The sequence below is a fragment of the Pelagivirga sediminicola genome, assembly GCF_003072125.1.
Taxonomy (GTDB): domain Bacteria; phylum Pseudomonadota; class Alphaproteobacteria; order Rhodobacterales; family Rhodobacteraceae; genus Roseovarius; species Roseovarius sediminicola.
Map to the genome: position 1 here is coordinate 282,940 of NZ_QCYH01000002.1, position 54,778 is coordinate 337,717.

A 54,778-nucleotide genomic window follows, 5' to 3' on the forward strand; every position below is an offset into this window, starting at 1 on the left:
CGTCCACCAGCGGCTCCAGCAGGGCGGCGGCGTCGGAGCGTTTTTCGATGCCCGACAGATCGACCCGCCGCATGGCGTCGAGATATTTCAACTGGCTGTGCCCGTAGCTGACCGGCGCGATGTCGGCGACGATCAGGCGGTTCACCAGGTCGGGCTGGGTCAGCGCAAGCGTCATCGCCGCCTTGCCGCCCATCGAGTGGCCCAGCACATCGACGGGGCCATCGAGCGTCGCGCGCACCTCGGCCAGGTCGGCGGCCAGATCGGGGTAGCTGTGCGTATCATGCCACGCGCTCATCCCGTGATTGCGCAGATCAACGGCGACGACGCGGCGCGTGTCCGACAGGCGGCGCGCAATCACGCCCCAGTTGCGGGCCGAGCCGTAAAGGCCGTGCGCGATCAGCAGGGTGGGGGCGTCCGTGCGCTCCCCGTGGTCGATCATATTCAACATGGCTGCATGAATAGCGCGCCCATGCCGCGCGTTCCAGTGCCATTGAGCCCGGCGGGCAGCGCGGCTAGTGTCCCGCGACAATATGGGGCGCAAGATGATTGATCCGGTGACATTTCAGCAAGACATCGACGCGGTGCAGACCAAGCTGCGCATCCGTCTGGGCGCGCGCGGCAAGACGCTGGCGCGCAGTTTGCGGCGGGCCGGGCGCGCCCTGCCGAAACCGGCGCGGCAGGCGGGCGGGCGGCTGGTGCAGATGCAGGCCATGGTGGTCCACCCGCGGCTGCGCCGTCTGGTGACGCGCGCGCAGGTGGACGGCGCGCTGGCCGAGCTCAGCGCGCCGCTGAACGTGATCAACGTCAAGGAGCGGCGCAAGGACCGGCTGTTGGGGTTTGCGGCGAGCGTGGTATTCGGGCTGATGGTGCTGGGCGCGGGGATTGTGGCGCTGATGCGCTGGCGCGGCCTGCTGTAGAGCGCGAAACGGCGCCGCTGTTTCCAGTGGCGCCGCATTCCGTGCAGGTTATCGGGTCAGAGGTTGGGGTAAAGCGGGAAGCGTTCGCACATTTGTGCAACTTCCTTGCGCACCTTCGCCTCGACATCCGCGTTCCCGTCGGCGCCGTTCGCGGCCAGCCCATCGACCAGCTCGACGATCCAGTCACCGATCTGGCGGAACTCGTCCTCCTTGAAGCCGCGCGTGGTGCCCGCCGGGCTGCCCAGACGCAGGCCGCTGGTGACGGTCGGCTTTTCGGGGTCGAACGGCACGCCGTTCTTGTTGCAGGTGATGTGCGCGCGGCCCAGCGAGGCGTCAGCGATGTTGCCTGTCACCTTCTTGGGGCGCAGATCGACCAGCATCAGATGCGTGTCGGTGCCGTCGGTCACGATGTCCAGACCGCCCTTTTTCAGCTGATCGGCCAGCGCCTGCGCGTTCTTGATGACCTGCTGGATATAACCCTTGAACTCGGGGCGCAGCGCCTCGCCGAAGGCGACGGCCTTGCCCGCGATGACGTGCATGAGCGGGCCGCCCTGAATGCCGGGGAAGATGGCCGAGTTGAACTTCTTGGCCAGCGCCTCGTCATTGGTCAGGATCATGCCGCCGCGGGGGCCGCGCAACGTCTTGTGCGTGGTGGTTGTGGCGACATGCGAATGCGGGAAGGGCGAGGGGTATTCGCCCGCCGCGATCAGGCCTGCGAAGTGGGCCACGTCGGCCAGAACGTAGGCGCCGACCATATCGGCAATCTCGCGGATGCGCTTGAAATCCAGCTGGCGCGGGATGGCGCTGCCGCCGGCGATGATCATCTTGGGTTTATGTTCCTTGGCGAGCGCTTCCATCTGGTCGTAATCGACGTCCAGCGTATCGCGGCGCACGCCGTACTGAATGGCGTTGAACCACTTGCCCGACTGGTTGGGCGCGGCGCCGTGGGTCAGATGGCCGCCTGCGTCGAGGCTCATCCCAAGGATGGTGTCGCCGGGTTGCAGCAGGGCGGTGAACACGCCCTGGTTGGCCTGCGATCCCGAATTGGGCTGAACGTTGGCGAAATCGCAACCGAACAGCTTGCAGGCCCGCTCGATCGCCAGATTTTCGGCGACATCGACGAACTGGCAGCCACCATAATAGCGACGGCCCGGATAGCCTTCGGCGTATTTGTTGGTCATGACCGAGCCCTGCGCCTCCATCACGGCGGCCGAGACGATGTTCTCGGATGCGATCAGCTCGATCTCGCTGCGCTGGCGGCCAAGTTCATTGGTGATCGAGTCGAACACCGCAGCGTCGCGGCTGGACAAGGATTCAGTGAAAAAACCGGAGTCGGACATGGGGTGGCTCCCTCGTTGCAATGACGTTGCGGCATGTGGTAGCGGAAACATTCTTGCAATGTAAGCCGGAAATGCGACAAATCCGTGCGTCCATGCGGCAGCGCTGGCGCCGCCTTGCGTTCTGTGTTGTCATTACCCCTTGTTCAGGATCAGCAAAGCGGGGCCGCCTAAAAAATGAGCAGGAAGATTGCCGTTCTGGCCAGTGACGCCCCCAGCGCGCAGGCCGCGCAGTCCGCTTTGGTGCGTCGTTACGGCACGGTGCCCGAAGACGGCGCCGACGTGATCGTGGCGCTCGGCGGCGATGGTTTCATGCTGTATACATTGCACCGCACGCAAGGGCTGGATGTGCCGGTTTACGGGATGAACCGCGGCACTGTCGGTTTTTTGATGAACGAATACAGCGAAGCGGGCCTGATGGAGCGGCTGGACGAGGCATGCGAGGAGGTGATCAACCCGCTGTGCATGCGCGCCGAATCCGCCGATGGCAAGCAGCACAACGCGCTGGCCATCAACGAGGTGTCGCTGCTGCGCGCGGGCCCGCAGGCGGCGCAGCTGAAAATCACCGTCGATGGCCATGTCCGGCTGGAGGAGCTGTCCTGCGACGGCGCGCTGCTGTGCACGCCCGCCGGATCGACCGCTTATAATTACAGCGCCCATGGCCCGATCCTGCCGATCGGGTCCGACGTTCTGGCATTGACCGCCGTCGCCGCTTTCCGGCCGCGGCGCTGGCGCGGTGCGCTGCTGCCCAAGGCCGCGACGGTGCGCTTCGACATTTGCGAGCCCAAGAAGCGCCCGGTCATGGCCGTGGCCGACAGCACTTCGGTCGCCGATGTGCTGTGGGTCGAGATCTGGTCAGAGCCCAGTATCGGCCATCGCATCCTCTTCGATCCCGGTCACGGGCTGGAAGAGCGGCTTTTGCGCGAACAGTTCGTCTGAATTTGCGCCTGCGTGGAACCACGCGGCCCGTCGCCAGTTGAGGATGCAGACGGGGCCGCACGCCGCGCGTCCCGCAAGATTTACAACAAGTCAGGAGCGCAAAAATGAACTGGGATACCATCAAAGGCAACTGGAAGCAGCTGACAGGCGAAGCAAAATCGCAGTGGGGCGAGCTTACCGACGACGACGTGAAGCAGGCCGAAGGCGACCGCGAAAAGCTGGTCGGCAAGATCCAGGAACGCTACGGCGTGGCCAAGGACGAAGCCGAGCGTCAGGTCGACGAATTTGCGGCCCGCGTGGACCGCAAGTAACGCTGGCAAGGCCCACGCACAGGGCCTCAGAGTGCAGTCATGATCAAGGGCGGTTCCCGAAAGGGGCCGCCTTTTTCGTCGTGATGTGGGCCAAGGAGTATTTGGGCCAAGTTGAACGGCACATCCTCCGCCCGAACACGCGAATCACTTTAGCGAGAGCAGACGTTATCTGCGGGTGATGTGGTGAAGGGCGCGCCGGACTGTAGCCGCCGGCGGTCCAATCGCGTGCCAGACACCGCGGCTGTTTCGAGGCCGGGCATAATGTCTCGATTGTGCCGCAATCGTGGCCGCAAAGCGCCGAAAATCCGAACAAAATTGAAACCATGTAGCGAGCGCCGGGCTGCCATCGGCGCGATATCATCGGAGGGGATGGAGATGTTCGATTGGTTGGAGTTGGCGGCTGCCGCGCGCGCCGCGCAGACACCCGCAAGGCTGGGTGTGGGGCAGACGGGGTTGATCGGTGCGGTGCGCGTTGCTAGCACGGCGGGCTGGCGCAGTGCGTGCTCGATCGTGCCGGGTGACAAGGTGTTGACCTTCGACTGCGGCATGCAGCCGGTCGCGCAGGTGCATTCGATGCCGCTGTGGCAGGAAGGTTCGCAATGCCCTGTCAACCTGTGGCCGGTCGAGGTGCCTGCCGGGGCGCTGGGCAATCGTGATCTGATGTATCTTGCCGCCGATCAGGCCGTTCTGATCGAAAGCGACGTGGCCGAGGATCTGACGGGCGATCCCTTTGCGCTGATCCCGGCGCGCAGTCTGGATGGCGTGCGCGGGATGTGCCGCGTGCCGCCGCCTGCGCAGGCCGAGGTGACGATCCTGCAATTCGAGTCCGAGCAGATCGTCTTTGCCAATAGCGGCGCGATGTTCCACTGCCCCTCCGTCACCGAGGATCTGATCGACGCGGGCAACACGCCGGCGGGCTACGATGTGCTGGACATGGAGCGGGCGCGCCTTATCGCCCAGGCGCTCGATACGCCATCCGGCGCGGCCGCCTGAAGGCAAGCGTTTAACGCCGGGGCGCCGTCACGCACGGTCGGACGGGTTCCCCGGCATCAGATCATAGGGATGCTGCCAGCCGGGCAGCCCTTCGATCGCGGCAAGCCAGCGGTCGATCTGCGGCCAGTCGGCACGCGCAAATCCGAACGGCTCGGGATAGAAAAGATATCCGCAACAGCTGAAATCGGCGTTGGTGGGGGCGTCGCCGACAATCCAGTCGCGCGCCGCCAGATGCCGGTCCAGCGTTTCATACGCCGCGCGCAGCCGCCCTTGGGCAAAGGCGATGACATCGGCGTTGCGTTTCTCCTCGGGCAGGAAGTTCATCAGGAAACGCGTCATGCCGGCCTGACTGCTCAGCTTGTGATTGTCCCACAGCACCCAGCGCAGGATTTCGCGCGCCTGCGCCGCATCGCGCCCGCCGAACTTGCCGGACTTGTCGCTGACATGCATCTGGATGATGCCCGATTGCGTCACGACCTCGCCATCATCCACCAGCACCGGAACCTCGCCCATCGGGTTCAATTCGCGAAACGCGTCGGTGCGCGTCTCGCCGCCGAAGAAATCGACATGGACCGGCGTCCAGTCCAGCCCGCTCAGATGCAGGGGGAGCGCCGCCTTGTAGGCGTTGCCGCTTTCGCCCATGCAGTAAAGCTTCATGGTCATGTGGGGGCTCCTGATTTCGCGCGGCGGCGCGGTGCGTATTTATGACAAGACGAAGATTGCTTCATCTTTGTCAGAAATACTCATTCTTGCAAATCGGCTATCGCTTGCGCGCGTCCAGTTCGGAATTGAACAGGCGAAGCCGGTGGCTGAACGTGTCCTCGTCGATGACGCTGTCGAAGTTTTCAAAAAGAAATGACAGCGCCTCGCCCTCATCCAGCCCTGCCTCCTGCGCAAGGCGGCGCAGGCGGCGATAACCGTCTTCGGTCATCGCGGCGTTGAAGCGCCGGGTCAGTCGGAAACGTTTGGGCATTGGCGGGCTCCTGCTCGGGCAGCGGCGGCGCAAGATGCGCCGCAATCGGCCCGACTATACCGCAGCGCGGGCGCGCGTCACGCCGAAGCGGCGCATTTTTTCACTCGGCCGCGTGGGCGGTCGCGTCCCGCTGCTCCAGAAGGCGCGCGACACATTCGATCTGTTCGCGCAGGTCGCCGATGGCCTCGTCCAGCTCGTCGCGCTGGCGGATCATCTCGACCAGCCGTTCGCCGGCCAGCTCGCGGGTGCGCACCAGTTGGGCGTGCTGCGTGTCGTCGGCGTCATAAAGGTCCAGCAGCTGGCGGATCTCCTCCAGCGAAAATCCGAACCGCTTGCCGCGCAGGATCAGCTTGAGCCGCGCGCGGTCACGCCGTGTAAACAGCCGTTTCTGGCCTTGCCGGATGGGGGCCAGCAGTTCCTTCGACTCGTAAAAGCGCAAGGTGCGCGGGGTCACCTCGAACGCATCGCACATTTGCCGAATCGTCATCGTCTCGCCGGTCATGTCGAACCTGTCTGTCTGATCTGGGGTGTGCCTCTGAGATAAGGGGCGGCGTCCCGGATGCAAGCGCACGGCGGGCGCGTGTGGGCGCAGCGGTTTCAACTTTGCGTGACCGCCGCGCGCTGCTTGCGGGTTGCGTCCCCGCCGGGCTGCCACGATACTTGCGGGCAAGGCGCAGATTTCATTCGGAAGATCCGGCATGACCAGCAACAGCGACAGCGATGCCAGCAACGCTGCCAAGGATTTCTTCGCGGCGCTGCCACATGCGGCCGCACTGGGCATCGTGCCCGAGAAGATCGCGGGCGGGCACGCCGCCATGTCGATGCCCTGGGCCGAGCGTCTGGTCGGCGATCCGGCAAGCGGCGTGGTGCATGGCGGGGCGGTCAGCGCGCTGATGGACACCTGCTGCGGCGCGGCGGCGATGAGCCATGGCCAGGCGGGCGGCGGCGCGGCGACGCTGGGCCTGCGGATCGACTACATGCGCCCGGCCACCCCCGGCCAGACGATCCGGGCCGAGGCGACATGCCATCACGTCACGCGCACTGTCGCCTTCGTGCGCGCGGTGGCGGTGGATGACGACGCGGGGCGCCCGGTGGCGACGGCGACGGGCACCTTTACCGTGGCCGCGCCATGACCGGCGGGCGTCCCGAGCCGCTTCAGGTGGTCAAGCAGCGCCGGGACGAGACGCTCGCCGCGCTGGTCGGCGGCGTGCCCTATATCCGCTTTCTCGGCGCCCGGTTCGAGCGGCGCGGGGACGAGCTGACGGCCGTCCTGCCCTACACCGACGCGCTGATCGGCAACCCGCTGCTGCCCGCGCTGCATGGCGGTGCGACTGCGGCATTCCTGGAGATGACGGCGATCATCAATCTGGGTTGGGCGGTGCTGTGGCCGCGGATCGAGGGCGGCGCGCCGGTGCCCGAGGCGGGCGCGCTGCCCGCGCTGCCAAAGACGATCGATTTCACCATCGACTACCTGCGCACCGGCCTGCCGCGCGATGCCTACGCGCGGGCGCGCATCACGCGCATCGGGCGGCGTTATGCCTCTGTCACGGCCGAGGCGTGGCAGGACAACCGCAGCCGTCCCATCGCGCAGGCGGCGGGCCATTTCCTGATGCCGCCGCGCGATGAGTGAGGCCGCGCCCGTCCGTCTGACGCATCGGCGGGTCCTTCGCATCGCGTGGCCCATCGTGCTGTCCAACGCAACCGTGCCGCTGCTGGGGATCGTCGATACCGGCGTGATCGGCCAGTTGGGGCAGGCGGCGCCCATCGGCGCGGTGGGCGTCGGCGCCGTGATCCTGACGGCGATTTACTGGATCTTCGGCTTCCTGCGCATGGGCACCAGCGGGTTGACCGCGCAGGCACGCGGCGCCGGGGATCGCGCCGAGGTGGCGGCGATGCTGACGCGCTCGCTGCTGATCGGGGCCTTGGGCGGTGTTCTGGTCCTGCTTTTGCACGTGCCGCTATTCGCGGGCGCCTTCGCCATCGCCCCGGCCAGTGCCGAGGTCGAGCGGCTGGCGCAGGACTACATGACGATCCGCGTCTGGAGCGCGCCCGCGATGATCGCCCTTTTCGGCATGACCGGCTGGCTGATCGCAATGGAGCGGACGGGCGCCGTGCTGGTGATCCAGCTGGTGATGAACGGGCTGAACATCGCGCTGAACCTGTGGTTCGTGCTCGGCCTCGATCTGGGTGTGAGCGGCGTTGCGTGGGCCAGCTTTGCCGCCGAATGGGCGGGGCTCGCCGTCGCATTCTATCTCTGTCGCGATGCGTTCCGCGTGCCGGAGTGGCGCGACTGGACGCTGATCTTCGACCGGGTCCGGCTGTGGCAGATCGCGTCGGTCAACACCGATATCCTGATCCGCTCGGCCCTGCTGGAGGTGGTGATGCTGTCCTTCATTTTTCTAGGGGCCGATCTGGGCGATGTCACGCTGGCCGCGAACCAGGTGCTGGTGCAGTTCCTGCATGTCAGTTCCTACATGATGGACGGCTTCGCCTTCGCCGCCGAGGCGCTGGTGGGGCAGGCCGTGGGCGCGCGGGCGGCGGGCGCGGTGCGGCGCGCGTCCATCCTGACCAGCCAATGGGGCGTGGGCGCGGGGATCGTCCTGGCGCTGTGCTTTGCGCTGTTCGGCGGCGCGGCAATCGATGCGCTGGCCGCCTCCGAAGCGGTCCGCGCGGCGGGCCGGGAATACCTGCCATGGATGGTGGCGGCGCCGATCTTCGGCGCGGCGGCGTGGATGCTGGACGGCATCTTCATCGGCGCGACGCGCACGCGCGACATGCGCAACATGATGATCGTGTCGCTTGCGGTCTATGGCGCGGCGCTGGTCCCGCTGGTCCCGCTCTTGGGCAATCACGGTCTCTGGGCGGCGTTGCTGGTGGCGTTTGCCGTGCGCGGCATCACGCTGGGCCTGCGCTATCCGGCGCTGGAGCGGGCGGCGGGTTAGTCCGTGGTGCGCAGGCGCGAGGTTTGCACGATGGCGATGGTGGCCAGCGGCAGCGCCACGGTCAGCACTCCCACCACGATCAGCAGGATGCCAAGCTGGCTGTAATCGGCGGGAATCAGCACCGCGCCTGTCTCGCGATCCGTCACCTCGCGGGTGACGATGAACAGCTGGTTCAGGTATTTTGTCCCCAGCGCCGAGGCCGACAGCGCAAGATTCGTGAATGATGCCATCACGGCAAAGAATGTCGCCTTCAGATCGCTGGGCGCATTGCGCGCGATCCACGCCAGCATCGGGATGAGGGCAATCTGGCTCAGCGGGCTTTCGGCGGCGGTGTCCAGCACGGCGATGAAACGCGCATCCAGGATGCCGAAGGTCAGCGGTGCGGTGATGTTCTGGATCCCGTAGTAAAGCGCGATGTTCGGCAGCGCCAGCACCCCCGCAATCAGCGTCAGCGTCAGGTAGACGCGCGTCAGCCTGCGCTGCGCCATGTAGGGCCGCAGCACCAGCATCGCGGCCAGCGTCAGGGTCGAGGCGATCAGTCCCAGAACCGACAGGAACTGCGCGTCGAATTTCAGCCCGTCGATGACGAACCACGTGGCGCCGGGGCCGGGCAGGGGCACCGCGCGAAAGACGAAAACGATCAGCGCCGTGCCAAACAGCATCCGCGCCTGCGCCGGGCTGATGGCGCGGGTGAGCTGGCGCATGAGCAGCAGGACGATCGTCATCGACCCGGCAAAGACGATCTCCTGCGCGAAAGGCACATCCAGCAGGCCGACCGTCAGCGACAATGCGACGAAGGCGCCGCCGCCGATGAAATACCACGGGTTCGGCCTGGTTTTCGCGCGCTCCGGCTCGGTCGCGCCGCTGCGGCGCCGCTGCCATGCCGCCAGCGCGACGCCCGATACCGACAGCGCGGGCACGATCATCGCGATGGCATAGATGCGCGCATAGACCTCGGCCTTTGCCTCCTGCGGCAGGGCCTCGGCGCCTTCAAAGGCGACGATGTTGATCGCCGCAACGATCAGCGTGCCGCCGATCAGCGCGATGCGCCCCAGCGTCTGCATGGTGGTGTGAAGCGCGCGCAAGGTTTCCTCGTCCAGCGGCGCGCCGGAGCCGTCATGCGTCGGCACCGCCTCGACCGACATGGCGTCGGCCACCGCGTCTTGCAGGACCAGACCGCAGGGCATCAGCAGCACGGCGGTGACATACCATGCCGGGATCGGCAGGATGCTGGCCATCGCGTCGGGCGCCGTGATCAGCAGATACATGATGCCAAGGCTGCCCAGCAGCAGCGCCGCGCCCAGCCAGACCAGCGCGCCCTTCCAGCGCCAGATTATGTCCACCAGATGCCCCAGCGGCATCTTCAGCGCCCAGGGCAAGCCCGCCCAGAACCCCAGCCCGGCAAGGAACGCCGCCGAGAGCCCCAGATATTCCTTGACGAAAAACGTGCCGACGATGCCGGTGATGGTCGAGATGCCATAGGCGAGGTAGACCATCAGCGGCGGCAGGTAGGACCAGCGCATCTGCCGCGCCAGATCGAACACGGTCGCGTCGATCCAGGCTTGGATGCGGCGGGCCGCGTTCATCTGGTCAGATGTCCAGCAGGGCCAGCACCGCCTCCGGCGGGCGGCCGAGGACGGCGCGCGTGGCGGTCAGCGCAAGGGGCCGCTCGATCAGCTTCGGCTGGGCCGCCATGGCGGCGAAAAGCGCATCGTCGCTGTCATCCTTGCGCAGTCCCATCTCGCCGAACGCCGCCTCGCCGGTCCGCATCATGGCGATGACCGGACCGCCCAGCAGGGCGTGCGCCGCGCGCAGCTCGGCCTCGCTCGGCGCGTCTTCCAGATAGCGGCGCACCGTCACATCGGCGCCGCGCCCCTCTAGCAGAGCCAGTGCTGCGCGCGATTTCGAGCATCGCGGATTGTGCCAAAGCGTGATCACAGCCAATCCTCGCGCCCCGTGCCGACCGCTTGCGCCACATTGGCGAACCCGTCCGCCTCCAGCAGCCGCTCCAGCCCGCGCGCGATGCGCGGCACCAGCGGCAGGCCCTCGTAAACCAGCGCCGAGTAGAGTTGAACCGCGCCGGCGCCTGCGCGGATCTTGGCATAGGCTTCCTCGGGCGAGCCGATGCCGCCGACGCCGATCAGGGGCATTTTGCCGTCCGTCAGTTGCGACAGCCGCGCCAGAACGCGGGTGGATTTGTCAAACAGCGGCGCGCCCGACAGCCCGCCTGCCTCACCGCTTGCGGGCGATGTCAGGCCGCCGCGATCCAGCGTCGTGTTGGTCGCGATGATCCCGGCAAGGTTTGCACCTTGCGCAACCTCGGCGATCTCGCCCAAGGCAGCATCGTCCAGATCAGGCGCGATTTTCAGAAACACCGGGATGGGCCGCTCCAGCCAATCGCGCGCTTCCATCACGCCGGCCAAAAGCGCGCGCAGGGCATCGCCGCCTTGCAGGTCGCGCAGCTTTTCGGTGTTGGGGCTGGAGACGTTGACGGTGGCGAAATCCAGATGTCGGCCGCAATGGGCAAGGACGCGGGCGAAATCCTCGGCGCGGTCGTCGCTGTCCTTGTTGGCGCCAAGGTTCAGGCCGATCACCGCGTCCTCGGGCCTCTGCTCCAGACGCTCCGCCGCCACCTCCATCCCCTCGTTGTTGAAGCCGAAGCGGTTGATCACGCCGCGATCCTCGGTCAGCCTGAAAAGGCGCGGGCGCGGGTTGCCGGGCTGCGCGCGCGGCGTCACGGCGCCGACCTCGATCATGCCGAAGCCCGCGCGCGCCAGCGGTGCCAGCGCCTCGGCGTTCTTGTCGAACCCGGCGGCCAGCCCGACGGGATTGTCCAGCCGCAGCCCCGCCACCTTGCAGGCCAGACGCGGCGATGTGATGCGTCCCGGCAGCGGCACCAGCCCGGCGCGCAGGGCCCGCAGGGCCAGCCCATGCGCGCGCTCCGGATCCATCCGGTGCAAAAGGCCAAGGCCGATGCGGTTCAGCGTGCTCATTCGGCGTCCTGCGGAAAGTGGTGCACACCGTCCTTCAGCGGCAGGGGCTGTGCCCAGGCCACGTCATCCAGCCGCAACTCCCGGTAAAGATGCGGGAAAAGCGCGCCGCCGCGCGACGGCTCCCACCGCAGATCATCGCCGAGGGGGGCGGCCTCGACGCCGAGCAGCATCAAATCGTCCTCCCCGGCGAAATGCTTGGCCGCTGTTTCCGCGGCCTGCCCGATCGTCGAGAAATGGATATAGCCATCGGCCACATCCACGGGCGCGCCGGCGGTCGTGCCAGCGGCGCGCAAGGCGTCCCATTCGGGCTTGCGAAATATCTTGTAGATCATCATGGCATCCGTGATGCCGTGCGGCGCGGGCCGGGTCAAGCGCGGTCACTGCGGTGCGTATGTCACCTGCGCCGGCCCCGCCTGCATCGGACCTTCGGCCCGGTCAAACCGCAGATAAGCGATGCCGCGCCCGCCCGCCTGGGTATAGAGCGTGCCCGCCGCCTTGCCGCCCGCGGTAATCTCGCTGCCGACAGGCGCCGCGCCCTCCACCTCGACGGTGGCAAGACCCTTGCGCAGCGCCGTCTTGTGCTTCATCCGCGCGGTCACCTCCTGTCCCACATAGCAGCCCTTGCGGAAATCCACGCCGTTCAGACGCTCGAATCCCGCCTCCAGAATGAAGGTGTCGGGCGTCAGCTCGATCCCCGTTTCGGGGATGCAATGGTTCACGCGCAGCGCGTCCCAATCGGTGCCGTCATCGCCCTCCTCCGCACCGTAAAGCCGCCAGCCCATCGCCGGATGGCGCGGATCGGCGAGCGCGCCCTCCGGCGCGGGGCTGGTGCCGCGGCGCAGCTTCAGATCCGTGGCGGCGATCTGCACATCGGCGCGCAGCTTGTACATCGTCAGCCGCTGAACCAGCCCCGGTGCCAGCGTCTCGGCCACGTCGATATGCAGCGCGCCGCCACGCTCGAACACGAAGAAATCCGCCAGGTATTTGCCCTGCGGCGTCAGCATCGCGGTATAGACAAGGCCATGCTCCAGCTTGGCCAGGTCATTCGTGATCAGCCCCTGGAGAAAGCCGCGCGCGTCGCTGCCGGTGATCTGGTGAATGGATCGCATGACTGATACCTCCCTTTGGCTCGTCCCTGTCATATAGGATGGCGGCGTGCGAGCAACAGGGGGGCGCGATGCGCGCAAGGCTATCCGTGATCGTGCCGGTGCTGGACGCCGAAGAGCCGCTGCCTGCGTTGCTGCAGGGGCTGATGGCTGGGGTCGAGGCCGGTTTGATCCGCGAACTGATCCTGACGGACGGCGGATCGCGCGACGGCACGCGGCGAATCGCCGAGGCGGCCGGCGCGATCTGGGTTACTGGCCCGGCCTCGCGCGGGGGGCAGTTGCGGCGCGGGGTGGCGGCGGCAGGGGGCGCATGGCTGTTGGTCCTGCACGCCGATACCGTGCTGCCGGAAGGCTGGGTGCAGGCCGCGCTTGCGCAGATGGCAGACGGGCGGCCGGGCTATTTCCGGCTGTCCTTCGATGCGCGCGGGGCGGCGCCCTGGGTCGTTGCCGCGTGGGCCAACCTGCGCGCGCGGCTCTTCCGCCTGCCATATGGCGATCAGGGCTTGCTGATTTCGCGCGCCGAATATGACGCGGCGGGCGGGTATCCCGACATTCCGCTGATGGAGGATGTCGCGCTGGCCCGCCGTCTTGGGCGGCGCCTGCGCATGATGCCGCTGGCGGTCCAAAGCAGCGCGGCGCGCTACCTGCGGGATGGCTGGCTGCGCCGCGGCGCGCGCAACCTGTGGCTGCTTGCGCGCTACCTGATGGGGGCCGATCCCGACGCCTTGCGCAAACGGTATTGAGGGCGCGCCGCGAAAATTCGCAGAATTTTCTTCGCCCGCTTGCCTAGGGCCGCGCAGCGCGGTAACAGTGCAGCTGCCCGAGCGGGCGTTGTGTAATGGTAAGACCTCAGCCTTCCAAGCTGATGATACGGGTTCGATTCCCGTCGCCCGCTCCAGGAATCCCCCTCGGTGCAGCACTCTTTTATCTCAAATGCCCCATCGCGCGCCGGAGACGGAAAAAGGCCCGGACACGGCCGGGCCTTTCCACATCGAATCGGCGATGCTCAGCTGACGTTCTTTGCGGACAATTCCACTGCATGCAGGAACGATTTGGCCGAGGAACTGGCCGATAGCAGCAGGTAGGTATCCTCGCCGGTGCGCGCGACGATGGCGCCCATATGCTCCATCACCGTCCGCGCGATCGCGTTCACGGCGAACGCATCGGGGTGCAGGTCCACCGGACAGATCCGCTCCAGCGCGCGGCGCGCACCGGCGCCGGAGATTTCCAGCGCGCACCAGCCATCGGTCTGGTCGGTGGTGTAGGCCGCGCCGTTCAGCTTGGCGGCGATCTGCGGCTCGGCGTCGGGCGTGGCGCTGGGAAACAGAACGAATGCCTGATCGGGCGCCAGCCGCATGATCGCGGTGGATTTGTCCTTGGCCACGGCGGACATGCCGATCTCGGGCAGGGCGATGCCGAAGGCGGTCTTGATCGCCGCCTTTGCCGCGTCCTCGGCGCCCAAGGGCAGGGCGATGGACACGATGGCCAGATCCTTGGGCGCCTTCAGCGCGATGTCGCCAAAGCTGCGGTCATACCCGGCCAGCGGCGGGGCGGCGGTGAGGGTGAAATCAGGCACGCAGGCGCTCTCCTTCGGGGTCGATGAAGTGGGCCGAGACGATCTCGACCTCCATCTCGGTGTCGTGGACGGGGCTGACGGCGCGGACGATCTCGCCCATGCGGGTATCCCCGGATTTGATGAAGCCAAGGCCGACCGAATGATCAAGGCTCGGCGACCAGGCCACGGACGTCATCCAGCCCTGATCGTTGGCCATCGTCGCCTCATCCCCCTTGTTGATGAAATGCGATCCGGCGATCAGTTTCTGGCTGCGGTCCACCGGGCGGAAGCCGACCAGCTTCTCGGCATCCTCGCGCATCATTTCGGGCCGCTGCGACAGGGTCCAGCCGATGCAGTCCTTCTTGGAGCTGACCATGCGGCCCATCCCCAGCATATGCGCCGTGGTGCGCCCGTCCAGCTCGTTACCCGCCGCGTGGCCCTTTTCGATGCGCATGACGCCCAAGGCTTCGGTGCCATAGGGGCAGGCGCCGAACTCCTCGCCCGCCTTCATCAGCGCCTCCATCATGGAGTTGCCATAGCGCGCGGGCACGGCGACCTCGTAGGCCAGCTCGCCCGAGAACGAGATGCGGAAAAGCCGCGCGGGCGTGCCGCCGCAAACCGTGACCTCGCCGCAGGCCATGAAGGGGAAGCCCTCGTTCGACATGTCCTGGCTGTCCGCATCGACGATCTTTTCCAGCAGCTTGCGCGCGTTCGGGCCGGCAACGGCGAACTGCGCCCAGGCGTCGGTGGTCGAGATCAGGTGCACGTCCATGTCGGGGAACAGGCACTGGCGCACGAATTCCATCCGGCGGAACACCAGCACCGCGTTGGCGGTGGTCGTGGTCATCACGAAGTGGTTCTCGCCCATGCGCGCGGTGGTGCCGTCATCATAGCAAATGCCGTCCTCGCGCAGCATGATGCCATAGCGCACGCGTCCCACCGCCAGCTTGGCAAAGCCGTTGGCGTAGACCTTGTTCAGGAACTCGGCCGCGTCCTTGCCCTGGATGTCGATCTTGCCCAGCGTGGTGACGTCGCAGATGCCGACGGACTGGCGCGTGTTCAGCACCTCGCGGTCGACGGAATCGCGCCAGCCTTTTTCATTGCCCTTGACGAACCACTGCGCGCGCAGCCAGTTGCCGACCTCGACGAATGTCGCGCCGTGCGCCTTGGCCCATTCGTGGCTGGGCGTCAGGCGGTAGGGGCGGAAATCGGTGCCTCGCGCGCGGCCTGCCAGGGCGCCGATGGGGATCGGCGTGTAGGGCGGGCGGAAGATGGTCGTGCCCGTCTCGGGGATCGTCTTGCCGGTGCATTCGGCCATGATGGCCAGCGCCGGAATGTTCGACGTCTTGCCCTGATCGGTGGCCATGCCGGTGGTCGTGTAGCGCTTGAGATGCTCGACCGAGCGGAAGCCCTCCTGATGCGACAGTTTGACGTCCTTGACGGTCACATCGTTCTGGAAATCGACCCAGGCGCGTTTCTTGCCCGAGGGGATGTGCCATTTCGGCGCGCCCTCATATGCCTCGTCCTCGGCCTTGGGGGCGGCTTTGCGCGAGACGGTAAAGCCCAGATCCTTGATCTGCGCATTGGCGGCCTTGCGCCCCTCGTCCAGCGCGGCGGCAAGCGTGAGGTTGCCATTGGCGGCCCCGGCCACAACCATGCCCTGCGGCAGATCCTTGCCCGGCACGAAGGCCGACAGATCCTCGTTCCAGACGGGGCGGCCGCGCTGGTGACAGGTCAGGTGGACGGTGGGGTTCCAGCCGCCGGACACGGCCAGGCAGTCGACGTCGATCATTTGCCCGTCGGTCAGCGTGATCCGCTTGAGCGCGAGGCGCCCGGCGGTATCCACGACGCCGGCACCGCGCACATGGCGCGCGCCCTTGACGTCGCAGACGGCGGGACGGTCGCGGGTGTCGATGATCGCGGCGATCTCGACGCCCTTCGCGGCCAGATCCTGCGCGGTGCGCCAGCCGTCATCGTTGTTGGTCAGCACCGCGACGCGCTTGCCCGGCGCCACGCCGAAGCGGTTCACATAGGTGCGCACGGCGCTGGCCATCATGATGCCGGGGCGGTCGTTGTTGCCAAAGGCGATGGGCCGCTCGGTCGCGCCGGCGGCCAGCACGGCGCGTTTCGAGTAGATGCGCCAGAGCACCTGGCGCGGCTTGCCGCCCGAGCCGGGCAGATGGTCGGTGCACCGCTCCAGCGCGCCATAGACGCCGTGATCATACGCACCATAGACCGACGTGCGCGTCATCAGGCGCACATTGTCCATCGCGGCCAGCTCGGCCACCGCCTGCGCGGCCCAGTCGGCACCGGCCATGCCATCGACTTCGAGCGTTTCGGAATTGAGCCGCCCGCCGGGGGCGAAATCCTCGTCCGCGAGGATGACGCGCGCGCCGCTGCGCGCGCCCGCCAGTGCGGCGGCAAGGCCGGAGGGGCCCGCGCCGATCACCAGAAGATCGCAGTGCAAAAAGCCCTTGTCATAGGTATCGGGATCGTCCTGCATCGACAGCCGCCCGAGGCCGGCAGAGGCGCGGATGATCGGCTCGTACACCTTTTCCCAGAACGCGGCGGGCCACATGAAGGTCTTGTAATAGAAACCCGCGGCCAGGAAGGGCGAGGCGAGGTCCGTCACCGCCATCAGATCGAATTCCAGCGATCCGCGATGGTTCTGGCTGGTCGCGGTCAGACCGTCGAAAAGCTCGGTCATGGTGGCGCGGGTGTTGGGCTCCTGCGCCGCGCCGCTGCGCAGCTGCACCAGCGCGTTCGGCTCTTCGGAGCCCGCGGTCAGGATGCCGCGCGGGCGGTGATACTTGAACGAGCGGCCGACCAGCACCTGACCGTTGGCCAGCAGCGCCGAGGCGAGCGTGTCGCCTGCGTAGCCCGTCATCGACTTGCCGTTGAAGGTGAAATCGAGCGACTTGGAGCGATCGACGAGACCGCCCTTGATCCGGTTGACCTGGCTCATTTGCTGCGCCCCCTTGCGCGGGCCACATCGCGGGCCAGTTCGACTGCGGTGATCTCATGGGTGAGGGTGTCGCGCGTGACCACCAGCCAGCTGCGATCGCCCTGTTCGTGATACCAAAGCTCCTGCATCGGCCCGGCGATATTGTCGCGGATATAGCCGTAATCGTGATACGCATCGGCGGCATCCTCGGCCTGCCAGTCGGGGCGGTCGATCAGGCATGCGTCGCCCAGATAGATGAATTCCGCAGCGTCGCGCGGGCCGAGAAGGGGGTGGTCGATGATCATGCGAGGCACCTTTCGTGTGGTGTCGGAATCTGAGTATTTTCACCAAGATGAAGCATGGCGGCGCTCAATGCAGGTTGGGCTGGTTGCCCTGACCTTTTTCGTCGATCATGTGGCCGCGCTTGAACCGGTCGAGGCGCATTTCCGCGGCGACGGGGTGGGGCGTGTCCTTGGCGATCAGATGCGCATAGCACCAGCCCGAGCCGGGCGTCGCCTTGAAACCGCCGTAGCACCAGCCGCCGTTGAAATAGAGCCCGTCGATATGCGTCTTGTCGATATAGGGCGAGCCGTCCATCGACATGTCCATCACGCCGCCCCAACTGCGCAGAAGGCGCGCGCGTCCGATGATGGGCATGATCGCCATGCCGCCCTCGGCCACGTCCTCGACCACGGGCAGGTTGCCGCGCTGGGCGTAGGAGTTGTAGCCGTCCAGATCGCCGCCGAAGACGAGGCCGCCCTTGTCGGACTGGCTGACATAGAAATGGCCCGCGCCGAAGGTGATGACGCCGGGGAGGACCGGTTTCAGCCCCTCTGTGACGAAGGCTTGCAGCACGTGGGATTCGATGGGCAGGCGCATCCCGGCGGTCGCGGCGACGCGGCTGGAAGAGCCGGCGACGCACATGGCGACCTTCTTGGCGCGGATCGGGCCGCGCGATGTCTGAACGCCGCGGCAGACGCCGTTTTCGATGTCAAACCCGGTGACTTCGCAATTCTGGATGATGTCGACGCCGCGGCTGTCGGCGCCGCGCGCATAGCCCCATGCGACCGCGTCATGGCGCACCGTGCCGCCGCGCCGCTGAAACAGACCCCCCTTGATCGGGAAGCGGGCATTGTCGAAATCGAGGAAGGGCAGTTCGGCGCGCAGCTGATCGGCCGTCGCATATTCTGCATCGGCGCCCGCGAGGAACATCGCATTGCCGCGCCGGATGAACGCATCGCGCTGCGCGTCGGAGTGCAGAAGGTTCAGGATCGACCGCTGGCTGACCATCGCGTTGTAGTTGAAATCCTGCTCCAGCCCTTCCCACAGCTTCAGCGACAGCTCGTAGAACGGCTCGTTGCCGGGCAGCAGATAGTTGGAGCGGATGATCGTCGTGTTGCGGCCCACGTTGCCGCTGCCGATCCAGCCCTTTTCAAGGACGGCGACATTGGTGATGCCGTGTTCCTTGGCCAGGTAATAGGCGGTGGCAAGGCCATGGCCGCCGCCGCCGATGATGATGACATCATACTCGGCTTTCGGCTCTGGCTCGCGCCAGACGGGCTTCCAACCCTTGTTGCCGGTCAGGCCCTCTTTGAGGATGCGGAGTGCGGAATAGCGCATGGGAAGATCCCCCGAATTTTGCTGAGTTGCGGCCACCATATCGAGTTGACCACTTTACACTTGCTTCAAAGTGACGTTTTCATGTCTGGAATGGACAAGCGCATGGATCATGGCACGGGCCGCCCTGCCGGGGCCGCAAGAATCGGGATCCTGCCGATCGCCGATTTTGCCGTGATGTCCTATGCCGCCACGGTCGAGCCGTTGCGCGCGGCGAACCTGCTGGCGGATCGCCCGCTTTACGAGATCATTCACCTTGCGGCGGATGACGCGCCGGTGCGCAGCTCGGGCGCCGCCGCGGTGCCGCCCGATGCGCGCGTCGGCGATGCGCTGAGGCTGGACATGCTGTTCGTGATCGCGGGCGGCGACATCAGCGATTTCAGCGATCCGCCGCTCTATCGCTGGCTGGCGCGGCTGGCGCGCGAGGGCGTGCAGCTGGGCGGGGTGTCGGGCGGACCGGTCATCCTGGCGCGTGCGGGGCTGATGGCGGGGCGGCGCATGACGCTGCATTGGGAATATGCCGAGGCGCTGGCCGAGATGTCGCCCGATCTGGCGGTCGAGCGGACGCTTTACGTGATCGACCGGGACCGCATGACCTGCGCGGGCGGCACCGCGCCGCTGGACATGATGCATGCGCTGATCGCGCGGCAACACGGGCCCATCTTCGCGCGGCGCGTCAGCGACTGGTTCATGCATACCGACATCCGCCCGCCCATCGGCCCGCAGCGCGCCGGTCTTGCGCAGCGCGTGGGCAGCCATACGCCCGCCGTGCTGGATGCGGTCGAGGCGATGGAGAGCCATGTCGCCGATCCGCTGGACCTGAACCAGCTTGCGAGCATTGCGGGCGTGTCCGCGCGGCAGCTGAACCGGCTTTTCGCCGATCAGCTGGGCCAGCCCGCCATGCGCTATTACCGCGCGCTGCGGCTGGACCGCGCGCGCAGCCTTCTGCGCAATTCGGCCCTGCCGCTGACGCAGATCGCGCTGGCGACGGGATTTGCCAATTCATCGCATTTCAGCCGCGCCTATTCGGAGCAGTTCGGGCAGGCGCCCTCGCGCTATCGGTAGCGGTCAGTCCAGCAGCCCGGCATGCTGCATCGCCGCCTTGACCAGCGCCTTGGTGCCATCGGTCAGCGGCACCAGCGGCGAGCGGACATCGGCGCTGCACCGGCCCAGAAGCGACAGCGCGTATTTCACGCCGACCAGCCCCGGCTCGGTAAAGATGGCGTGATGCAGCGGCATCAGCCGGTCCTGGATCTTGAGCGCCTCGGCGTAATCGCCCTTGAGGCAGGCGGCCTGAAGCTGCGCGGACAGCTTCGGCGCGACGTTGGCGGTGACGGAAATGCAGCCAACCCCGCCTTGGGCGTTGAAGCCGTGGGCGGTGGCATCCTCGCCCGAGATCTGGATGAAATCCGGCCCGCAGGTGATGCGCTGCGCGCAGACGCGGGCCAGATCGCCGGTGGCGTCCTTGACCCCGACGATGCGCGGCAGTTTGGCCAATTCGCCCATCGTCGCGGGCGACATGTCCACCGCCGAGCGGCCGGGAATGTTGTAGATGACGATCGGCAGATCGCAGCTGTCATGGGCGGCGGTGAAATGCGCGATCAGCCCGGCCTGCGTCGGCTTGTTGTAATAGGGCGTGACGACCAGCGCGGCATCGGCGCCGACCTTGTGGGCGTGCTGCATGAACTCCACCGTTTCGGCGGTGTTGTTGCTGCCTGCGCCCGCGATCACGGGGATGCGGCCCCGGACCACGCGCACGACCTCTTCGACGACGGCCTTGTGCTCGGTATGGGTCAGCGTGGGCGATTCGCCCGTGGTGCCGACCGGCACCAGACCATCGCTGCCCTGTTCGATATGCCACTCGATCAGTTTGCCCAGCGTATCGAAGTCCACTTCGCCGTTTTTCAGGGGCGTGACCAGGGCCGGAAGGGATCCTTTGATCATCACGTGAACTCCAATTCTTGTCGCGGGGCGTCATCGCCCGGTTGTGGGGCGCACATTGTGGCAAGGCGGCGTCCGCTGCCCTATATGGGCCGGGTGGACGGCGCTTTGGCGCGCGCTTAGGCTGGGGCCGTCTATCCTTTGCAATGACGGGAAATGCAAGCCATGTTGCGTCCTCTTTTCGCCGCCTTGCTGCTGTTCAGCGGCGCTTTGCCTGCGTTTTCCCAAGGCCCCGAGCGCATCCTGCCGCCCCGGCCGCTGGCGTCGGCGCTCGATGCGGGGGCCGCCGGGCGATGGGCGCGCGCCGCCGCGCTGGCCGAGCGCGACGGGCCGGTGGCCGGCGCGCTGGTCGAATGGGCGCGCCTGCGCTCGGGGCGCGGCACGGCGGAGGAGGTGCTGGCGTTTCTTGCGGCATATCCGCATTGGCCGGGGCTGGACCGGCTGCGCATGCAATCGCTGGAGGCGCTGGAGGACGCCAGCGACGCCGAGATCCTGGCCTTTTACAAGGGCGCCGCGCCGGAGACGGGCGCGGGCGTGTTGCGCCACGCCGAGGCGCTCAAAAACGCGAACCGGCTGGGCGAGGCCGAAATCGGCATCGTCGAGGCGTGGCTGACCTTCGATCTGAGCACCGAGGAGCATACCGCGTTCCTTAACGCCTGGGGCCGTTTGCTGGAGCCGCATCACGATGCGCGCATGGACATGACGCTGTGGCGCGGGCTGCGCGATTCCGCCCTGATGCTGCCGCTGGTCAGCGATGACATGCGCGCGCGCGCCGACATCCGCCTGATGGCCCGCGACGGGCGCCGCGGGATCGAGGAAAAGGTGGCGGGCCTGCCCGAAGAGATGCAGCGCGATGCGGGCATCGCGCATATGCTGTTCGAGCTTTATATCAGTCAGGACAAGGCCGAAAAGGCGATGGACCTCATGCAACGCCAGAGCCGTATCGAGGGCGGGCTGGGCGAGGCGTGGCGCTGGGCCGGGTGGCGGCGCAGCTTTGCCCGCCGGATGATGCGGAAGGGCGACTATGCCCGCGCCTACGATCTGGCCGCGCATCACCAGCTGGTCGATGGCTCGGCCTATGCGGATCTGGAATGGTTGTCGGGGTATCTTGCCCTGCGCTTCATGAACGACCCGGCGCTGGCGCTGGATCATTTCCAGCGGCTGCGCGCGGCGGTCGGCAGCCCCATTTCGATGGGGCGCGCGGGCTATTGGATCGGCCGCGCGCAGGAGGCGCTAGGCGATCCCGAGGCGGCACAGATCGCCTATGCGCAAGGGGCCGAGGAGCAGACCAGCTTTTACGGGCTGCTGGCCGCCGAAAAGGCCGGTCTGCCCGCCGATCCGGGCCTGGCCGGAACCGAGGAATTCGCGCCCTGGCGGCAGGCCGAATTTGCCCAGGGCGATCTGTTTCGCGCGGCGATGCTGCTGGCCGCGTCGGGGCAGCTGACCTATGCCGAATGGTTCATTACCACGCTGGCCGATACGCTGGAGCGCCCCGATCTGGGCAGCCTCGGCGCCGCGCTGGGCGATCTGGGCCAGCCGCATCTGCAGGTCATGCTGGGCAAGGCGGCGGCGCAGCGCGGGATCGTGCTGCCGGCCGCCTATTACGCGCTGCACCCGATGCGCGCGCTGGATCTGCCGGTGCCGATGGAAATGGCCCTCGCCATTGCCCGCCGCGAGAGCGAGTTCGATCATCTCGTGGCCAGCGGCGCGGGCGCGCTGGGCCTGATGCAGGTGCTGCCGGGCACCGCCAGCGACGTGGCGCGCGATCTGGGCATTGCCTATGATCGCAGCGCGGTTCTGACGGACTGGAGATATAATGCGCAGCTTGGCGCGACCTATCTGGCGCAGATGTCGCAGCGCTTCGGCGGCAATGTGGTGATGATCTCGGCGGCCTATAACGCCGGCCCCGCCCGCCCGCCGCGCTGGATATCCGAGCAGGGCGATCCGCGCAGCGGCGTGGGGATGGGCGCGCTCGACGTGATCGACTGGATCGAGTTCATTCCCTTCGACGAGACGCGCAATTACGTCCAGCGCGTTGCCGAAAGCCTGCCGGTCTACCGGGCGCGCCTTGGCAAGGCGCCCCACCCGGTGCCCTTCAGCGAGGAATTGACCGGCGCCACGATCCCCGCCTCCCTGAACTGACGCGCGCAGACCGGGCTGCGCGCGCCAAAGCTTCAGAACATCCGCCGCCAGCCCACGCCCAGCACCCAATCGGTGCCCAGCCGCGGCCCGTTCAGATCCTGATAGATCGGCACGCCGATATCGGCGCCCAGCTTGTGCCCTTTCAGCGGGCCGGTCTGCATGGTGTAATCGACCCCCGCCGTCAGCGTGACCGTATCACCGCCGTGAAAGGCCGGATTGGCGCCCTGCATCGCGCCCCGGATCTGCGGGTCGCGCCCGTCGATCCGGCCCAGCCGGGCGGCTTCGATCCGGCCCCACCAGGACACGGCGGCGCCCGGCTTGTAACTGGCCCAGGCCGACAGCGCGATCTCGTCGCCCAGGGAATATCCCTCGTCATTGCTGCCCAGCCGAATGATGCCGCGCAGCTGCCCGCCCCAATTCACGCGCCCCGCGCCGCTGCGATAGGCGAGCGCCGGCATCAGATCATAGGTGCCCGAGCCCAGCTGCATCGGATAGGCCATGCGCATCGTCATGGGCGTGCCCATCGGCGACAGCATCGTGCCGCTTTCGGTGATCGACCCCGTCGGCAGGCTGAGGCTCATGCTCAGCAGGACCCTCGACGCGCCTGTCGGCTTCAGCCCGTAGGTGGCGCCGATGCGGATATCGCCAAGGCCGCCTGCGCGCATTTTCGATGTGCCCAGCGTGGCGGTGCCGGACGGCCCGGCATAGGTCAGCGATGTCATGCTCTTCTCGACATAGGGCAGCATCGCCATCAGGCTCAGCCGGTCCGTCGCGCCATACATCAGGCCCAGCATGTGCATCTGCATCGTCATTTCCTGCGGCACCACGCGCAAGATCGGCGGCTGTCCCGGCGCGCCGAAAAAGACGTTGGGGATGGTGGTGGCGATGGTGTCGCTGCTGACCTCGCGGGTGCCGATGCGGTTGTCCGACATCGACATCGCGCCAAAGCGGTAGCTCATCATGAACTTGCCTTGCCGCGCCAGATGGTTGCCCATCACGCCGGCCGGGCCGTGCATGTCGCCATGCCCGCCTATCGCACCATGCGCGCCTTGCGCCATCTGCCCCTTTGGCGCGCCCGTCGCCGGCATGCTCATGTCCTGCGCCATCGCAGGCGCGCCTGTCAGCCCGGCCGCAAGGGCCAGCGCCTGTAAAAGAAATCGTTTCATTGTCTGTCACTATCTTTGCTTGTGCGCACGTGCGGCGCAGCTGTATCTGATTGAACGAGTGGGAAAATCAGACGGGCAAAGGGGGCGCGCGGGCCGGATTGGCGGGCAGGCGCGCAGGGCGCCGCGGGCGCGGATCCGGCAGCGCATGAACCTGCGCCGCGGCGCGGGCAGGGGCGGCGGCCAAAGGCGGCTCCATCGCCACCAGCGCCAGCGTGATCCCGCACAGGCTGCAATGATCGGGCGCGGCGCCGCCGAGATCGCCCAGCGGGCCGCCGGTATCCACCTGAACGATCTGCCCATTCAGGCACAGCGACGTCAGGCCCCGGCCCGCGTCGCCGGACATGACACCGACCGCCAGGAGCTGCAGCATCAGCGACAGCCCCATAAGGACCGGCAACGCGCCGGAGGCTTGCAGTATCTGGCGAAGGCAAAGGCGGCGCGTCATGGGGTCAGGGCAATGCGTGAATATCTGCCCACAGCAGTAGCGCCGTATTCTCCGCGCGCGAAGCGCAACCGGCCGGGCGCGGCGCGGCACGGTGCCGCATCTGCCCCGGCCGCGCCGCGGCCATCCGGCTTCATCTTGGCCGAAATACTCGCGCCGCAGGCTCCTGCGTCACGCCACCTTGCGCTGGCGCCAGAGCGTGAACAGACCCGCGCCCACCACGATCACCACGCCGATCGCCACGTTCATGCGGATCGTCTCGCCGAACACCGCGACACCGATGATCGAGACGAACACCAGTTGCAGATAGGCGAAGGGCTGCACGGCGCTGGCCTCGGCCACCGCGTAGCATTTGATCAGCGTGAAGTGGCCCAGCACCCCGGTCAGGCACAGTGCGGCCATCCAGCCCCAGTCGGCCGGCGCCATCGGCTCCCAGAACCACATGCCGACGCAGGTCATGCCCGCGGCGCCCACCGTGCCGGTCCAGAAAAAGCTGGTCGCCGCCGTATCGCGCCGCGCCGCATAGCGCGTCAGCAGACCGTAAAGCGCAAACATCAGCGCGCCGATCAGCGGGATGATCGCCGCGGGCTCGAACACGGTCACGCCCGGCTCGAGGATGATCAGCACGCCGACAAACCCGATGCCGATGGCGGTCCAGCGCCGCCAGCCCACGTATTCGCCCAGGACCGGGCCCGACAGGGCGGCGATCAGCAGCGGATAAAAGGCGAAAACGGCATGCGTTTCGATCAGCCCGAGGATGGTGAAGGCGACGATGAGCAGGCAGATCTCCGTCACCAGCAAAAGCGCGCGAAAGGTTTGCAAGAATGGCTGCGTCGTGCGCGCGGCGGCGCGCAGACCGCCCGGCTTGCGCGCCGACACGGCCAGAACGAACGCCGCAAAGAACCAGTAACGGATCATGATGACCATATAGACGTTGTATTCCGCCGCCAGATGGCGAGACAGCCCGTCCTGAATTGCGAAGATCAGCGTCGTGGCCAGCATCAGCAGGATGCCCAGCCGCGTGTTTTGTTCCGTCATCGCGGCATCCTTGCCCTGGTCATGTGTCTTTTGCGTCCGTAACCCGGCACGCGGCTAACGTCCATGCCCGCCGCCGCCAGCGCGCGGCGCACATCCCCGGCCGCCGTATAGGTCGCCGCCGTGCCGCCCGGCGCGGTGTGTGCGGCGACGGCGGCCATCAGGGCAGGCTCCCACAGCTGCGGATTGCGCGCGGGCGCAAAGCCGTCGAGGAACCACGCATCGGCGGCGCCCCTCCAGGCGGGCAGGGTGGCGCGCGCGTCGCCGATGATCACGTCCAGATGCACGCCGTCGCCCAGCTCGATCCCCGACTCGATGCGTTGCCAGCCCTCCAGCAGCCGCGCCGCGCGGGACGCCAGCGCGGGAAAGACGGCGAGCGCGCGCGCCATGTCGCCTGCGGCCAGCGGATAGGCCTCGAACGAGGTGAGGTGCAGCGTGCCGGGCGCGCCTGCCGCCGCCCATGCCTCGGCCGCGACCAGCATGTTCAGCCCGGTGCCAAAGCCCAGCTCGGCCACGCGGAACCCGTCGCGGAACCGCGCGGGCAGATCGTTGCCGTCCAGAAAGACATGGCGCGTCTCCGCCAGGCCATCATCAAGGCTGAAATACGGATCGTCGAAGCGGCGCGAAACCGGCACGTCGCCCGCCTTCCAGTCCAGCCCGGCGCGCTGGTCCTGCATGGCACAGTCCTTTATGCAAGGGTGAAATCAGGCGAACCATGCAGGGGGGCAAGGCGAATGGCAATGGCCGATGTGACGGTGCGCGGCGCGGGCATTTTCGGGCTGTCGGTGGCCTGGGCCTGCGCGCGGCGCGGCGCCGCCGTGCAGGTGATCGACCCTGCCGGGCCGGGGGCGGGCGCCTCGGGCGGTATCGTCGGCGCGCTGGCGCCGCATGTGCCGGAAAACTGGAACGACAAGAAGGCGTTCCAGCTGGACAGCCTGCTGATGGCAGAGACGTTCTGGGCCGAGGTGGCCGAAATCTCGGGCCGCTCGCCGGGTTATGCGCGCACCGGGCGGCTGCAACCGCTGGAGCCGGGCGGCGCCGCGCTGGCCGAGGCGCGGGCGGGCTGGTCGCGCAGTCTGTGGCAGGGCCGCGCGGTCTGGCGCGTGGCGGATGCCGCGGAGTTTGCGCATACGCCGGAATGTGAAGGGGGCCGCGTCATTCACGACACGCTGACCGCGCGGCTGCATCCGGCGCAGGCCTGCGCGGCGCTGGCCGCCGCGCTGAAGGTCAAGGGCGGTGTGATCCGCACCGAGGGGGATGATGAGGGGCGCGTGATCCGCGCCATCGGCGCGGCGGATCTGGCCGCGCTGAACGCCGTCCTTCCCCGGCAGGTGGGCGCGGCCATCAAGGGGCAGGCGGCGCTGATGGATCTTGCGCTGCCGGATCATCCGCAGATCTTTGCGAATGGCGTGCACATCGTCCCGCATGAGGATGGCACCACCGCCATCGGATCGACCACCGAGCGGGATTTCGACGGGCTGGGCACCGACGCGCTGCTGGACGAGGTGATCGCCGCCGCGCGCGCGGCCTTCGCCCCGCTGCGGGATGCGCGCGTGATCCGCCGCTGGGCCGGGCTGCGCCCGCGCACGCGCAGCCGCGCGCCGATGCTGGGCGCGCATCCGCTGCATCCGGGGCAGTTCATCGCCAATGGCGGCTTCAAGATCGGCTTTGGCATGGCGCCCAAGGTGGGCGAGGTGATGGCGGATCTGGTGCTGGAGGGCCTTGATGCCATCCCCGAAGGATTCCGCCCCGAGGCATCGCTGTGACGGCGCCCGGCGCGCGCGACATGGTCCTGACACCCATGGGCCTGCGCTATCGCGGACGGCTTTATCCGTGCAGCATCGGCAAGGGCGGGCTGACGCGCGCCAAGCGCGAGGGCGACGGCGCGACGCCCGTGGGCGCGCATCGCATTGTCATGACGCTCTACCGCCCCGACCGGATGGCAGCGCCCGCGCCTTGGGCGCGCCCCATCGTGACCGGCGATCTGTGGAGCGACGATGCAGGCGACGCCGCCTACAACACCTGGGTGCGCGCGCCCTATCGGCACAGCCACGAGGCGCTGCGCCGGGCCGATCCGCTTTATGATCTGGTGCTGGTCACCGACTGGAACTGGCCGCATGCGGTGCCGGGCCGGGGCAGCTGCATTTTCATGCATCGATGGCGCAGGCCCGGCTATCCGACCGAAGGCTGCATTGCGCTGCGCCGCGATCATCTGCATCGGATCGCCGCGCAGGCCGCGCCGGGAACGCGCCTGATCGTGCCGGATCTTTAAAGATGCCGCGCCGTTTCGGGACCGGATTTTCATCCGGTTGCGGGAAACGTGAGCCGAAATCTGCCGAAATCAAAGCGGGACATAGATAAAGAAAACTTTGCGCGCACCAGGCGAACAGTTTCTTTTGCGCTTTGATCCGAATTTGTTTAAGTAAAGCCACTAATTCATCAATGGGACTCCAATGGCAAAATTCGATCTGAAATCCATGAGCATGCAGGAATTGAAATCCCTGCAAAAGAAAGTCGAGCGCGAAATGGCGGGCCGCGACAAGCGGCAGCGCAAGGACGCGCTGAGCGCGGTGCGCGAAAAGGCCAAGCAGCTTGGCTATTCGCTGGACGAACTGGTCGGTGAGGGCGGGCGTGCCAAGCCTGCCGGTAGCGCCGACAAGCCCAAGACCACCCGCGCGCCTGCGCCTGCAAAGTATCGCAGCAAGGACGATCCCACCCTGACCTGGAGCGGCCGCGGACGCCCGCCCCGCTGGATCAAGGAAGCGCAGGAAAAGGGCGTGGATCTGGAAACGCTGAAGATCGATCAGACGCCCCGCGCGCGTCAGTCGTAATCACGCTCGCCGAAAATGGCGCTTCCCACGCGAATGTGGGTAGCGCCCTGGGCAATCGCGGTTTCGAAATCTCCGCTCATGCCCATTGAAAGACCCGAAAGGTCATTACGCGCCGCGATTTTCGCCAATAGCGCGAAATGCAGGCTTGGCTCTTCGTCCACAGGTGGAATGCACATCAATCCCTTGATTGGCAATTCCAGTTTGCGGCATTGCGCGATGAAGTCGTCGGCATCCGCGGGCAGCACGCCGGCCTTTTGTTCCTCTTCGCCGGTATTGACCTGCAAAAACAAATCAGGGCAATGCCCTTCCTCGTCCGCGATACGCGCGATCGTGTTGGCCAGTTTCGGGCGATCGACCGAGTGGATCGTCTGGAACAGATCAAACGCCTGGCGCACCTTGTTGGATTGCAGCGGCCCGATCAGGTGCAGGTCCACATCCTGAAACGTGTCACGGAATTCCGGCCATTTGCCGGCGGCTTCCTGAACGCGGTTCTCGCCAAAGACGCGATGCCCCTCGCGCAGGACCTCCGCGACGCGCGCGTCTGGCTGCATCTTGGACACGGCGATCAGCGTGACGCAGCCGGGACTGCGCCCCGCGGCGGCGATCGCGGCCTCCACGCGGGCGGTGATATCGGCAAGGCTCATGGCGTCCCTCTTTGGATAATGCGGTGTCGGGCGGCATTTAACCACCCGCCGCACCCGGATGCAAAGCGTCATGGCACCGCCGCGCGCCGACGGCTTGCAAACAGCTTGCCCCGCCCGCACGCGTTGGTTACTAGAGAAGAAGGCAATATCGGACGGTAATATGATGCTTCTTTCGCTAAATCGCGCTGTGATCGCAATTGCGGGCTTGGGTATGCTCGCGGCGTGTGGCGACGAGCCACCCAAATTCGATCCCAAGGCCGTCGCGGTCGAAAGCGGCAGGGAGGCCAAGGGGCCCGCCCGTGTCGGCGTGGCGCCGGGCGAGCCGGGGGGGAGCATCCTCGAGATCTTTCGCGGCAAGGATGCGGGCGTCAAGGTGAACCGCCACTTGTGGACCGCGTCGCTGCAGGTGCTCGATTTCCTGCCGATTCAGTCCGCGGATCCGTTTACCGGCGTCATCTCAACCGGCTACGGCGTGCCGCCGGGGGGCGGGCGTGCCTATCGCGCGACCATCCTGATCAGCGATCCGGCGCTTGATGCGCGGTCGCTGAACGTGGCGCTGGCCACGCAAAGCGGCCCGGTCGATGCCGGAACGCAGCGCGCTGTCGAGGATGCGATCCTGTCGCGCGCGCGCCAGCTGCGCATCCAGTCCGGGAAATACTGATCGGTTAGATGCCCGGGGCCGCCCCGTCCGTCAGGATGCGCGCGGCGTCTTCATGATCCCGTCGACCCATGCGATCTGCCTTGGCAGGCATGTCTGTTGCAGATCGTATTCATCAATCATCAGCCGCCGCGCCGCGGCGCCCAGCCGGGCGCGCGCGTCCGCATCCTCCAGCAGATCGCACAGCTCGCGCACCAGCGCCGCGCGATCAAAGAAATCGACCAGCCTGCCGGTCTGATCGTGGGTCACGACCTCGCGCACCGGGGCGGTATCGCTGGCGACGATGGCGGCGCCGCAGGACATCGCCTCCAGCAGCGACCAGCTGAGCACGAACGGATATGTCAGGTAGACATGCACGCGGCTGATCTGCAGCACGCGGGTGAAATCGTCATGCGGGATCCGGCCGATGAAATGAACGCGGCGCCAATCCTCGGGGCTGATCCGGTCTGCCACCTCCTCGCGGAAGATCTGCTTCCATGTCTTGCCGTTTGGGGGCGCGCTGCCATAGCTGACCTCGTTGCCGCCGATGATCATGACGCGGGCATTCGGCCGCTGGCGCAGCAGGTCGGGCAGGGCGCGCATGAAGACGTGATAGCCGCGATAGGGCTCAAGATTGCGGTTGATGAAGGTGATGATCTCGGTGTCGCGGGTGTAGGGCGCGAATCCCTTCAGCTGAAGCGTGACGTCCGGATCAGGCGCCGACCATGCGGTATCGATGCCGTCATGCGCGACGGTGATGCGGCGGCGGAATTCGGGCGGAAACGTATCGGCCTGAAACGCGGTCGGGCTGAGCCCTGCATCCGCCTGCGGAAAATGCAGGTGGTTGTTGAGGTTCTTCAGTCGGATGCGCAGGGGCTGAACCTCCGGCTCGGCCGCGCGGAATTCGGGATCGAAATCCAGATGCGGATACTCGGCCTCGTGATAAAGCTCGCAATAAAGGCCCACGCGGGCGTTCGGCCACAGATCGCCCAGGAACATCGATTCGCCCCAGCCGGGATGCGCCAGGATCAGATCGGGCTCGTAGCCCTGCTGCGCCAGAGCTCGCGCCGCGCGCCAGCACGCCTCGCCGCGCGTTACCTTGGTGTCCAGATCCACCAGCCACGGGTGCACATTCTGCCCCGGCCGCGCGGGCAGGGTATAGGGAAGCACGCGCACCCCCTTCCAGACCGCCGGCTCCTTTACCTTCAGGGTGAGCGCGGTGCAGGTGTCACCGCGTGCCGCAAGGGCGGGGGCCAGGTGTTTGAACTGGCCGGGAAAATTCTGGTGAATGAAAAGGATGTTCATGAAAATGCCTGCGCTGGATCTTTGGCGCCGCTTATAAGCGGCGCCCGCGGGCCCGCAAACCCTCGCAAATCTGCGCCGCCCCACTGGACGCTGGGCGCCGCTGCGCCTATCACCGCTCCTGACGCATTGATCCAGTGAAAGACGCCGCCATGTCCCGCTATTCCCCCGCCGAAATCGAAGCCAACTGGCGCAAAGCCTGGGATGAGGCCGGAATTTTCCGCGCAGGCAACGACCCGGCCAAGCCGAAATATTACGTGCTGGAGATGTTTCCCTACCCCTCGGGACGCATCCACATGGGCCATGTGCGCAACTACACGATGGGCGACGTGATCGCGCGGCACAAGCTGGCCACCGGCCATAACGTGCTGCACCCGATGGGCTGGGACGCGTTCGGCATGCCGGCCGAAAATGCCGCGATGGCCTCGGGCGGGCATCCCAAGGACTGGACCTATCAGAACATCGCCGATATGCGCGCGCAGATGAAACCGCTGGGCCTGTCGATCGACTGGAGCCGCGAATTCGCCACCTGCGATCCGGAATATTACGGCCAGCAGCAGGCGCTGTTCCTCGACATGCTGGAGGCCGGGCTGGTCTACCGCAAGAACGCGGTGGTCAACTGGGATCCGGTGGACATGACCGTTCTGGCCAATGAGCAGGTCGAGAACGGGCGCGGCTGGCGCAGCGGCGCCGAGGTAGAGCGGCGCGAGCTGACGCAGTGGTTCTTTGCCATCTCGGACATGGCCGAAGAGCTGCTGGAGGCGCTCGATACGCTGGACGACTGGCCCGCCAAGGTGAGGCTGATGCAGGAGAACTGGATCGGCAAATCGCGCGGGCTTCAGTTTGCGTTCGGCCTGAACGAGGGGCCCGACGGCTTTGACCGGATCGAGGTTTACACGACGCGGCCCGATACGCTCATGGGGGCCAGCTTTGTCGGGATCTCGCCCGATCACCCGCTGGCCAAGCAGCTGGAAAAGGACGATGCCGAACTGGCCGCGTTCAACGCGGAATGCCGCAAGGGCGGCACCACCGAGGAGGCGCTGGAGAAGGCGGAAAAGCGCGGCTACAACACCGGCCTGACCGTGCGCCATCCCTTTGATACGGCGTGGGAATTGCCGGTCTATGTGGCCAACTTCATCCTGATGGATTACGGCACCGGTGCCATTTTCGGCGTGCCCGCGCATGACCAGCGCGATTTCGACTTTGCCACGAAATACGCCCTTCCGATCATTCCCGCTTTTTTGCCGTCCGAGGATGCGGACCCGCAGTTGAATGCCCCTTACGTGCCGCCGAAAACCGAGCCGGTGCATTATGTCAGCACCATCGCGGGCGACACATGGCAGACCGGCGCCGAGGCGATCGAGGCCACCATCGCCTTTTGCGAGCAGAACGGCGTGGGCCAGGGCGTGACCAAGTACCGCCTGCGTGACTGGGGCCTGTCGCGGCAGCGCTATTGGGGCTGCCCGATCCCGGTGGTGCATTGCGACGCCTGCGGCGTGGTGCCGGAGAAAAAGGAAAACCTGCCCATCCGCCTGCCCGATGATGTGACCTTCGACGTGCCCGGCAACCCGCTGGACCGCCATCCGACATGGCGGAACGCGCCGTGCCCGAAATGCGGCGCGGATGCGCGGCGCGAGACGGATACGATGGATACATTCGTTGACAGCTCGTGGTATTTCATCCGCTTCACCGCGCCCCATGCGGACACGCCCACCGATATTGCGGCGGCGGAATACTGGATGAATGTGGACCAGTATATCGGCGGGGTCGAACATGCGATCCTGCACCTGCTCTACAGTCGCTTTTTCGCCCGCGCGATTCATATCACCGGCCATCTGCCGAAATCGGCATCCGAGCCGTTCAACGCGCTTTTCACCCAAGGCATGGTGACGCACGAGATCTACCAGACGCGCGACGAGAATGGCAGACCCGTCTATCACCTGCCCGAGGATGTGCAGGACGGCAAACTGGCCGACGGCACGCCCGTTCAGATCGTCCCCTCGGCCAAGATGTCGAAATCCAAGAAGAACGTCGTCGATCCCATCGGCATCATCGACGCCTACGGCGCCGACACCGCCCGCTGGTTCGTGCTGTCCGACAGCCCGCCGGAGCGGGACGTGGAATGGACCGCCGCGGGGGCGGAGGCCGCGTTCAAGCACCTCTCGCGCGTCTGGCGCATCGCGTCCGAGATCGCGGCCAGCGACGCGCCGGGCACGTCCGAGGCGGACGAGGCGCTCCTGCGCGAGATGCACAAGGCGATCCATGACGTCACCGGCGGTGTCGAAAGCTTCGGCTTCAACGCGGCCATCGCGCGGCTCTATGCCTTTACCGGGGTGCTGGCCAAAAGCGAAGCGGGCGCGCAGGCCAAGCGCGCGGCGGCGCGCACGCTGGCGCAGCTCATGGCGCCGATGACGCCGCACCTGGCCGAGGAGATGTGGCAGATGCTGGGCGGCGAAGGGTTGGTCGCCGTCGCACCGTGGCCGGTGGCGGACCCGGCGATGATGCAGGACGACACCATCACCCTGCCGGTTCAGATCAACGGCAAGCGACGCACCGAGATTCAGGTGCCGCAGGAGATGGCAAAGGATGAGGTTGAAAAGATCGCGCTGGCAACCGATGCTGTGCAGCGTGCGCTGGAAGGGGCCCAGCCCAAAAAGGTGATCGTTGTCCCCGGCCGGATCGTCAATGTCGTCATTTAACCGCCGCTCATTCCTGCTTGCCGCGCTGGCGGCGCTGCCTGCCTGCGGATTCTCGCCGGTCTATGGGCCGGGCGGAGCCGGGACCGCGCTGCAGGGGGCGGTTCTGGTCGATGAGCCGCTGACGCGGGACGGCTATCTTCTGACCCGCGAGATCGAATCGCGGCTGGGCCGGGCCAATCCGGGGCGCTTTGGGCTGAGCCACGCGATCACGGTGCGGCAGGAATCGGTCGCCATTTCCAAGGCCAACGTGACGACGCGCTTTCGCCTCTTGGGCGATGTCACCTATGCGCTGCGCGATCTGGAAAGCGGCGCGGTTGTCACCTCCGGCAAGGTCAGCAATTTCACCGGCTACTCTGCCTCCGGCACCACCGTGGCGACGCAGGCGGCCGAAGGCGATGCACGGCGGCGCCTGATGAACATCATGGCCGATCAGATCGTCACGCGGCTGATCGTGGCCGCGCCCGCCGCCCCGCAATGAAGCTGGCCCCCCGCGACGCGCCCGGCTATTTCGCCCGGCCCGATCCCGCCCGCGCGGGGCTGCTGATCTATGGCGGCGATGCGATGCGGATTGCGCTGCGCCGGGCCGAGGTGATCGCGGCGCTTGCCGGACCCACGGGCGAGGAGGAGATGCGCATCACCCGCATGGCTGCGGGCGATCTGCGCAAGGATCCCGCGCGCCTGAATGACGCGGTCAAGGCCGCCAGCTTCTTCCCCGGCCCGCGCGTGGCCTTTGTCGAGGACGCGACCGAGGCGCTGGCCGCGCCGATCCTTGCCGCGCTGGAGGACTGGCGCGAGGGCGATGCGCAGATCATCGTCACGGCCGGCGCGCTGAAACCCACCTCCAAGCTGCGCAAGACCTTCGAGGCGCACAAGAATGCCTATGTCGCCGCGATCTATGACGACCCGCCCAGCCGGGAAGAGATCGAGCAGAGCTTGGCGAAATCGGGGCTCAGGAATATCGGGCAGGACGCGCTGCGCGATCTGCACGATCTGGCCCGCGCGCTGGATCCGGGCGATTTCCGCCAGACGATGGACAAGCTGTCGCTCTACAAGCTGGGCGATGATACGCCGCTGGGCCCCGAAGATATCGCCGCCTGCGCGCCCGCCTCGGTCGAGGCGGATCTGGACGACATCCTGCATATCGTGGCCGAGGCCCGGTCCGGCGAGATCGGCCCGATGATGAAACGCCTGCGCGCCCAAGGGGTGCAGCCCGTCGCGCTGTGCATTGCGGCGACGCGGCATTTTCGCACGCTCTATACGGCGGCCTCCGATCCCGGCGGGGTCAGCCAGGGCATCGCGCGGATGCGCCCGCCGGTCTTCGGCCCGCGCCGCGACCGGATGCAGCGGCAGGCGCAGGCATGGGGCGCGGCCAATCTGGAAACCGCGCTGAGCCTTTTGACCGAGACCGACCTGACCCTGCGCTCGGCCGCGCAGACCGCGCCGCAGATGCCGTTGGTGGAGCGGGCGCTGATCCGGCTGGCGATGATGGTGCGGCGCTGAGACGGCCCGTCAGGTGGTCTTGGCGATGTCCGCTTCGATCATGGCATAGAATTCGGCGGCGGTGATGCGCTGGTGGTCGCCTTCCAGCGCATAGCCTTTCGGCTTGGCGTCGATGAACATCTCCATCGCCAACGAAATTCCGTCAGTGTCGTCCAGCCCGCCCATATTGAGATAGTAGGTGCCATGCTGCGGGCCGGGCGCAACGAGGCGGAACCACAGGCTGCTGCCGCACGCGCCGCAAAAGGCGCGCTCGCCCCATTCGGACGATTTATAAACCTTGATCGTGTCGCCTTGGTCGATGCTCAGCCCATCGCTGGCAACCTCGACGGCCAGCCCGATCCCGCCCGACCATTTGCGGCACATGCTGCAATGACAGGCGCCGGCCTGGGTCACGGGGGTGTCAAAACTATATCTGGCAGCGCCGCACAGGCAGGATCCGGTATGGGGCATCGAACGTCTCCTTGGGTCAGGTTGCGCCGTTGCACGGCATCGCGCGCAGGAGGCTGCGCCCAAGCTTGGCATGTCGATACCACACTGGCAATTGCGGCGGCGCGCCGGTCACTCGGCGGCGGATTCGCTCTCATCCGGGGTTTGCGGAGCGGCCTGCGCGTCACCATCTTCGATCGCAGGCTCGTCCGGCGTGTCCTCCGGTTCGGTCGCGGCGGCGCTGTCCGGCGCCCCGCCGCCATCCCCGCTGCGCGCCTCTACGGGGAGCGCGCCATCCTGCCAGACGCCGCTGTCTTCGTCGCCCGATGCATAGCGCATGGTGCCGGCGCCCTGCCGCTTGCCATCTACGAAAAGCCCCTCGTAGACGTCGCCATTGGTGTAGGTTGCCACGCCCTTGCCGTTGATTTCGCCGTTCTTCCACTCGCCCTCATAGACGAACCCGTCCGGCATCTCGATGCGCCCGGTGCCGTCGCGCTGGCCGTTCACGAAGCTGCCGGTATAGACCGTGCCATCGGGGTAGGTCGCCGTGCCCTGGCCCTGACGCTCGCCCTCGGACCATTCGCCCTCGTAGCGATAGCCATCGGCATAGGTCATCACGCCCTGGCCGTGGTTGCGCGCATCCTTGAACATGCCCTCATAAACCAACCCGCTGGGATAGGTGGCGCGGCCTTGCCCGTCGATCACGCCATCGACCCACTGGCCGTCATAGGTGGCGCCGTCGGGATAGGTGATCTTGCCCTCGCCATTGGCGAGGTCATCGCGGAAGTCGCCCTCGTAGACGGACCCGTCGGGATAGGTGACGCGCCCCGTGCCGGAGATCTGCCCGGCCACCCAGCTGCCCTTGTAGACATAGCCATCAGTGCCGGTGAACGTGCCCTGACCGTCGCGCTTGTCATCGGCAAACCCGCCCTCGTAGACATCGCCGTTGTCATAGACGACGCGCCCCTGACCCTCGCGGCGCCCGGCCACCAGATTGCCCTCGTAGACATCGCCATTGGGCTGGGTCAGCGTGCCCTTGCCGTCGATCTGCCCGTCTTTCCACAGGCCCGAATAGATCAGCCCGTCGGGCATGGTCAGCGTGCCGGTGCCGTCGCGCGCGCCGCGCTTGACCTCGCCCTCGTAGGTGGCGCCGTCGGGATAGGTGATCTTGGCGGTGCCGTCCTTGACGCCCTCGCTCCAGTCGCCCTCGTAGATATAGCCGCCGGGCGACGTCATGGTGCCGCGCCCGTGATGCATGGCGTTCAGGAATTCGCCCTCGTAGCGCACGCCGTTGGCATAGACGGCCACGCCGCGCCCGGTGATCTTGCCGTTGACCCAGCCGCCCTCGTAGGTGCCGCCATCGGTGAACACGATCTTGCCGGTGCCGTTGGGCTTGCCCAGCGCAAACTCGCCCTCGTAGACCGATCCGTTGGGAAAGCGCGCGGTGCCGCGGCCCTTGATCTCGCCCTCCTGCCAGTCGCCGCTGTATTCATAGCCGTTGGGCAGGGTGTAGGTGCCGGTGCCGTGCTGCAACCCGTCCTTGAACGTACCCTCATAGACGCCGCCATCGTCATATTGCTTGGTCTGGATCGCGCCGTCCTGTGCGGCGGCGCCGGTGGCCGCCCCGCAGGCAAGCGCGAGCGTCGCGGCGAAAAAGGTCTGTCGTGTCAAGTTGGATGCCATGCTGTGCCCCGGATGCCCCCTCGTGCGGCGCTCCAAAGGCGCCGCTACTGGGGCAAAAGTAATGGACCGCCAGCGTCGGGGCAACGCGATTCGTCCCCGCCAGCGTGCTGCCGCCTGTGCCGCGCCCTTGCAAAACGCGGGCGGCCCGGCGCAATCGGCGATTGGGATCGCTGCGAAAACACTTTAGATCAGGGCGTGACAATTAAAGGAGCCGCCCATGCCCGACCGTTTTCGCCTGACCCTTGCGCAACTGGCCCCCACCGTGGGCGATCTGGACGGCAACGCCGCGCAGGCGCGCGAGGCATGGAAGGCCGCGCGCGCGGCGGGCGCCGACATGCTGGCGCTGCCGGAGATGTTCATCACCGGCTACAACACGCAGGACCTGGTGCTGAAGCCTGCGTTCCATCAGGCCGCCATCGCGGCGATCCATGCGCTGGCCGCCGATTGCGCGGATGGCCCGGCCATCGGCATCGGCGGCCCGGCGCTGGAAGGCGCGGGGCTGTGCAACGCCTATTACGTGTTGCAGGGCGGCGAGGTGACGGCGCGGGTGCTGAAGCATCATCTGCCCAACGAGACCGTGTTCGACGAAGTGCGTCTTTACGGCGCGGCGCCGGTGGCGGGGCCCTACACCGTCAAGGGCGTGCGCATCGGCAGCCCCATCTGCGAGGATGCCTGGCACGAGGATGTCACCGAAACCCTGGCCGAAACCGGCGCCGAGCTGCTGCTGGTGCCCAACGGCTCGCCCTATTATCGCGGCAAGATGGAGACGCGCCAGACGATCATGGTGTCCCGCGTGATCGAGACGGGGCTGCCGCTGGTCTATCTCAACATGACAGGCGGACAGGACGATCAGGTGTTCGATGGCGGCAGTTTCGTGCTGAACCCCGGCGGCGCGCTGGCGGTGCAGATGCCGCTGTTCGAGGATGCGCTGGCCCATGTGGATTTCACGCGCGGCGCGGACGGCTGGACGGCACAGAAGGGCGATCTGGCGCATATCCCCTGCAGTTTGGAGCAGGATTATCACGCGATGGTCGTGGCCTTGCGCGATTACATGCGCAAATCGGGCTTCGGGAAGGTGTTGCTGGGTCTGTCCGGCGGGCTCGATTCGGCGATCGTCGCGGTGATCGCCGCCGATGCGCTGGGCGCGGAAAACGTGCGCTGCGTGATGCTGCCGTCGGAATATACCAGCCCCGCGTCGCTGGAGGATGCGCAAAGCGTGGCCGAGGCGCTGGGATGCCGCTATGATTTCGTGCCCATCGACGAGCCGCGCGCGGCTGTCGGTGCGGCCCTCGCGCCGCTTTTCGAGGTGACCGAGCCGGGCGTGACCGAGGAGAACATCCAGTCGCGCCTGCGCGGCCTGCTGCTGATGGCGCTCAGCAACAAGTTCGGCGAGATGCTGCTGACCACGGGTAACAAGTCCGAGATCGCGGTGGGTTATGCCACGATCTATGGCGACATGAACGGCGGCTACAACCCGATCAAGGATCTCTACAAGACCCGCGTTTTCGACATCTGCCGCTGGCGCAATGCGCATCACCGCGACTGGATGATGGGCCCCGGCGGCGAGGTGATCGCGCCGCGCATCATCGACAAGCCGCCCTCGGCCGAGCTGCGCGCCGATCAGAAGGACAGCGATTCGCTGCCCGATTACCCGGTGCTGGACGGGATACTGGACATGCTGGTGGACCAGGATGCCAGCGTCGCCGATTGCGTGGCGGCGGGATATGACCGGGCCGATGTGAAAAAGGTCGAAGGGCTGCTTTATACCAGCGAATACAAGCGGTTTCAGTCCGCGCCGGGCACGCGGCTGAGCAAGCGGGCCTTCTGGCTGGACCGGCGTTATCCGATCGTCAACCGCTGGAGGGATGACAGCGGAGGCTGAAAGGGCGCTGCGCGCCGGAGTATTTTTGCCAAGATGAAGCCCCGGCGCGTCATTCCCACCAGCGGTCGATAGTGGCGATGTCGTCATCGGACCAGCCGAAATGATGCGCGAATTCGTGGACCGTCACATGCGCGACGAGCTGCTCCAGCGTGACGCCCGGCCGCGTCGCCAGCTCGGCCAGGATGGGCCGGCGGAAGAGCCAGACCGTATCGGGCCAAGGCGAGGGGTAGGCGACCGATTTATGCGTCATCGGCACGCCCTCGTAGAGGCCGGTCAACTGCATCGGATCGTCCATGTCCAGATCGGCCAGCAGGGCCGCATCCGGCATATCCAGCACCCGCAAGGCGACCTGCGCCGCGGCATCCGCAAAGGGCGCGGGCAGCGCGTCGACGGTGTCGCGCGCGATCTGCTCCATCTCGTCAAGGGTCGGGATATGCTGGCTCATCCCGCCCATATGGGCGGGATGCAGGGCAAAGGGAAGGGCGCTCAGAGCCGCAGCTGATAGCTTTCGGGCAGGTAGGCATAGCCGCCCTCGGTGCGTTTCACATATCCCATGGCCGGGAAGGGCATGTGATAGCCGATGAAGGGCATGCGCTCGGCCGCCAGCATGTCCAGCAGCGCGTGGCGCGTGGCCGCAGCGGCGGATTTGTCCATGTCGAAAGAGACCTCCCAATCGGGATGGGCCAGCGAAAAGACCGGATGATTGGCAAAATCCGCGCCGATCAGCAGCGATTTCCCGGCGCTCTCGATCCGGTAGGCCATGTGGCCGGGCGTGTGGCCGAACGCCTCGACGGCGGTGATGCCGGGGGCGGCGTCCTGGCCCGGCTCGATCATCGTCGTCTGTTCGGCCAGGGGGCGCATCTTGGCTTCGAAGCCGTCATTCTCCGCGGCGGCCCAGTGGTCGAACTCGGCCGCGCCGGTGACATAGCGGGCATTGGCAAAGGTGGCGCCGTCCGCGCCCATCAGGCCACCGATGTGATCGCCGTGCATATGGGTGATGACCACGATATCCACCTGATCGGCGCTGTATCCCGCGCCGCTGAGCGCCTCGGTCAGCCCCGCCGGGTCCAGCCCGGTATCGAACAGCACCAGCGTCTCGCCGGTATTGACCAGCGTCGGCGTGAAGAAGAACTGCGCCACCTCTGTGGGCAGCAGCGCGTCGCGGGCGACCTCGGCGAAGGTGTCATCGTCGACATTCAGCCCGAATATGCTGTGCGGATCCTCGCGCGGGGCTGTGCCGGCGAGTAAATTCGTGATCTCGAAATCGCCCAGTGCAATACGCCGGTGCGTGGCCGAGGACGGCCCCATCATCGGGGCGGCCGCGCGGGCGGCATGGGCCAGCGGCAGCGCGGCGGCGGCGCCCAGCAGGGCGCGGCGGGACAGGGTGTGTCGTCTCATTGGCGTGTCTCCCGTGTTTTTGCTGGTCTCAAGGGTAGGGCAGCGGCCGCCTATTGCGGCTCACGATCGCGTGAACGACTCAGAGCGGGATGCGCAGGCGCAGGAAACCTTCCGGCGTCAGGCCCAGATCCTGCGCGGCGATGGCGCGCAGCGCGGCGGGATCGCGGCGCAGCTCGGGCGAGGTGTCCAGAAGCACCGCGTTGCCGGCCATCGGGGCGAAACGCCAGCCGGGCGGTTGCTCGGGCGGCACGTTCAGCGGTGCGCGCGCGATTTCGTCCGCCAACTGGTCGCGCAGGGGCCGGTCGGCGGTGTGGATCACCGTGCTCTGGCCCGCGTCCACGAAGCCGCCGCCGCCATGGGCGCGGTAGGTATTCGTGGCCAGCACGAAGCGGTCCGCGTCCTTGAGCGGCTGTCCGGCGTGGCGCAGATCGCGGATACGCCGCGCGCCGGAGTTCAGCAGCGCGCCGGTCCGGTCGAAACGGGGCGGCCGCGACAGGTCGATCTGATAGCTGAGCCCCAGAATGACGTCGAAATCATGCCCCGGAATGTCTGTATCGCGCAGCATCGCCTCGGGCGTGCCGGGCGTTTGCATGGCAAAGCAGATGGCCGCACGCTCCAGCCAGTCCCGCAGCTGCGCGCCGGTGACGAGTATGCCGCACAGCCGGTTGGGAAAGGGATAGAGATCCGCCGCATGGCGCAGCGAGATCGGGCCGGCCTGCACATCGCAGAAATTCTGCGGGCCGCCGCGCCCTCCGGTCTTGAAGGCGGCCGTGGCGGCAAGGATGGGCAGGCCTTCATGGGCTGTGCCCGCCAGCCCGCGCGACAGGATGCGGCGCTGCAGGATATTGACGGCGGCGACCGAGGGATCCGGCCGCACCAGCGCCAGAAAGCTGTGCAGCGGCTGCATGCAATATCCGATGGGCCGGCGCATCTGCTTGAGCGTCATGTCATGGGCCGCCTGCACGCCGCGCACCAGATCGGTGTCGGGCGGGACGGGGGCGCGCGCGGGCGCCTCGGCCACGGATCTCAGATCGCAGCGATGGGCCGCGACGCGCCAGCGCCCGCCGCGCCGGACCACGGTCAGATCCATCACCCCAAGGTGGGATCCATGCGCGCCGGCCATCACCGCGGGCGTGCCGTTCAGCATGCCAGCCGCGTGATCTATGCCCGCCGCCGTGCCCGGCGCCGTGATGGCGCCGCCCCGGCGCGGGAAAATGTCGTGGCTGTGGCCGGCCATGATCGCATCGACGCCCGGTATCGCCGCGAGCGGCAGCGCGGCGTTTTCCATTATCGGATGCGCCTCGGCGGTGTCGATGCCCGTATGCGCCAGCAGCAGCACCAGATCGGCGCCCGCCGCGCGCACCTGCGGCACGAGGGCGCGCGCGGTCTCGACCATGTCACGGGCCTGCAACTGGCCCGCCAGATGGGGCGCGTCCCATTGGTTGATCTGCGGCGGCACCAGGCCGATGACGCCCAGCGTCAGGACCTGCCCGCACCCGGCCTCATCCGTGACGGTGCGGCGCAAAAGCTGATAGGGCGGCATGTAGCAGCGGGCGGGCCCGGCGCCGGGCCATGTGAAGACATTCGCGCAGGTGAACGGAAATGTCGCATCGGCCAGCGTGCGGCCCAGCCAGTCCAGCCCGAAGTTGAACTCGTGATTGCCAAGCCCGGCCGCGTCATAGTTCAGCCGGTTCATCGCGGCGATCACCGGGTTCGGGCCGCGCCAGCCGCTGCCGCTCTGGCCGGTCACGTCGCCGACGGGGGTGCCCTGAAGCGCGTCGCCATTGTCGAACAGCAGCGTATTGGGCGCCTCATCGCGCGCCGCGCGGATCAGCGTGGCGATGCGGGCCAGCCCGTAGGGCCGCGCGCCGATATCCGCGTAATAATCATAGGGCAGAAGGCTGGCATGCAGATCGGTCGTTCCCAGAAGGCGCAATCGCACGGTGACGTCGGCGGTCGGGGCCGAAAGCGCGCCGGGCGCGGTCATGGGCGATCTTGCGTTCATGCGCTCCCCGCGGATGATGCCGGTAATGGCGCGGCCTCGTGGCAGGTGGCTTGGCCTTGCAGCGGGAATATCATGGGCTGGCGAGTTATCCACAGGAATCACTCAACCTTTGGATGTGAGGGCCTAATTTTTTCGCGCCTGTTGCTGCGGTGTCACCATGCTTGCGCGGCGGCGAGGATCGTGGCACGGCACGCGCGGCGATCACGCGGGCAGGGAGCATGCGCATGAAACTGGCGGAAAGCGTGACATTCGGGGGCGCCTCGCTGGACCGGGCCGCGCATCTGCGCGGGAACGCGGCGGCCATGGAGGCGGCCATTGCCGAAGGCGGGGCCGAAGCGATCCTCATGTGGCGCGGCAAGCCGCTGACGCAGGCGGGCGATCTCGCGCCGCTGGTGCGCCTGCCGCGCGATCATCCGGTGCTGGAGACCTCGCGCCGCGTGTTTCTGGGCCGCGAGGCGCCGGGCCGTCCGCTCATCTTTGCGCATGACATCTCGCATTGGGAACCGGAGGGGCAGGCGGCGGACACGCTGAACAGTTTTCTCGACCCCAGCGAGCAGTGTCACCCGGACCTGCCGGGCACCTGCGTCTTTGCCGAATTGCGTCGCATCATGACCTTGCTCAGCCCGCGCGATGCAGAGCTGGCGGCCACCGCGCGGGCGCTTTTCGGCTGGCATGACAGCCACGGATTTTGCGCCTGCTGCGGCGCGGGCAGCGCGATGGACATGGGCGGGTGGCGCAGGCGCTGCCCGGTATGCGCCGCGCCGCATTTTCCGCGTACCGATCCGGTGGTCATCATGTTGATCACCCAAGGCAACTCGGCGCTGCTGGGCCGCTCGCCGGGCTGGCCGGACGGGATGTATTCGCTGCTGGCGGGCTTTGTCGAGCCGGGCGAGACGGTGGAGGCGGCGGTGCGCCGCGAGGTGCAGGAGGAAACCGCGGTCGCCGTCGGCGAGGTCACGTATCTGGCCAGCCAGCCCTGGCCCTTTCCGGCCTCGCTGATGATCGGCTGCCGGGGCACCGCGCTCAGCCGCGACATCACCATCGACCGCGACGAGCTGGAGGATGCGATCTGGGTCAGCCGCGAGGATGTGATGGACGCGTTCGCCGGGCGCCACAGGTTTCTGGCACCGGCGCGGCGGGGGGCGATTGCGCAATTTCTGCTGTCCAACTGGCTTGCGGACCGGCTGGATTGAGGTGACTATGGCGCCACGTCTGAAAGGCCGCAGAGCGGGCAGGCGCGGTATGCAAAACAGGGTGGGTAAATGAAGTTCGAGGCACGCGAAGATATCGAGGCGCCGATCGACTATGTCTTTTCGCAAGTGTCGGATTTCGCCGCGCTGGAGCGATCCTTGCTGCGGCGCGGCGCGGATATCCAGCGCACCGCCGATGTCACGCCGCCCGCGGCGGGCATCGTCTGGGACACGGCCTTTGACATGCGCGGCAAACGCCGGCAGATGCAGCTTGAGCTGACCGGATACGAGCCGCCGTCGATGATGCAGTTCAAGGCCAGCTCAAAATCGCTGAACAGCGATTTCGTGGTCGAGCTTGTGGCGCTGTCGCGGGGCCGCACACGCCTTTCGCTCGCGGCCGAGCTGAAGCCGCAAAACCTGTCTGCGCGGCTGATGGTGCAGTCGCTGAAACTGGCGCGCACGAATGTCGCCAGGCGGTTCGACATGCGCGTGGCCACCTTCGCGCAGGAGCTGGAAGACAGGTATATGCGCCGCGCCTGACGCGCAGGTCAGTCGCGCCGGGGATCACGCGGGTAAACACCAAGGATGTTCACCTCGCTGGTGAAATAGTCCAGCTCCTCTAGGGCCAGTGCAAGATTGGCATCATCGGGGTGCCCTTCGACATCGGCGTAGAACTGCGTGGCCGAGAACGTGCCGCCCACCATGTAGGATTCCAGCTTGGTCATGTTGACGCCGTTGGTGGCAAAGCCCCCCATCGCCTTGTAGAGCGCCGCGGGAATGTTGCGCACGGTAAAGACGAAGCTTGTCATCATGCCCGCATCCCCGCGCCGCGTCATGTCGGGCGCCGGGGCCATCACCAGAAAGCGGGTGGTGTTGTCGCCCTCGTCCTCGATCCCGTCGGCCAGGATGTCCAGCCCGTAGATGTCCCCGGCCAGCGCGCTGGCCAGTGCGGCGGTCTGTGGCTCGGCATTCTCGGCCACCTGGCGCGCCGATCCGGCGGTATCGGCGCCGGTCACGCGCTCGATCCCGTGCGCCTCCAGGAAACCGCGGCATTGGCCCAGCAGCATGGGATGGCTCATCGCGCGGCGCACCTGCGGCAGGGACGTGCCGGGCAGGGCCAGCAGCGCGATCTTGACCCGCACGAAGGCCTCGCCGATGATATGCAGGCCGCTGCCCGGCAGCAGGTGGTGGATATCCGCCACGCGTCCGAAGGTGGAGTTTTCCACCGGAAGCATCGCCAGATCGGCCGCGCCGCTGCGCACCGCCTCGATCGCCTCCTCGAAGGTGCGGCAGGGCATTGCGGTGCTTTCGGGATAGGTCTCGCGGCAGGCCTGATGCGAATAGGCGCCGGGTTCTCCCTGAAAGGCGATGGTCTGGGGCATGGGGGCGATCCTTGTAATTCCGGCCCTCCGGCGGCTGAAAGCAGGGGAAGGGTGCGTCTTTTGAGCCCGGAAACTATACCTTGCGCAAGGGGAGGGGAAGCGGATAGATACGCGGCCAAAGGATATCAAATGGAAGCGGGCATATGTTCGATACAATGACATTCACCAAGGTTGTGGGCGGTCTCTGCGGCGCCTTTCTGGTCTTCCTGCTGGGCAAATTCGTGGCCGAGGAAATGTATGCCGCACGCGTTGGCCATCACGGCGACGAAGTGGTGCAGGGGTATCTGATCGACACCGGCGGCGATGACGCGCCTGCCGAGGAAGAAGAGGGCCCGTCCTTTGAAGAGGTCTACGCCTCCGCCGATCCGGGCAAGGGCGAGCGCGTGTTTAACAAGTGCAAGGCCTGCCACAAGCTGGAGAAGGGCGAGAATTCGACCGGCCCGTATCTTTACGGTGTTGTCGGCCGCGAGGTGGATACCGCCGAGGGCTTTGGATATTCCGGCGCGCTGGAAGAGGTCGTCGACGTCTGGACGCCCGAGCATCTGAGCGGCTTTCTCGAGAATCCGGCAGGATATGCGCCCGGCACCGCCATGGCCTTTGCCGGTCTGAAGTCTGTCGAGGATCGCGCCAACGTGATCGCGTATCTCGACAGCGTCGACGACTGATCGGCATCCGATCCTTGCTGCAACAAATCAAGGGGCGCCCTGACGGGGTCGCCCCTTTTTCAATGCGATGGGCCGCACCCTGCCGCCCGGCCTGCCGTCTTTCCGTGCTTGAATGTCCGGGGTCTGCTCCGGTAGCGTGCGCACAGCATCAAAGAGGAAGCCCATGACCGAGCGACACACAGCCATGGCACGCGCCGCATACTCCCCTTGGATCTGTTCATCGCTCCGCGCCGCTTTGGCCGGGCTGGCGATCGCCGCGCTGGCCGCGCATGGCGCGCGGGCCCAGGACGCCGCAGAGCCCGAGGGCGACGTAATCCGCGCGCATGGCTACAGCTATTTCGGCGACCTGAAATACCCCGAGGATTTCGCGCATTTCGACTACGTCAACCCGGACGCGCCGAAGGGCGGCGAGATCGCGCTGGATGCCTCCGGCACCTTCGACTCGATGAACCCCTATTCGCGCAAGGGCCGCGCCGGGGCCTATTCCTGGATGGTCTATGAAAGCCTTCTGGGCGACATGCCCGCCACCAGCGAGGGTCTGCCCGCCGACACCTATGGCGAGGCGTATGGCCTGCTGGCCGAAAGCCTGGAATATGACGCGGGCAAGACGTGGGTGATCTTCCACATGCGCCCCGAAGCGCGGTTTTCCGACGGAACGCCCGTCACGGCGCATGACGTGGTGTTCTCGCACAACCTCTTTCTGGAGCAGGGGCTGCAATCCTATGCCGAGGCGGTCAAGCGCCATGTGACCGGCGCCGAGGCGCTGGACGATCACACCGTCAAGTTCACCTTCGCCGAGGGCATCTCGCGCCGCTCATTGGTGGATCAGGTGGGCGCCGTGCCGGTCTTTCCCAAGGCATGGTACGAGGAAACCGGCGCGCGCCTGGACGAGCCACGGCTCGATGCGGCGCCGGGATCAGGGCCCTACATGCTGGACGAGGCCGAGGTGAACCGGCGCATCGTCTACAAGCGCAACCCCGATTACTGGGGCCGCGATCTGCCGATCAACGTGGGACGGCACAATTTCGATACCATCCGGATCGAGTATTTCGCCGACGACTCGGCCGCGTTCCAGGCATTCAAGGTGGGCGAATACACGTTCCGGGCCGAGACGAACTCGAAAACATGGGCGACGGGCTATGATTTTCCGGCCGTGCAGAAAGGCTGGGTCGTGCTGGAGGATCTGCCGGACGGAACGCCGCCCACGCCCTCGGGGATCGTGTTCAACCTGGGCCGCGAGACGCTGCAGGACAAGCGCGTGAGGCAGGCGATCGCGCTTGGCTTCAACTTTGAATGGACCAACGAGAGCCTGCAATACGGCCTCTTCAAGCAGCGCGAGTCCTTCGTGCAGGACACGCCCCTTCAGGCCAAGGGCGTGCCCGAAGGCAAGGAGCTGGAGCTGCTGCAAAGCCTGGGCGACGTGATCCCGCCGGAGATGCTGACCGAGCCTGCGATGGTGCCGCACACATCCGATCCCAGCCGCCTGACGGACCGGCGCAACCTGCGCCGCGCCATGGCCCTGCTGGACGAGGCGGGCTGGCCCGTGGGTCCGGACGGCACGCGCCGCAACGCCGCGGGCGAGCCGCTGAGCCTTGAGTTTCCGATCCCGTCCTCCGGCTCGTCCACCATCGGCGCGGTGGTCGAGAACTTCATCAAGAACCTGCAGGCCATGGGGATCGAGGCCAGGATGGAAAAGATCGATCCGTCGCAATACACGCTGCGCAGCCGCGACCGCGACTATGATCTTGTCTTCGACAACTACACCGCGTTCCTGCAGCCCGGCACCGGCCTGATGCAGCGCTTCGGCAGTCAGGAGGCCGCGTTCAGCCTGTTCAACCCCGCGGGCCTTGCCAGCCCGATGGTGGACGCGATCATCAATGCCGCGCTTGAGACGGACGATGCGGCCACGCAGGACGCCGCGCTGACCGCGCTGGACCGCGCCCTGCGATATGAGGCGTTCATGATCCCGGTCTGGTACAACGATGCGCATTGGGTCGCCTATTGGGACATGTTCGAGCATCCCGAAACCATGCCGCCCTACGCGCTGGGCGTGCTGGATTTCTGGTGGTGGAACGCCGAGAAGGCGGCCGCGCTGAACGCTGCCGGCGCGCTGAGGTAGCGCCGCGATGGGAGCATATATCCTGCGGCGCCTGCTGCTGATCATTCCGACGCTTTTCGGGATCATGGTCATCAACTTTGCCCTGGTGCAGTTCGTGCCGGGCGGCCCGGTCGAGCAGGCGATCGCCAACATGCAAGGCAAGGGCGACGTGTTCGACAGCTTTGCCGGCGGCGGCAATGACGCGGGCGCCGAGCTGGGCGCGGGCGGCGGCGAGAGCAAATATGTCGGCGCGCGCGGCCTGCCGCCCGAAATGATCGAAGAGCTGGAAAAGCAGTTCGGCCTCGACAAGCCGCCGCTCGAGCGGTTCGCGAACATGATGTGGAACTATGCCCGCTTCGATTTCGGCGAGAGCTATTTTCGCAAGATCAACGTGACCGATCTGGTGCTGGAGAAAATGCCGGTGTCGATTTCGCTTGGCCTGTGGTCGACGCTGATCGCCTACCTGATCTCCATTCCGCTGGGCGTGGCCAAGGCGGTGCGCGACGGCAGCGCCTTCGACACCTGGACCAGCGGCGTCATCATCGTGGCCTATGCGATTCCCGCGTTCCTTTTCGCGATCATGCTGCTGGTGCTGTTCGCGGGGGGCAGCTATTGGAAGCTGTTTCCGTTGCGTGGCCTGACCTCGGACAATTTCGACCAGCTCAGCCTGATCGGCAAGGCGCTGGATTACCTGTGGCATATCGCGCTGCCGGTTCTGGCCAGCACCATCGCGGCCTTCGCCACGCTGACGCTGCTGACCAAGAACAGCTTTCTGGACGAGGTGAAGAAGCAATACGTGATGACCGCCCGCGCCAAGGGGTTGAGCGAGCGTCAGGTGCTTTATGGCCATGTGTTCCGCAACGCGATGCTGATCGTGATCGCGGGGTTTCCGACGGTCTTCATCGGCATCTTTTTTGGCGGGTCGGTCCTGATCGAGACGATCTTTTCGCTAGACGGGCTGGGCCGGCTGGGATTCGAGGCCGCGGTGGGCCGCGATTATCCGGTGATGTTCGGCACGCTGTTCCTGTTCGGGCTGATCGGGCTGGTGGTGAACATTTTCAGCGATCTGATGTATGTGCTGGTCGATCCGCGCATCGACTTCGAAAAGCGGGAGGGCTGACGCGATGGCCCTGTCGCCGCTCAACCAGCGCCGCTGGCGCAATTTCCGCCGCAACCGGCGCGCGTTCTGGTCGCTGCTGCTCTTTGCCGTGGTGTTCGGGCTGAGCCTGTTTGCCGAGTTTCTGGCGAATGACAAGCCGATCCTGGTGCAGTATCGCGGCGAGTTTTATGCGCCGATCTTCAGGTTCTATCCCGAGACGGAATTCGGCGGTGATTTCAGGACCGAAGCGATCTACCGCGATCCCGAAGTGCGCTGCCTGATCGCGTCGGGCGGGCTGGATGCGTGTTTCGACGACCCCGAAGGCGTGATCGCGCAGGCCGAAACCGGCGAGGTTGACGGCATGCCGGTCGAGGCGGGCTGGGCGATCTGGCCGCCGATCCCCTACAGCTATGACACGCCCGTGGACCGGCCCGGCGCGGCACCGCTGCCGCCCAATGCGCAGAACATTCTGGGCACGGACAACACCAAGCGCGATGTGCTGGCGCGGGTGATCTACGGCTTTCGCCTGTCGGTGCTGTTCACGCTGATCGTCACGACGCTGGCATCCATCATCGGCATCGCGGCGGGCGCGGTGCAGGGCTATTTCGGCGGCTGGCTGGATCTGACATTTCAGCGCTTCATCGAGATCTGGGCCGCGACGCCGCAGCTGTATGTCATCATCATCCTGTTTGCGATCCTGCCGCGGGGCTTTTGGCTGCTGGTGGCGATCACGGTGCTGTTTGGCTGGATGGCATTGGTGGGCGTGGTGCGCGCCGAATTCCTGCGCGCGCGCAACCTGGAATACGTCCGCGCGGCCAAGGCGCTGGGCGTCAGCAACGGGCGGATCATGTTCCGGCACATGCTGCCCAACGCGATGGTTGCGACGCTGACCATGCTGCCCTTTGTCATCACCGGCACGATCAGCTTGCTGGCCGGCCTCGATTTTCTGGGCTTTGGCCTGCCGTCGTCGTCGCCGTCGCTGGGGGAATTGACGCTTCAGGCGAAAAACAACCTTCAGGCGCCGTGGCTGGCCTTCACCGCGTTCTTTGCCTTTGCGATCATGCTGTCGCTGCTGGTCTTCATCTTCGAGGGCGTGCGCGATGCGTTCGACCCCAGAAAGACGTTTCAATGAGCCTTCTGGAAGTCGAGAACCTGACCATCGCCTTTCGGCAGGATGGCCAGACGGCGCAGGCCGTCAAGGGCGTCAGCTTTACCGTGGATCGGGGCGAGACGGTGGCGCTGGTGGGCGAATCGGGGTCCGGCAAATCGGTCACGGCGCTGTCGACCGTGTCGCTCCTGGGCGATTCGGCCGAAGTGGGCGGATCTGTGCGCTATGACGGGCAGGAGATGATCGGCGCGCCCGCGCGGCTGCTGCGCAAGGTGCGCGGCAATGACATCAGCTTCATTTTTCAGGAGCCGATGACATCGCTCAACCCGCTTCATACACTGGAGCGGCAGCTGGCAGAATCGCTGGAGCTGCATCAGGGGCTGAAGGGTGAGGCGGCGCGGACGCGCATCATCGAGCTGTTGGGCGAGGTGGGCATACGTGACGCCGAATCGCGGCTGGACGCCTATCCCCATCAGCTTTCGGGCGGACAGCGGCAGCGCGTGATGATCGCGATGGCACTGGCGAACAAGCCCGACATCCTGATCGCGGACGAGCCGACGACGGCGCTGGACGTGACCATTCAGGCGCAGATCCTCGATCTGCTGGCGGATCTCAAGAGCCGCGACATGGGGATGCTGTTCATCACCCACGACCTGACCATCGTGCGCCGCATCGCCGACAAGGTCTGCGTGATGAAGGACGGCGAGATCGTCGAGGCGGGCGCGACGGGCGAGGTGTTCGCCAACCCGCAGCACGCCTATACGCGCAAATTGCTGAACGCCCATGCCGTGGGCCGGCCCGATCCGGTGCCGCAGGATGCGCCGGTCGTGGCGCAGACGGAAAATCTGCGCGTGTGGTTTCCCATTCAGAAGGGGTTCCTGAAAAAGACCGTCGGCCACGTGAAGGCGGTGAACGATGCCAGCCTGACCGTCCGCGCGGGCGAGACCCTGGGCATCGTCGGCGAGAGCGGATCGGGCAAGACCACGCTGGCGCTGGCGATCATGCGGCTGATCGGCTCGGACGGGCGCATCACCTTCATGGGCGAGGATGTGAATGGCTGGTCCGTGCGCCAGCTGCGGCGCCACCGCGCCGACATGCAGATCGTGTTTCAGGATCCCTACGGCAGCCTCAGCCCGCGCATGACCTGCGCCGAGATCATCGCCGAGGGGCTTGGCGTGCACGGCACGCGCGGCAGCGGCAAGTCCAGGCGCGATCTGGTTGCCGAGGTGCTGGACGAGGTCGAGCTGCCGCGCAGCGCGATGGACCGCTATCCGCACGAGTTTTCCGGTGGCCAGCGCCAGCGCATCGCGATCGCCCGCGCCATGATCCTGCGCCCGCGCCTTTTGGTTCTGGACGAGCCGACAAGCGCGCTGGACATGACCGTGCAGGTTCAGATCGTCGAGCTTTTGCGCCGCCTGCAGGTGAAATACGGGCTGGCCTATCTCTTCATCAGCCATGATCTGACGGTCGTGCGCGCCATGAGCCACAAGATCATCGTGATGAAGCAGGGCGACGTGATCGAGGCGGGCAGCGCCGACGATCTTTTCGAGCGCCCGCAGACGGACTATGCGCGCAGCCTGCTGCGCGCGGCGCTGGACCCGGCGGGTTAGAAGCGCGCGCTGCGGCGGAAATGCGCGGAATCGTGGCTGCGCGAGTGGTGCATACGCGCCCGGTTGGCGCCGCTTGCGCGCGCCATCAGTTGTATTCCCTCGGCCCCCGCTCTAACTTCAATGGGTGAACAGAGACCCATATCGGCCACGGCCGAAGAAAAAGCGCGCCATGCCCCTAGATCCGATGACCGAAATTCCCCCGGAGTGCGACGGATGCCCCATTCGCCACCGCGCTGTCTGTGCGCGGTGCAACGCGGCGGAGTTGGAAGAACTGGACCGGATAAAATACTATCGCAGTTTCCAGGCGGGCCAGACTGTCATCTGGTCGGGCGACCGCATGGATTTCGTCGGCTCGGTCGTCTCGGGCATCGCCACGCTGACGCAAACGATGGAGGACGGGCGCACGCAGATGGTCGGTCTGCTGCTGCCCAGCGATTTCGTCGGCCGTCCGGGCCGGAACGAGGCGGCCTATGATGTCATCGCGACCACCGATCTGGTCATGTGCTGTTTCCGCAAACGCCCGTTCGAGCAGGTCATTCAGGACACGCCGCGCATCTCGCAAAGGCTGCTGGAGATGACGCTGGACGAGTTGGACGCCGCGCGCGAATGGATGCTGGTGCTGGGCCGCAAGACCGCGCGCGAGAAGATCGCATCGCTTCTGGCGATCATCGCGCGGCGCAGCGCGCTGGCCAGTTCTACCGGGCCTTTCGGCATGGTGGACTTTGATCTGCCGCTGACGCGCGAGGCGATGTCGGACTATCTGGGCCTGACGCTGGAGACGGTCAGCCGCCAGATTTCCGCGCTGAAGCGTGACGGGGTGATCGAGCTTGGGAGCAAACGGCATGTCGTCGTGCCGGATTTCGCCAGGCTTCTGGCCGAGGCGGGCGACGATTCTGAGGTGCTGGCCCACTGACGCGCAGGCGCGCGTGTCGGGGCCCGCGCCGAATGTCTTGCGCGCCGCCGCCATTCTCACCGCGCCATGAACAGCGGGATACGGGTTTGCTCCAGCAGGTTGCGCGTGGCGCCGCCGAACATGGCTTCGCGCAGGCGCGAGTGGCCATAGGCGCCCAGCACCATCAGGTCCGCATCCATGTCCACCGCATGGCGAAGCAGCACGTCCGACACGCGCGGCATGCTGCGCGCCAGCACGTCGATCTCCACGCGCATTCCGTGCCGGGCCAGGAATTGCGACACGCGCCCGCCGGGGTCCGAGCGCTCGGGGCCGTGCACCGGCGGATCGACGATGACGACATTGACCGTTTCGGCCTCGGCCAGGATGGGCAGGGCGCCGCGCACCGCGCTCATCGCCTCGAAACTGTCGTTCCAGGCGATCATGATCCGCTTGGGCTTGGGCGGCATCTGGATATCTTCGGGAATGATCAGCGCAGGCAGGCGGCCGTTGAAAAGACATGCCTCGGCCGCCGCCTCCACCTCGCCCCCGGCGCCGGTTGCGTAGGGGCGCGGCAGCACGGCCAGATCGCCATACCGGGCCTCGGCCCCGATGCGGCGGCCCATGTCGGCCATCGGCGCGACCTCGATGAAGCTGGACCAGTGCACATCGGTGCCTTGCATGTGCTGCGTCACCGCCGCGCGGATTTCGGCCGCCTGATCCTGCGCGCGGGCGAGGCACTGCTCGACCAGCGCGGCCGAGGCGGAGGCGTGGAAATATCCGATCTGCGACGCATCGACGCCCAGGCACATGATATCCATATGAGCGTCATGCTTGCGCGCCAGCACCGTCGCCGCGTCCAGCGCCGGAGCGATCAGCGCGGGGTCGGTGAGCACCGTAAAGAGGGATTTCAATGGCATTACGCTCTCCTTGTGCGGTATTCATGCAAACGGCGGTGCGGCATCGGCAGGCCCCCGGTATCGCGACAGCCTAACATGGCGCTGGATGGCACGACTTGATCCGCGTCAAAGTACCGCCGTTGCACCCTTGATGCAGATCAAGGATTACGGCAGTTGAGCACGCGATACCCACGGGGTCTGAGCGCGCACGAAGAGATTCGTTGTGCGATTCGCATGGACGAAGGACGAAGGGACCGACAATGACGAATTACATGAAACTGATCGTGCTTGGCCTGATCACTTTCCTGGCGCTGATCGCGGCGAATTTCGCCCGCGATCTGGCCTATCTGGTCAACGCGCTGACGATTGCGCTGGCCGCCGGCGTCGCCTTTATATGGGTGCTGCGCCAAACCGACGAGCCGACCCCGCAGGTCGATCTGTCCGGCGAATACATGGACGGCGTGATTCGCGCCGGTGCCATCGCGACCGCCCTTTGGGGCGTTGTCGGGTTTCTGGTGGGCACGTTCATCGCCTTTCAGCTGGCCTTTCCATGGCTCAACTTCGAATTCCTGCAAGGCATCGGCAACTTTGGGCGCCTTCGTCCGCTGCATACCTCTGCGGTGGTTTTCGCCTTTGGGGGAAACGCTCTGATCTGCACGTCCTTCTATGTCGTGCAGCGCACCAGCGCCGCGCGCCTTTGGGGCGGCAATCTGGCGTGGTTCGTCTTCTGGGGTTATCAGCTGTTCATCGTGCTGGCCGCGACGGGCTATCTGTTCGGCGCCACCCAGTCCAAGGAATATGCCGAGCCCGAATGGTATGCCGATCTGTGGCTGACGGTCATCTGGCTGTCCTACCTTGCGGTGTTCCTCGGCACGATCGCCAAGCGCCGCGAGCCGCATATCTACGTGGCCAACTGGTTCTACATGTCCTTCATCATTACCGTTGCCATGCTGCATGTGGTCAACAACCTGTCGATCCCGGTCAGCATCTTCGGCTCCAAATCAGTTCAGGTCTTCTCGGGCGTGCAGGATGCGATGACGCAGTGGTGGTACGGCCATAACGCCGTCGGCTTCTTCCTGACGGCCGGCTTTCTGGGGATGATGTATTACTTCGTCCCGAAACAGGCCGAGCGTCCGGTATATTCCTACAAGCTCAGCATCATCCACTTCTGGGCGCTGATCTTCATCTATATCTGGGCCGGTCCGCACCACCTGCACTACACGGCGCTGCCCGACTGGGCCTCGACGCTGGGCATGGTGTTCTCGATCGTGCTTTGGATGCCGAGCTGGGGCGGCATGATCAACGGTCTGATGACGCTCTCGGGCGCGTGGGACAAGCTGCGCACCGATCCGATCATTCGCATGATGGTCATCTCCATCGGCTTTTACGGCATGTCCACCTTCGAGGGACCGATGATGTCGATCCGTGCGGTCAACTCGCTGTCGCACTACACTGACTGGACCATCGGGCACGTTCAT

The 54,778-nt window shown here is 66.4% G+C and carries 55 protein-coding genes and 1 tRNA gene (2 of these 56 running past the window's edge); 28 read left to right on the top strand and 28 right to left on the bottom strand.

Annotation, left to right across the window (positions count from 1 at the left end; all coding sequences use genetic code 11):
- On the bottom strand, positions 1-448 hold the 5' portion of the coding sequence (locus tag DC366_RS04985) for an alpha/beta fold hydrolase (RefSeq protein WP_108691093.1). Its footprint begins 314 nt before the window's first position; only the first 448 of its 762 coding nucleotides appear in the window; it begins with the start codon at positions 446-448; the stop codon falls past the left edge of the window.
- Between the two features lie 94 nt (positions 449-542).
- Here DC366_RS04985 and DC366_RS04990 point away from each other — a divergent pair, with 94 nt between their 5' ends.
- Positions 543-917: a hypothetical protein gene (locus tag DC366_RS04990; RefSeq protein ID WP_133176172.1), complete on the top strand. Its 375-nt coding sequence runs from the start codon at positions 543-545 to the stop codon at positions 915-917.
- A gap of 56 nt (positions 918-973) precedes the next feature.
- Here DC366_RS04990 and glyA read toward each other — a convergent pair whose 3' ends face one another.
- Positions 974-2,257, bottom strand: a complete 1,284-nt coding sequence (gene glyA / locus DC366_RS04995) for a serine hydroxymethyltransferase (RefSeq protein WP_108691095.1) — start codon at positions 2,255-2,257, stop codon at positions 974-976.
- 174 nt (positions 2,258-2,431) lie between these two features.
- Between glyA and DC366_RS05000 the strand changes: the two genes are divergently transcribed.
- The 3 genes from DC366_RS05000 (at position 2,432) to DC366_RS05010 (ending at position 4,497) form a co-directional block, all read left to right on the top strand.
- Complete coding sequence (locus DC366_RS05000) at positions 2,432-3,193, top strand: NAD kinase (RefSeq protein ID WP_108691096.1); 762 nt, start codon at positions 2,432-2,434, stop codon at positions 3,191-3,193.
- A gap of 104 nt (positions 3,194-3,297) precedes the next feature.
- A complete protein-coding gene (locus DC366_RS05005) occupies positions 3,298-3,504 on the top strand; it encodes a CsbD family protein (protein WP_108691097.1) in 207 nt (68 codons plus the stop codon).
- A 375-nt stretch (positions 3,505-3,879) separates the two neighbouring features.
- The gene (locus DC366_RS05010) at positions 3,880-4,497 is read left to right on the top strand and encodes a Hint domain-containing protein (protein WP_165802847.1); all 618 of its coding nucleotides are present in this window, start codon (positions 3,880-3,882) and stop codon (positions 4,495-4,497) included.
- Between the two features lie 27 nt (positions 4,498-4,524).
- Here the strand turns inward: DC366_RS05010 and DC366_RS05015 are convergent, their stop codons facing one another.
- From DC366_RS05015 to DC366_RS05025, 3 genes are all read right to left on the bottom strand, one after another.
- Complete coding sequence (locus DC366_RS05015) at positions 4,525-5,160, bottom strand: glutathione S-transferase family protein (RefSeq protein ID WP_108691099.1); 636 nt, start codon at positions 5,158-5,160, stop codon at positions 4,525-4,527.
- Positions 5,161-5,257: 97 nt separating this feature from the next.
- Positions 5,258-5,470, bottom strand: a complete 213-nt coding sequence (locus tag DC366_RS05020; RefSeq protein ID WP_108691100.1) for a hypothetical protein — start codon at positions 5,468-5,470, stop codon at positions 5,258-5,260.
- A gap of 100 nt (positions 5,471-5,570) precedes the next feature.
- On the bottom strand, positions 5,571-5,972 hold the full coding sequence (locus DC366_RS05025) for a MerR family transcriptional regulator (RefSeq protein ID WP_108691101.1): 402 nt from the start codon (positions 5,970-5,972) through the stop codon (positions 5,571-5,573).
- 196 nt (positions 5,973-6,168) lie between these two features.
- Between DC366_RS05025 and DC366_RS05030 the strand changes: the two genes are divergently transcribed.
- From DC366_RS05030 to DC366_RS05040, 3 genes are read left to right on the top strand one after another with little or no spacing between them, the layout of a single operon-like run.
- On the top strand, positions 6,169-6,603 hold the full coding sequence (locus DC366_RS05030) for a PaaI family thioesterase (protein WP_108691102.1): 435 nt from the start codon (positions 6,169-6,171) through the stop codon (positions 6,601-6,603).
- Entirely contained in the window at positions 6,600-7,100 is a 501-nt protein-coding gene (locus DC366_RS05035) for a PaaI family thioesterase (RefSeq protein ID WP_108691103.1), read from the top strand. The genes DC366_RS05030 and DC366_RS05035 overlap by 4 nt, the downstream gene beginning before the upstream one ends.
- Positions 7,093-8,412: an MATE family efflux transporter gene (locus tag DC366_RS05040; RefSeq protein WP_108691104.1), complete on the top strand. Its 1,320-nt coding sequence runs from the start codon at positions 7,093-7,095 to the stop codon at positions 8,410-8,412. Before DC366_RS05035 ends, DC366_RS05040 begins: the two co-directional genes overlap by 8 nt.
- Here the strand turns inward: DC366_RS05040 and DC366_RS05045 are convergent.
- The 5 genes from DC366_RS05045 to ygfZ are packed head-to-tail and all read right to left on the bottom strand — an operon-like array spanning position 8,409 to position 12,514.
- Positions 8,409-9,998 (bottom strand): MFS transporter, encoded by a 1,590-nt coding sequence (locus DC366_RS05045; RefSeq protein ID WP_108691105.1) that lies wholly within the window; start codon positions 9,996-9,998, stop codon positions 8,409-8,411. The genes DC366_RS05040 and DC366_RS05045 overlap by 4 nt on opposite strands.
- Before the next feature lie 4 nt (positions 9,999-10,002).
- Positions 10,003-10,350 carry an arsenate reductase (glutaredoxin) gene (gene arsC, locus DC366_RS05050; RefSeq protein ID WP_108691106.1) on the bottom strand — a complete coding sequence of 116 codons (348 nt, stop codon included), beginning with the start codon at positions 10,348-10,350 and terminating at the stop codon, positions 10,003-10,005.
- Entirely contained in the window at positions 10,347-11,405 is a 1,059-nt protein-coding gene (locus tag DC366_RS05055; protein ID WP_108691107.1) for a quinone-dependent dihydroorotate dehydrogenase, read from the bottom strand. Before DC366_RS05055 ends, arsC begins: the two co-directional genes overlap by 4 nt.
- Complete coding sequence (locus tag DC366_RS05060; protein ID WP_108691108.1) at positions 11,402-11,740, bottom strand: DUF952 domain-containing protein; 339 nt, start codon at positions 11,738-11,740, stop codon at positions 11,402-11,404. The genes DC366_RS05055 and DC366_RS05060 overlap by 4 nt, the downstream gene beginning before the upstream one ends.
- A gap of 42 nt (positions 11,741-11,782) precedes the next feature.
- Positions 11,783-12,514 (bottom strand): CAF17-like 4Fe-4S cluster assembly/insertion protein YgfZ, encoded by a 732-nt coding sequence (gene ygfZ / locus DC366_RS05065; RefSeq protein WP_108691109.1) that lies wholly within the window; start codon positions 12,512-12,514, stop codon positions 11,783-11,785.
- 68 nt (positions 12,515-12,582) lie between these two features.
- On the opposite strand from ygfZ, the gene DC366_RS05070 reads away from it, so the two are divergent.
- Positions 12,583-13,254 carry a TIGR04283 family arsenosugar biosynthesis glycosyltransferase gene (locus DC366_RS05070; protein WP_108691353.1) on the top strand — a complete coding sequence of 224 codons (672 nt, stop codon included), beginning with the start codon at positions 12,583-12,585 and terminating at the stop codon, positions 13,252-13,254.
- An 81-nt stretch (positions 13,255-13,335) separates the two neighbouring features.
- Positions 13,336-13,409: transfer RNA gene (locus DC366_RS05075), tRNA-Gly, on the top strand.
- Between the two features lie 108 nt (positions 13,410-13,517).
- On the opposite strand, the gene DC366_RS05080 is transcribed toward DC366_RS05075, so the two are convergent.
- From DC366_RS05080 to DC366_RS05095, 4 genes are all read right to left on the bottom strand, one after another.
- Complete coding sequence (locus tag DC366_RS05080) at positions 13,518-14,087, bottom strand: sarcosine oxidase subunit gamma (protein WP_108691110.1); 570 nt, start codon at positions 14,085-14,087, stop codon at positions 13,518-13,520.
- Positions 14,080-17,031 (bottom strand): sarcosine oxidase subunit alpha family protein, encoded by a 2,952-nt coding sequence (locus tag DC366_RS05085; protein WP_108691111.1) that lies wholly within the window; start codon positions 17,029-17,031, stop codon positions 14,080-14,082. Before DC366_RS05085 ends, DC366_RS05080 begins: the two co-directional genes overlap by 8 nt.
- Entirely contained in the window at positions 17,028-17,315 is a 288-nt protein-coding gene (locus DC366_RS05090; protein WP_108691112.1) for a sarcosine oxidase subunit delta, read from the bottom strand. Before DC366_RS05090 ends, DC366_RS05085 begins: the two co-directional genes overlap by 4 nt.
- A 64-nt stretch (positions 17,316-17,379) precedes the next feature.
- Positions 17,380-18,630 carry a sarcosine oxidase subunit beta family protein gene (locus tag DC366_RS05095; protein WP_108691113.1) on the bottom strand — a complete coding sequence of 417 codons (1,251 nt, stop codon included), beginning with the start codon at positions 18,628-18,630 and terminating at the stop codon, positions 17,380-17,382.
- Between the two features lie 102 nt (positions 18,631-18,732).
- Between DC366_RS05095 and DC366_RS05100 the strand changes: the two genes are divergently transcribed.
- Positions 18,733-19,692, top strand: a complete 960-nt coding sequence (locus tag DC366_RS05100; protein ID WP_243405043.1) for a GlxA family transcriptional regulator — start codon at positions 18,733-18,735, stop codon at positions 19,690-19,692.
- Between the two features lie 3 nt (positions 19,693-19,695).
- Here DC366_RS05100 and dapA read toward each other — a convergent pair whose 3' ends face one another.
- Complete coding sequence (gene dapA, locus DC366_RS05105) at positions 19,696-20,571, bottom strand: 4-hydroxy-tetrahydrodipicolinate synthase (protein WP_108691114.1); 876 nt, start codon at positions 20,569-20,571, stop codon at positions 19,696-19,698.
- 162 nt (positions 20,572-20,733) lie between these two features.
- Between dapA and DC366_RS05110 the strand changes: the two genes are divergently transcribed.
- Entirely contained in the window at positions 20,734-22,710 is a 1,977-nt protein-coding gene (locus DC366_RS05110; RefSeq protein WP_108691115.1) for a lytic transglycosylase domain-containing protein, read from the top strand.
- Between the two features lie 32 nt (positions 22,711-22,742).
- Here DC366_RS05110 and DC366_RS05115 read toward each other — a convergent pair whose 3' ends face one another.
- The 4 genes from DC366_RS05115 to mnmC2 all read right to left on the bottom strand — a co-directional run bounded on the left by DC366_RS05115 (position 22,743) and on the right by mnmC2 (position 26,030).
- On the bottom strand, positions 22,743-23,876 hold the full coding sequence (locus DC366_RS05115) for a transporter family protein (RefSeq protein ID WP_133176173.1): 1,134 nt from the start codon (positions 23,874-23,876) through the stop codon (positions 22,743-22,745).
- 67 nt (positions 23,877-23,943) lie between these two features.
- On the bottom strand, positions 23,944-24,321 hold the full coding sequence (locus tag DC366_RS05120; protein ID WP_108691117.1) for a DUF2946 family protein: 378 nt from the start codon (positions 24,319-24,321) through the stop codon (positions 23,944-23,946).
- Positions 24,322-24,489: 168 nt separating this feature from the next.
- Positions 24,490-25,356, bottom strand: a complete 867-nt coding sequence (locus DC366_RS05125) for a DMT family transporter (RefSeq protein WP_108691118.1) — start codon at positions 25,354-25,356, stop codon at positions 24,490-24,492.
- Positions 25,353-26,030: a tRNA (5-methylaminomethyl-2-thiouridine)(34)-methyltransferase MnmC2 gene (mnmC2, locus tag DC366_RS05130; protein WP_108691119.1), complete on the bottom strand. Its 678-nt coding sequence runs from the start codon at positions 26,028-26,030 to the stop codon at positions 25,353-25,355. Before mnmC2 ends, DC366_RS05125 begins: the two co-directional genes overlap by 4 nt.
- A 63-nt stretch (positions 26,031-26,093) precedes the next feature.
- On the opposite strand from mnmC2, the gene DC366_RS05135 reads away from it, so the two are divergent.
- From DC366_RS05135 to DC366_RS05145, 3 genes are all read left to right on the top strand, one after another.
- Positions 26,094-27,119 (top strand): NAD(P)/FAD-dependent oxidoreductase, encoded by a 1,026-nt coding sequence (locus DC366_RS05135; protein WP_108691120.1) that lies wholly within the window; start codon positions 26,094-26,096, stop codon positions 27,117-27,119.
- A 20-nt stretch (positions 27,120-27,139) separates the two neighbouring features.
- A complete protein-coding gene (locus DC366_RS05140; protein WP_108691355.1) occupies positions 27,140-27,625 on the top strand; it encodes a L,D-transpeptidase family protein in 486 nt (161 codons plus the stop codon).
- 181 nt (positions 27,626-27,806) lie between these two features.
- Positions 27,807-28,184 carry an H-NS histone family protein gene (locus tag DC366_RS05145; protein ID WP_108691121.1) on the top strand — a complete coding sequence of 126 codons (378 nt, stop codon included), beginning with the start codon at positions 27,807-27,809 and terminating at the stop codon, positions 28,182-28,184.
- Here DC366_RS05145 and DC366_RS05150 read toward each other — a convergent pair.
- Positions 28,175-28,828 carry a YggS family pyridoxal phosphate-dependent enzyme gene (locus DC366_RS05150; RefSeq protein ID WP_108691122.1) on the bottom strand — a complete coding sequence of 218 codons (654 nt, stop codon included), beginning with the start codon at positions 28,826-28,828 and terminating at the stop codon, positions 28,175-28,177. The genes DC366_RS05145 and DC366_RS05150 overlap by 10 nt on opposite strands.
- Before the next feature lie 160 nt (positions 28,829-28,988).
- Between DC366_RS05150 and DC366_RS05155 the strand changes: the two genes are divergently transcribed.
- Positions 28,989-29,489, top strand: a complete 501-nt coding sequence (locus tag DC366_RS05155; RefSeq protein ID WP_108691123.1) for a DUF3576 domain-containing protein — start codon at positions 28,989-28,991, stop codon at positions 29,487-29,489.
- A gap of 30 nt (positions 29,490-29,519) precedes the next feature.
- On the opposite strand, the gene DC366_RS05160 is transcribed toward DC366_RS05155, so the two are convergent.
- A complete protein-coding gene (locus tag DC366_RS05160; protein WP_108691124.1) occupies positions 29,520-30,770 on the bottom strand; it encodes a glycosyltransferase in 1,251 nt (416 codons plus the stop codon).
- Positions 30,771-30,919: 149 nt separating this feature from the next.
- Here DC366_RS05160 and leuS point away from each other — a divergent pair, with 149 nt between their 5' ends.
- Genes leuS through holA form a run of 3 tightly spaced genes read left to right on the top strand, consistent with a single transcriptional unit; the run spans position 30,920 to position 34,966 of the window.
- Positions 30,920-33,466, top strand: a complete 2,547-nt coding sequence (gene leuS, locus DC366_RS05165; RefSeq protein WP_108691125.1) for a leucine--tRNA ligase — start codon at positions 30,920-30,922, stop codon at positions 33,464-33,466.
- On the top strand, positions 33,453-33,944 hold the full coding sequence (gene lptE, locus DC366_RS05170; RefSeq protein WP_108691126.1) for an LPS assembly lipoprotein LptE: 492 nt from the start codon (positions 33,453-33,455) through the stop codon (positions 33,942-33,944). The genes leuS and lptE overlap by 14 nt, the downstream gene beginning before the upstream one ends.
- Positions 33,941-34,966, top strand: a complete 1,026-nt coding sequence (holA, locus tag DC366_RS05175) for a DNA polymerase III subunit delta (protein WP_108691127.1) — start codon at positions 33,941-33,943, stop codon at positions 34,964-34,966. The genes lptE and holA overlap by 4 nt, the downstream gene beginning before the upstream one ends.
- Before the next feature lie 9 nt (positions 34,967-34,975).
- Here holA and DC366_RS05180 read toward each other — a convergent pair whose 3' ends face one another.
- Together DC366_RS05180 and DC366_RS05185 are read right to left on the bottom strand one after the other, a co-directional pair.
- Entirely contained in the window at positions 34,976-35,416 is a 441-nt protein-coding gene (locus DC366_RS05180; protein WP_165802848.1) for a GFA family protein, read from the bottom strand.
- A gap of 108 nt (positions 35,417-35,524) precedes the next feature.
- Entirely contained in the window at positions 35,525-37,063 is a 1,539-nt protein-coding gene (locus tag DC366_RS05185) for a 2-isopropylmalate synthase (RefSeq protein WP_439331648.1), read from the bottom strand.
- Between the two features lie 229 nt (positions 37,064-37,292).
- Between DC366_RS05185 and DC366_RS05190 the strand changes: the two genes are divergently transcribed.
- Positions 37,293-38,957 carry an NAD+ synthase gene (locus DC366_RS05190; RefSeq protein ID WP_108691130.1) on the top strand — a complete coding sequence of 555 codons (1,665 nt, stop codon included), beginning with the start codon at positions 37,293-37,295 and terminating at the stop codon, positions 38,955-38,957.
- Between the two features lie 49 nt (positions 38,958-39,006).
- Here DC366_RS05190 and DC366_RS05195 read toward each other — a convergent pair whose 3' ends face one another.
- From DC366_RS05195 to DC366_RS05205, 3 genes are all read right to left on the bottom strand, one after another.
- Positions 39,007-39,402, bottom strand: coding sequence for a metallopeptidase family protein (locus DC366_RS05195; RefSeq protein WP_108691356.1), 396 nt, complete (start codon positions 39,400-39,402; stop codon positions 39,007-39,009).
- Positions 39,403-39,443: 41 nt separating this feature from the next.
- Entirely contained in the window at positions 39,444-40,355 is a 912-nt protein-coding gene (locus tag DC366_RS05200) for an MBL fold metallo-hydrolase (protein ID WP_108691131.1), read from the bottom strand.
- A 79-nt stretch (positions 40,356-40,434) separates the two neighbouring features.
- Complete coding sequence (locus DC366_RS05205) at positions 40,435-42,360, bottom strand: bifunctional 2',3'-cyclic-nucleotide 2'-phosphodiesterase/3'-nucleotidase (protein ID WP_108691132.1); 1,926 nt, start codon at positions 42,358-42,360, stop codon at positions 40,435-40,437.
- A gap of 224 nt (positions 42,361-42,584) precedes the next feature.
- Between DC366_RS05205 and nudC the strand changes: the two genes are divergently transcribed.
- A complete protein-coding gene (nudC, locus tag DC366_RS05210) occupies positions 42,585-43,553 on the top strand; it encodes an NAD(+) diphosphatase (protein ID WP_108691357.1) in 969 nt (322 codons plus the stop codon).
- Between the two features lie 69 nt (positions 43,554-43,622).
- Complete coding sequence (locus DC366_RS05215) at positions 43,623-44,090, top strand: SRPBCC family protein (RefSeq protein WP_108691133.1); 468 nt, start codon at positions 43,623-43,625, stop codon at positions 44,088-44,090.
- Between the two features lie 8 nt (positions 44,091-44,098).
- On the opposite strand, the gene DC366_RS05220 is transcribed toward DC366_RS05215, so the two are convergent.
- Positions 44,099-44,932, bottom strand: a complete 834-nt coding sequence (locus tag DC366_RS05220; protein WP_108691134.1) for a prephenate dehydratase — start codon at positions 44,930-44,932, stop codon at positions 44,099-44,101.
- A gap of 143 nt (positions 44,933-45,075) precedes the next feature.
- Here DC366_RS05220 and DC366_RS05225 point away from each other — a divergent pair, with 143 nt between their 5' ends.
- From DC366_RS05225 to fnrL, 6 genes are all read left to right on the top strand, one after another.
- The gene (locus DC366_RS05225; protein WP_108691135.1) at positions 45,076-45,597 is read left to right on the top strand and encodes a c-type cytochrome; all 522 of its coding nucleotides are present in this window, start codon (positions 45,076-45,078) and stop codon (positions 45,595-45,597) included.
- A 163-nt stretch (positions 45,598-45,760) separates the two neighbouring features.
- Positions 45,761-47,716, top strand: a complete 1,956-nt coding sequence (locus DC366_RS05230) for an extracellular solute-binding protein (RefSeq protein WP_108691136.1) — start codon at positions 45,761-45,763, stop codon at positions 47,714-47,716.
- A 7-nt stretch (positions 47,717-47,723) separates the two neighbouring features.
- Positions 47,724-48,815 (top strand): microcin C ABC transporter permease YejB, encoded by a 1,092-nt coding sequence (locus DC366_RS05235; RefSeq protein WP_108691137.1) that lies wholly within the window; start codon positions 47,724-47,726, stop codon positions 48,813-48,815.
- A 4-nt stretch (positions 48,816-48,819) separates the two neighbouring features.
- On the top strand, positions 48,820-49,926 hold the full coding sequence (locus DC366_RS05240; protein ID WP_108691138.1) for an ABC transporter permease: 1,107 nt from the start codon (positions 48,820-48,822) through the stop codon (positions 49,924-49,926).
- Positions 49,923-51,512: an ABC transporter ATP-binding protein gene (locus tag DC366_RS05245; RefSeq protein ID WP_108691139.1), complete on the top strand. Its 1,590-nt coding sequence runs from the start codon at positions 49,923-49,925 to the stop codon at positions 51,510-51,512. Before DC366_RS05240 ends, DC366_RS05245 begins: the two co-directional genes overlap by 4 nt.
- Positions 51,513-51,681: 169 nt before the next feature.
- Positions 51,682-52,425 (top strand): transcriptional regulator FnrL, encoded by a 744-nt coding sequence (gene fnrL / locus DC366_RS05250; protein WP_108691140.1) that lies wholly within the window; start codon positions 51,682-51,684, stop codon positions 52,423-52,425.
- Between the two features lie 56 nt (positions 52,426-52,481).
- Here the strand turns inward: fnrL and DC366_RS05255 are convergent, their stop codons facing one another.
- Entirely contained in the window at positions 52,482-53,321 is an 840-nt protein-coding gene (locus DC366_RS05255; protein ID WP_108691141.1) for a universal stress protein, read from the bottom strand.
- A gap of 239 nt (positions 53,322-53,560) precedes the next feature.
- On the opposite strand from DC366_RS05255, the gene ccoN reads away from it, so the two are divergent.
- Positions 53,561-54,778: the 5' portion of a cytochrome-c oxidase, cbb3-type subunit I gene (gene ccoN, locus DC366_RS05260; RefSeq protein WP_108691142.1), read on the top strand. Its footprint extends 387 nt past the window's final position; only the first 1,218 of its 1,605 coding nucleotides appear in the window; its start codon is at positions 53,561-53,563; the stop codon falls past the right edge of the window.

Coding starts and splice junctions, on each gene's coding strand:
- DC366_RS04990 (WP_133176172.1), top strand. CDS start 543: ATGATTGATCCGGTGACATTTCAGCAAGACATCGACGCGGTGCAGACC.
- glyA (WP_108691095.1), bottom strand. CDS start 2,257: ATGTCCGACTCCGGTTTTTTCACTGAATCCTTGTCCAGCCGCGACGCT.
- DC366_RS05000 (WP_108691096.1), top strand. CDS start 2,432: ATGAGCAGGAAGATTGCCGTTCTGGCCAGTGACGCCCCCAGCGCGCAG.
- DC366_RS05005 (WP_108691097.1), top strand. CDS start 3,298: ATGAACTGGGATACCATCAAAGGCAACTGGAAGCAGCTGACAGGCGAA.
- DC366_RS05010 (WP_165802847.1), top strand. CDS start 3,880: ATGTTCGATTGGTTGGAGTTGGCGGCTGCCGCGCGCGCCGCGCAGACA.
- DC366_RS05015 (WP_108691099.1), bottom strand. CDS start 5,160: ATGACCATGAAGCTTTACTGCATGGGCGAAAGCGGCAACGCCTACAAG.
- DC366_RS05020 (WP_108691100.1), bottom strand. CDS start 5,470: ATGCCCAAACGTTTCCGACTGACCCGGCGCTTCAACGCCGCGATGACC.
- DC366_RS05025 (WP_108691101.1), bottom strand. CDS start 5,972: ATGACCGGCGAGACGATGACGATTCGGCAAATGTGCGATGCGTTCGAG.
- DC366_RS05030 (WP_108691102.1), top strand. CDS start 6,169: ATGACCAGCAACAGCGACAGCGATGCCAGCAACGCTGCCAAGGATTTC.
- DC366_RS05035 (WP_108691103.1), top strand. CDS start 6,600: ATGACCGGCGGGCGTCCCGAGCCGCTTCAGGTGGTCAAGCAGCGCCGG.
- DC366_RS05040 (WP_108691104.1), top strand. CDS start 7,093: ATGAGTGAGGCCGCGCCCGTCCGTCTGACGCATCGGCGGGTCCTTCGC.
- DC366_RS05045 (WP_108691105.1), bottom strand. CDS start 9,998: ATGAACGCGGCCCGCCGCATCCAAGCCTGGATCGACGCGACCGTGTTC.
- DC366_RS05055 (WP_108691107.1), bottom strand. CDS start 11,405: ATGAGCACGCTGAACCGCATCGGCCTTGGCCTTTTGCACCGGATGGAT.
- DC366_RS05060 (WP_108691108.1), bottom strand. CDS start 11,740: ATGATGATCTACAAGATATTTCGCAAGCCCGAATGGGACGCCTTGCGC.
- ygfZ (WP_108691109.1), bottom strand. CDS start 12,514: ATGCGATCCATTCACCAGATCACCGGCAGCGACGCGCGCGGCTTTCTC.
- DC366_RS05070 (WP_108691353.1), top strand. CDS start 12,583: ATGCGCGCAAGGCTATCCGTGATCGTGCCGGTGCTGGACGCCGAAGAG.
- DC366_RS05085 (WP_108691111.1), bottom strand. CDS start 17,031: ATGAGCCAGGTCAACCGGATCAAGGGCGGTCTCGTCGATCGCTCCAAG.
- DC366_RS05090 (WP_108691112.1), bottom strand. CDS start 17,315: ATGATCATCGACCACCCCCTTCTCGGCCCGCGCGACGCTGCGGAATTC.
- DC366_RS05095 (WP_108691113.1), bottom strand. CDS start 18,630: ATGCGCTATTCCGCACTCCGCATCCTCAAAGAGGGCCTGACCGGCAAC.
- DC366_RS05100 (WP_243405043.1), top strand. CDS start 18,733: ATGGATCATGGCACGGGCCGCCCTGCCGGGGCCGCAAGAATCGGGATC.
- dapA (WP_108691114.1), bottom strand. CDS start 20,571: ATGATCAAAGGATCCCTTCCGGCCCTGGTCACGCCCCTGAAAAACGGC.
- DC366_RS05110 (WP_108691115.1), top strand. CDS start 20,734: ATGTTGCGTCCTCTTTTCGCCGCCTTGCTGCTGTTCAGCGGCGCTTTG.
- DC366_RS05115 (WP_133176173.1), bottom strand. CDS start 23,876: ATGAAACGATTTCTTTTACAGGCGCTGGCCCTTGCGGCCGGGCTGACA.
- DC366_RS05120 (WP_108691117.1), bottom strand. CDS start 24,321: ATGACGCGCCGCCTTTGCCTTCGCCAGATACTGCAAGCCTCCGGCGCG.
- DC366_RS05125 (WP_108691118.1), bottom strand. CDS start 25,356: ATGACGGAACAAAACACGCGGCTGGGCATCCTGCTGATGCTGGCCACG.
- mnmC2 (WP_108691119.1), bottom strand. CDS start 26,030: ATGCAGGACCAGCGCGCCGGGCTGGACTGGAAGGCGGGCGACGTGCCG.
- DC366_RS05135 (WP_108691120.1), top strand. CDS start 26,094: ATGGCCGATGTGACGGTGCGCGGCGCGGGCATTTTCGGGCTGTCGGTG.
- DC366_RS05140 (WP_108691355.1), top strand. CDS start 27,140: ATGGTCCTGACACCCATGGGCCTGCGCTATCGCGGACGGCTTTATCCG.
- DC366_RS05145 (WP_108691121.1), top strand. CDS start 27,807: ATGGCAAAATTCGATCTGAAATCCATGAGCATGCAGGAATTGAAATCC.
- DC366_RS05150 (WP_108691122.1), bottom strand. CDS start 28,828: ATGAGCCTTGCCGATATCACCGCCCGCGTGGAGGCCGCGATCGCCGCC.
- DC366_RS05155 (WP_108691123.1), top strand. CDS start 28,989: ATGATGCTTCTTTCGCTAAATCGCGCTGTGATCGCAATTGCGGGCTTG.
- DC366_RS05160 (WP_108691124.1), bottom strand. CDS start 30,770: ATGAACATCCTTTTCATTCACCAGAATTTTCCCGGCCAGTTCAAACAC.
- leuS (WP_108691125.1), top strand. CDS start 30,920: ATGTCCCGCTATTCCCCCGCCGAAATCGAAGCCAACTGGCGCAAAGCC.
- lptE (WP_108691126.1), top strand. CDS start 33,453: ATGTCGTCATTTAACCGCCGCTCATTCCTGCTTGCCGCGCTGGCGGCG.
- holA (WP_108691127.1), top strand. CDS start 33,941: ATGAAGCTGGCCCCCCGCGACGCGCCCGGCTATTTCGCCCGGCCCGAT.
- DC366_RS05180 (WP_165802848.1), bottom strand. CDS start 35,416: ATGCCCCATACCGGATCCTGCCTGTGCGGCGCTGCCAGATATAGTTTT.
- DC366_RS05190 (WP_108691130.1), top strand. CDS start 37,293: ATGCCCGACCGTTTTCGCCTGACCCTTGCGCAACTGGCCCCCACCGTG.
- DC366_RS05195 (WP_108691356.1), bottom strand. CDS start 39,402: ATGAGCCAGCATATCCCGACCCTTGACGAGATGGAGCAGATCGCGCGC.
- DC366_RS05200 (WP_108691131.1), bottom strand. CDS start 40,355: ATGAGACGACACACCCTGTCCCGCCGCGCCCTGCTGGGCGCCGCCGCC.
- DC366_RS05205 (WP_108691132.1), bottom strand. CDS start 42,360: ATGAACGCAAGATCGCCCATGACCGCGCCCGGCGCGCTTTCGGCCCCG.
- nudC (WP_108691357.1), top strand. CDS start 42,585: ATGAAACTGGCGGAAAGCGTGACATTCGGGGGCGCCTCGCTGGACCGG.
- DC366_RS05215 (WP_108691133.1), top strand. CDS start 43,623: ATGAAGTTCGAGGCACGCGAAGATATCGAGGCGCCGATCGACTATGTC.
- DC366_RS05220 (WP_108691134.1), bottom strand. CDS start 44,932: ATGCCCCAGACCATCGCCTTTCAGGGAGAACCCGGCGCCTATTCGCAT.
- DC366_RS05225 (WP_108691135.1), top strand. CDS start 45,076: ATGTTCGATACAATGACATTCACCAAGGTTGTGGGCGGTCTCTGCGGC.
- DC366_RS05230 (WP_108691136.1), top strand. CDS start 45,761: ATGACCGAGCGACACACAGCCATGGCACGCGCCGCATACTCCCCTTGG.
- DC366_RS05235 (WP_108691137.1), top strand. CDS start 47,724: ATGGGAGCATATATCCTGCGGCGCCTGCTGCTGATCATTCCGACGCTT.
- DC366_RS05240 (WP_108691138.1), top strand. CDS start 48,820: ATGGCCCTGTCGCCGCTCAACCAGCGCCGCTGGCGCAATTTCCGCCGC.
- DC366_RS05245 (WP_108691139.1), top strand. CDS start 49,923: ATGAGCCTTCTGGAAGTCGAGAACCTGACCATCGCCTTTCGGCAGGAT.
- fnrL (WP_108691140.1), top strand. CDS start 51,682: ATGCCCCTAGATCCGATGACCGAAATTCCCCCGGAGTGCGACGGATGC.
- DC366_RS05255 (WP_108691141.1), bottom strand. CDS start 53,321: ATGCCATTGAAATCCCTCTTTACGGTGCTCACCGACCCCGCGCTGATC.